Origin of the sequence: Companilactobacillus kedongensis, from assembly GCF_003946625.1 — a bacterium.
In the GTDB taxonomy this organism is placed as follows: Bacteria; Bacillota; Bacilli; order Lactobacillales; family Lactobacillaceae; genus Companilactobacillus; species Companilactobacillus kedongensis.
Genome location: NZ_RHOR01000007.1, coordinates 1 through 57,671, shown reverse-complemented (window position 1 = coordinate 57,671; position 57,671 = coordinate 1). Strand labels below are relative to the sequence as shown.

54 protein-coding genes and 1 pseudogene are annotated in these 57,671 nt (G+C 36.3%); 35 read left to right on the top strand and 20 right to left on the bottom strand.

From position 1 onward, the window contains the following. Positions 1–637: 637 nt before the first annotated feature. From EKM60_RS05820 to EKM60_RS05810, 3 genes are all read right to left on the bottom strand, one after another. The gene (locus EKM60_RS05820; protein WP_125713406.1) at positions 638–1,975 is read right to left on the bottom strand and encodes a zinc-ribbon domain-containing protein; all 1,338 of its coding nucleotides are present in this window, start codon (positions 1,973–1,975) and stop codon (positions 638–640) included. Between the two features lie 176 nt (positions 1,976–2,151). After that, positions 2,152–4,098 (bottom strand): ABC transporter ATP-binding protein/permease, encoded by a 1,947-nt coding sequence (locus EKM60_RS05815; protein WP_125713404.1) that lies wholly within the window; start codon positions 4,096–4,098, stop codon positions 2,152–2,154. A gap of 53 nt (positions 4,099–4,151) precedes the next feature. After that, positions 4,152–4,901 (bottom strand): tyrosine-protein phosphatase, encoded by a 750-nt coding sequence (locus tag EKM60_RS05810; protein WP_125713402.1) that lies wholly within the window; start codon positions 4,899–4,901, stop codon positions 4,152–4,154. 73 nt (positions 4,902–4,974) lie between these two features. Here EKM60_RS05810 and EKM60_RS05805 point away from each other — a divergent pair, with 73 nt between their 5' ends. The 6 genes and pseudogenes from EKM60_RS05805 (at position 4,975) to EKM60_RS05780 (ending at position 11,262) form a co-directional block, all read left to right on the top strand. After that, positions 4,975–5,724, top strand: a complete 750-nt coding sequence (locus EKM60_RS05805) for a glycosyltransferase family 2 protein (RefSeq protein WP_125713400.1) — start codon at positions 4,975–4,977, stop codon at positions 5,722–5,724. A gap of 363 nt (positions 5,725–6,087) precedes the next feature. After that, on the top strand, positions 6,088–7,239 hold the full coding sequence (locus EKM60_RS05800; RefSeq protein ID WP_404811397.1) for a Firmicu-CTERM sorting domain-containing protein: 1,152 nt from the start codon (positions 6,088–6,090) through the stop codon (positions 7,237–7,239). Between the two features lie 36 nt (positions 7,240–7,275). Beyond that, positions 7,276–7,875: an exosortase family protein XrtG gene (gene xrtG / locus EKM60_RS05795; RefSeq protein ID WP_125713396.1), complete on the top strand. Its 600-nt coding sequence runs from the start codon at positions 7,276–7,278 to the stop codon at positions 7,873–7,875. Then, a pseudogene (locus EKM60_RS05790) lies at positions 7,875–9,230 on the top strand (TIGR03111 family XrtG-associated glycosyltransferase). The gene xrtG and the pseudogene EKM60_RS05790 overlap by 1 nt, the downstream one beginning before the upstream one ends. Beyond that, complete coding sequence (locus EKM60_RS05785; protein ID WP_125713394.1) at positions 9,231–9,641, top strand: 6-carboxytetrahydropterin synthase; 411 nt, start codon at positions 9,231–9,233, stop codon at positions 9,639–9,641. Positions 9,642–9,654: 13 nt separating this feature from the next. Next, complete coding sequence (locus EKM60_RS05780; RefSeq protein WP_125713392.1) at positions 9,655–11,262, top strand: TIGR03766 family XrtG-associated glycosyltransferase; 1,608 nt, start codon at positions 9,655–9,657, stop codon at positions 11,260–11,262. A gap of 103 nt (positions 11,263–11,365) precedes the next feature. Here EKM60_RS05780 and EKM60_RS05775 read toward each other — a convergent pair whose 3' ends face one another. The 5 genes from EKM60_RS05775 to EKM60_RS05755 all read right to left on the bottom strand — a co-directional run bounded on the left by EKM60_RS05775 (position 11,366) and on the right by EKM60_RS05755 (position 16,656). Beyond that, on the bottom strand, positions 11,366–11,809 hold the full coding sequence (locus EKM60_RS05775; RefSeq protein ID WP_125713390.1) for an OsmC family protein: 444 nt from the start codon (positions 11,807–11,809) through the stop codon (positions 11,366–11,368). Between the two features lie 405 nt (positions 11,810–12,214). After that, entirely contained in the window at positions 12,215–13,192 is a 978-nt protein-coding gene (locus EKM60_RS05770) for an acetylxylan esterase (protein ID WP_125713388.1), read from the bottom strand. Positions 13,193–13,217: 25 nt separating this feature from the next. After that, entirely contained in the window at positions 13,218–14,723 is a 1,506-nt protein-coding gene (locus EKM60_RS05765) for a sodium:solute symporter (RefSeq protein ID WP_125713386.1), read from the bottom strand. Next, on the bottom strand, positions 14,720–15,913 hold the full coding sequence (locus EKM60_RS05760; RefSeq protein WP_125713384.1) for a cation:proton antiporter: 1,194 nt from the start codon (positions 15,911–15,913) through the stop codon (positions 14,720–14,722). The genes EKM60_RS05765 and EKM60_RS05760 overlap by 4 nt, the downstream gene beginning before the upstream one ends. Next, positions 15,913–16,656, bottom strand: a complete 744-nt coding sequence (locus EKM60_RS05755) for a sugar phosphate isomerase/epimerase family protein (RefSeq protein ID WP_125713382.1) — start codon at positions 16,654–16,656, stop codon at positions 15,913–15,915. The genes EKM60_RS05760 and EKM60_RS05755 overlap by 1 nt, the downstream gene beginning before the upstream one ends. A 436-nt stretch (positions 16,657–17,092) precedes the next feature. On the opposite strand from EKM60_RS05755, the gene EKM60_RS05750 reads away from it, so the two are divergent. Both EKM60_RS05750 and EKM60_RS05745 read left to right on the top strand, forming a co-directional pair. Further along, positions 17,093–17,968: an N-acetylneuraminate lyase gene (locus tag EKM60_RS05750; protein WP_125713380.1), complete on the top strand. Its 876-nt coding sequence runs from the start codon at positions 17,093–17,095 to the stop codon at positions 17,966–17,968. 13 nt (positions 17,969–17,981) lie between these two features. Continuing rightward, positions 17,982–18,674, top strand: a complete 693-nt coding sequence (locus EKM60_RS05745) for an N-acetylmannosamine-6-phosphate 2-epimerase (RefSeq protein WP_125713378.1) — start codon at positions 17,982–17,984, stop codon at positions 18,672–18,674. Positions 18,675–18,756: 82 nt separating this feature from the next. Here the strand turns inward: EKM60_RS05745 and EKM60_RS05740 are convergent, their stop codons facing one another. Then, positions 18,757–19,578, bottom strand: a complete 822-nt coding sequence (locus EKM60_RS05740; protein ID WP_125713375.1) for a MurR/RpiR family transcriptional regulator — start codon at positions 19,576–19,578, stop codon at positions 18,757–18,759. A gap of 84 nt (positions 19,579–19,662) precedes the next feature. Between EKM60_RS05740 and EKM60_RS05735 the strand changes: the two genes are divergently transcribed. Next, positions 19,663–20,523 (top strand): ROK family protein, encoded by an 861-nt coding sequence (locus EKM60_RS05735; protein ID WP_125713373.1) that lies wholly within the window; start codon positions 19,663–19,665, stop codon positions 20,521–20,523. Positions 20,524–20,549: 26 nt separating this feature from the next. Here EKM60_RS05735 and EKM60_RS05730 read toward each other — a convergent pair whose 3' ends face one another. Beyond that, positions 20,550–20,789 (bottom strand): hypothetical protein, encoded by a 240-nt coding sequence (locus EKM60_RS05730; RefSeq protein WP_125713371.1) that lies wholly within the window; start codon positions 20,787–20,789, stop codon positions 20,550–20,552. A gap of 72 nt (positions 20,790–20,861) precedes the next feature. On the opposite strand from EKM60_RS05730, the gene EKM60_RS05725 reads away from it, so the two are divergent. The 3 genes from EKM60_RS05725 to EKM60_RS05715 all read left to right on the top strand — a co-directional run bounded on the left by EKM60_RS05725 (position 20,862) and on the right by EKM60_RS05715 (position 24,999). Continuing rightward, on the top strand, positions 20,862–21,242 hold the full coding sequence (locus EKM60_RS05725) for a YueI family protein (RefSeq protein WP_125713369.1): 381 nt from the start codon (positions 20,862–20,864) through the stop codon (positions 21,240–21,242). 15 nt (positions 21,243–21,257) lie between these two features. Further along, positions 21,258–22,235, top strand: coding sequence for a ribose-phosphate diphosphokinase (locus tag EKM60_RS05720; protein WP_125713367.1), 978 nt, complete (start codon positions 21,258–21,260; stop codon positions 22,233–22,235). Between the two features lie 553 nt (positions 22,236–22,788). Further along, positions 22,789–24,999: an L-type lectin family protein gene (locus EKM60_RS05715; RefSeq protein WP_125713365.1), complete on the top strand. Its 2,211-nt coding sequence runs from the start codon at positions 22,789–22,791 to the stop codon at positions 24,997–24,999. A gap of 318 nt (positions 25,000–25,317) precedes the next feature. Here EKM60_RS05715 and EKM60_RS05710 read toward each other — a convergent pair whose 3' ends face one another. After that, positions 25,318–27,645 (bottom strand): HAD-IC family P-type ATPase, encoded by a 2,328-nt coding sequence (locus EKM60_RS05710; RefSeq protein ID WP_125713363.1) that lies wholly within the window; start codon positions 27,643–27,645, stop codon positions 25,318–25,320. Between the two features lie 90 nt (positions 27,646–27,735). On the opposite strand from EKM60_RS05710, the gene EKM60_RS05705 reads away from it, so the two are divergent. The 4 genes from EKM60_RS05705 to EKM60_RS05690 all read left to right on the top strand — a co-directional run bounded on the left by EKM60_RS05705 (position 27,736) and on the right by EKM60_RS05690 (position 31,378). Then, positions 27,736–28,398, top strand: coding sequence for an HAD hydrolase-like protein (locus EKM60_RS05705; RefSeq protein WP_125713361.1), 663 nt, complete (start codon positions 27,736–27,738; stop codon positions 28,396–28,398). 2 nt (positions 28,399–28,400) lie between these two features. Then, on the top strand, positions 28,401–29,213 hold the full coding sequence (locus tag EKM60_RS05700; RefSeq protein ID WP_125713359.1) for a hypothetical protein: 813 nt from the start codon (positions 28,401–28,403) through the stop codon (positions 29,211–29,213). A gap of 16 nt (positions 29,214–29,229) precedes the next feature. After that, positions 29,230–29,592 carry an iron-sulfur cluster biosynthesis family protein gene (locus tag EKM60_RS05695; RefSeq protein WP_125713357.1) on the top strand — a complete coding sequence of 121 codons (363 nt, stop codon included), beginning with the start codon at positions 29,230–29,232 and terminating at the stop codon, positions 29,590–29,592. A 103-nt stretch (positions 29,593–29,695) separates the two neighbouring features. Beyond that, a complete protein-coding gene (locus EKM60_RS05690; RefSeq protein ID WP_125713355.1) occupies positions 29,696–31,378 on the top strand; it encodes a glycosyltransferase family protein in 1,683 nt (560 codons plus the stop codon). A gap of 393 nt (positions 31,379–31,771) precedes the next feature. Here EKM60_RS05690 and EKM60_RS05685 read toward each other — a convergent pair whose 3' ends face one another. Both EKM60_RS05685 and EKM60_RS05680 read right to left on the bottom strand, forming a co-directional pair. Further along, complete coding sequence (locus tag EKM60_RS05685) at positions 31,772–33,157, bottom strand: hemolysin family protein (RefSeq protein WP_125713353.1); 1,386 nt, start codon at positions 33,155–33,157, stop codon at positions 31,772–31,774. Positions 33,158–33,233: 76 nt separating this feature from the next. Further along, positions 33,234–34,328: a CAP domain-containing protein gene (locus EKM60_RS05680; protein ID WP_125713351.1), complete on the bottom strand. Its 1,095-nt coding sequence runs from the start codon at positions 34,326–34,328 to the stop codon at positions 33,234–33,236. A gap of 178 nt (positions 34,329–34,506) precedes the next feature. Between EKM60_RS05680 and EKM60_RS05675 the strand changes: the two genes are divergently transcribed. The 6 genes from EKM60_RS05675 (at position 34,507) to EKM60_RS05650 (ending at position 39,884) form a co-directional block, all read left to right on the top strand. After that, a complete protein-coding gene (locus EKM60_RS05675; protein ID WP_125713348.1) occupies positions 34,507–35,034 on the top strand; it encodes a MerR family transcriptional regulator in 528 nt (175 codons plus the stop codon). 75 nt (positions 35,035–35,109) lie between these two features. Beyond that, positions 35,110–36,009: a phosphogluconate dehydrogenase (NAD(+)-dependent, decarboxylating) gene (gene gnd / locus EKM60_RS05670; protein WP_125713346.1), complete on the top strand. Its 900-nt coding sequence runs from the start codon at positions 35,110–35,112 to the stop codon at positions 36,007–36,009. Between the two features lie 96 nt (positions 36,010–36,105). After that, positions 36,106–36,480: a fluoride efflux transporter FluC gene (locus EKM60_RS05665; RefSeq protein WP_225427012.1), complete on the top strand. Its 375-nt coding sequence runs from the start codon at positions 36,106–36,108 to the stop codon at positions 36,478–36,480. Further along, positions 36,477–36,821, top strand: a complete 345-nt coding sequence (locus EKM60_RS05660; protein WP_225427011.1) for a fluoride efflux transporter FluC — start codon at positions 36,477–36,479, stop codon at positions 36,819–36,821. The genes EKM60_RS05665 and EKM60_RS05660 overlap by 4 nt, the downstream gene beginning before the upstream one ends. A gap of 13 nt (positions 36,822–36,834) precedes the next feature. Further along, positions 36,835–37,248 (top strand): DUF805 domain-containing protein, encoded by a 414-nt coding sequence (locus EKM60_RS05655; protein ID WP_125713342.1) that lies wholly within the window; start codon positions 36,835–36,837, stop codon positions 37,246–37,248. Positions 37,249–37,481: 233 nt separating this feature from the next. Further along, entirely contained in the window at positions 37,482–39,884 is a 2,403-nt protein-coding gene (locus EKM60_RS05650) for a COG1361 family protein (RefSeq protein ID WP_125713340.1), read from the top strand. Positions 39,885–40,160: 276 nt separating this feature from the next. Here the strand turns inward: EKM60_RS05650 and EKM60_RS05645 are convergent, their stop codons facing one another. Both EKM60_RS05645 and EKM60_RS05640 read right to left on the bottom strand, forming a co-directional pair. Beyond that, entirely contained in the window at positions 40,161–40,550 is a 390-nt protein-coding gene (locus EKM60_RS05645) for a winged helix-turn-helix transcriptional regulator (protein WP_125713338.1), read from the bottom strand. 44 nt (positions 40,551–40,594) lie between these two features. Then, entirely contained in the window at positions 40,595–41,818 is a 1,224-nt protein-coding gene (locus EKM60_RS05640) for an MFS transporter (RefSeq protein WP_125713336.1), read from the bottom strand. A gap of 538 nt (positions 41,819–42,356) precedes the next feature. Here EKM60_RS05640 and EKM60_RS05635 point away from each other — a divergent pair. From EKM60_RS05635 to EKM60_RS05625, 3 genes are read left to right on the top strand one after another with little or no spacing between them, the layout of a single operon-like run. Continuing rightward, a complete protein-coding gene (locus EKM60_RS05635) occupies positions 42,357–43,325 on the top strand; it encodes an ABC transporter substrate-binding protein (protein ID WP_125713334.1) in 969 nt (322 codons plus the stop codon). An 18-nt stretch (positions 43,326–43,343) separates the two neighbouring features. Beyond that, a complete protein-coding gene (locus tag EKM60_RS05630) occupies positions 43,344–44,309 on the top strand; it encodes an ABC transporter permease (protein ID WP_125713332.1) in 966 nt (321 codons plus the stop codon). Continuing rightward, positions 44,242–45,009 (top strand): ABC transporter ATP-binding protein, encoded by a 768-nt coding sequence (locus EKM60_RS05625; RefSeq protein WP_125713330.1) that lies wholly within the window; start codon positions 44,242–44,244, stop codon positions 45,007–45,009. The genes EKM60_RS05630 and EKM60_RS05625 overlap by 68 nt, the downstream gene beginning before the upstream one ends. A gap of 525 nt (positions 45,010–45,534) precedes the next feature. Here the strand turns inward: EKM60_RS05625 and EKM60_RS05620 are convergent. Further along, positions 45,535–46,401, bottom strand: coding sequence for an NAD(P)-dependent oxidoreductase (locus EKM60_RS05620; protein ID WP_125713328.1), 867 nt, complete (start codon positions 46,399–46,401; stop codon positions 45,535–45,537). A 154-nt stretch (positions 46,402–46,555) separates the two neighbouring features. On the opposite strand from EKM60_RS05620, the gene EKM60_RS05615 reads away from it, so the two are divergent. After that, positions 46,556–47,404 (top strand): YitT family protein, encoded by an 849-nt coding sequence (locus EKM60_RS05615; protein ID WP_125713326.1) that lies wholly within the window; start codon positions 46,556–46,558, stop codon positions 47,402–47,404. Between the two features lie 529 nt (positions 47,405–47,933). Here the strand turns inward: EKM60_RS05615 and EKM60_RS05610 are convergent. Further along, positions 47,934–48,575 carry an SDR family oxidoreductase gene (locus EKM60_RS05610; protein ID WP_125713323.1) on the bottom strand — a complete coding sequence of 214 codons (642 nt, stop codon included), beginning with the start codon at positions 48,573–48,575 and terminating at the stop codon, positions 47,934–47,936. Positions 48,576–48,672: 97 nt separating this feature from the next. Here EKM60_RS05610 and EKM60_RS05605 point away from each other — a divergent pair, with 97 nt between their 5' ends. Then, positions 48,673–49,437: a flavodoxin family protein gene (locus EKM60_RS05605; protein ID WP_125713321.1), complete on the top strand. Its 765-nt coding sequence runs from the start codon at positions 48,673–48,675 to the stop codon at positions 49,435–49,437. Positions 49,438–49,490: 53 nt separating this feature from the next. Here EKM60_RS05605 and tpx read toward each other — a convergent pair whose 3' ends face one another. Beyond that, entirely contained in the window at positions 49,491–49,988 is a 498-nt protein-coding gene (gene tpx / locus EKM60_RS05600) for a thiol peroxidase (RefSeq protein WP_125713319.1), read from the bottom strand. Positions 49,989–50,085: 97 nt separating this feature from the next. Here tpx and EKM60_RS05595 point away from each other — a divergent pair, with 97 nt between their 5' ends. From EKM60_RS05595 to EKM60_RS05585, 3 genes are all read left to right on the top strand, one after another. Continuing rightward, positions 50,086–50,733, top strand: a complete 648-nt coding sequence (locus EKM60_RS05595; protein ID WP_125713317.1) for a nitroreductase — start codon at positions 50,086–50,088, stop codon at positions 50,731–50,733. 2 nt (positions 50,734–50,735) lie between these two features. Next, the gene (locus EKM60_RS05590) at positions 50,736–51,245 is read left to right on the top strand and encodes a GNAT family N-acetyltransferase (RefSeq protein WP_125713315.1); all 510 of its coding nucleotides are present in this window, start codon (positions 50,736–50,738) and stop codon (positions 51,243–51,245) included. A gap of 118 nt (positions 51,246–51,363) precedes the next feature. Next, positions 51,364–51,795, top strand: a complete 432-nt coding sequence (locus EKM60_RS05585) for an LPXTG cell wall anchor domain-containing protein (protein ID WP_125713313.1) — start codon at positions 51,364–51,366, stop codon at positions 51,793–51,795. A gap of 169 nt (positions 51,796–51,964) precedes the next feature. Here EKM60_RS05585 and EKM60_RS11105 read toward each other — a convergent pair whose 3' ends face one another. Further along, the gene (locus EKM60_RS11105) at positions 51,965–52,141 is read right to left on the bottom strand and encodes a hypothetical protein (protein WP_164508334.1); all 177 of its coding nucleotides are present in this window, start codon (positions 52,139–52,141) and stop codon (positions 51,965–51,967) included. Here EKM60_RS11105 and EKM60_RS05580 point away from each other — a divergent pair. The 5 genes from EKM60_RS05580 (at position 52,125) to EKM60_RS05560 (ending at position 57,177) form a co-directional block, all read left to right on the top strand. Further along, positions 52,125–52,820: a WxL domain-containing protein gene (locus EKM60_RS05580; RefSeq protein ID WP_164508333.1), complete on the top strand. Its 696-nt coding sequence runs from the start codon at positions 52,125–52,127 to the stop codon at positions 52,818–52,820. The two genes, EKM60_RS11105 and EKM60_RS05580, sit on opposite strands and share 17 nt — an antisense overlap. Before the next feature lie 129 nt (positions 52,821–52,949). Next, a complete protein-coding gene (locus EKM60_RS05575; RefSeq protein ID WP_125713307.1) occupies positions 52,950–54,041 on the top strand; it encodes a DUF3324 domain-containing protein in 1,092 nt (363 codons plus the stop codon). Positions 54,042–54,130: 89 nt separating this feature from the next. Beyond that, complete coding sequence (locus EKM60_RS05570; RefSeq protein WP_125713305.1) at positions 54,131–55,111, top strand: WxL protein peptidoglycan domain-containing protein; 981 nt, start codon at positions 54,131–54,133, stop codon at positions 55,109–55,111. A gap of 2 nt (positions 55,112–55,113) precedes the next feature. Then, complete coding sequence (locus EKM60_RS05565) at positions 55,114–56,148, top strand: DUF916 and DUF3324 domain-containing protein (protein WP_125713303.1); 1,035 nt, start codon at positions 55,114–55,116, stop codon at positions 56,146–56,148. Between the two features lie 3 nt (positions 56,149–56,151). Then, entirely contained in the window at positions 56,152–57,177 is a 1,026-nt protein-coding gene (locus EKM60_RS05560) for an acyltransferase family protein (RefSeq protein ID WP_125713301.1), read from the top strand. A 226-nt stretch (positions 57,178–57,403) separates the two neighbouring features. Here the strand turns inward: EKM60_RS05560 and EKM60_RS05555 are convergent. Continuing rightward, positions 57,404–57,671 (bottom strand): IS3 family transposase (locus EKM60_RS05555; RefSeq protein WP_164508332.1); only part of this gene is annotated, 268 nt, incomplete at its 5' end.

The following is a 57,671-nucleotide window of genomic DNA, read 5'->3' as shown; positions in this document are numbered from 1 at the left end:
TAGTAAAGTAATGAGGTTATCGAAAACTAAATATGTTTAAACATATCCGGTTTTCTTACTTTGAATTATAGACTATTCTGCCAAATATACAAAAAAAACGCCTGAAAATTTTATTTAGGTTGGTATCGCCGAAGAGTGCGAGGATGTCGGTCTGTTGTGGGACCGGCGTGAGTCTTGACCTCACGTCTCGATTTTGAGCTTTGCATAGTGCTGCAAATCTCAAAATACGTCCATTTCGTAAGTATAGCTGCGCTATCCTAACGAAATTTTCACTACTGACCAACACCCTCGCACTCTCCGGCTTAGATAGTTATTGGATTGGAATTGTCACATGATTTAAATCATATTGATATAAAAAAAGATCCCTAGATATACAGGATTTTACAATAAAATCCAATATATTCAGGGATCTATATTTTTCTATTTAAATATTTAGTGTATATTAGCCGGAGATTTTTAGTAATGGAGCCAGTCGCCATAATGGCGTTAGAACGGTGAATTTCCGTTCTTACGGCATGGACGATTTTGAGATTTGCGGGAAGCAAAGCTCGGAATCGAATCTTCAGACCTTGGCTGAAGATGGTCCGGCAACAGGCGGAATTACTAAAAATCGGAGGCGGTAAGGCAAACAAAGCTACTATCTAGTATGTGGTCTTAATGTATAAGCCAATAACAATGAAACAATTGAAGTTATCAATAGAATATAGAAGCTATATCCAAAGGCTGTACCGCCAATAGCAGTTTGACCAGTAATGGCAGCTGAATTTACTGCACCAGATGAGAATATTCCATATACCAATGCATAAATAATAGTTGGTAATAAGGTGAAGATCCTAACTATTCTGATACTTCCATGTGATCTGAAGCATGCTGCAATCAAGGCTATAACTGGTGAAATGAAGCATATCAAACGGATAGCTGAAGATGCATTCATGATCAGAGTAGTTTGCGCACCTAAGTTAGCTGTGTAGTTAGCTGCGGAGGCAATAGTACTGGACAGGGAAACGCCATTGATAAATGGACCGCTAACGGATGAAATAAATCCGATGATTGAAGAAATAATGATCATGATCTGACGTGAATTCTTACCACGACTGGCATCACGAACTTTATGTTCTTTTTTAGTTTTAGCAGGTCTTTCAGTATGTTGATATTCTCTAGGTTGATCATAACTATTACCAGAGGTGTGTACATTATCATTGGCTGGTTTATCAGCATCTTCATTTGAATGTGAGAATCTCTTATTTAGACCTACTTCTTTGCCATGTCTAAATTGTGATGTGAGAAACCACAATAGAATAAAGACTGCTAAAGCAATCCATCCATAATTACGTTTAAAGACTAAGAGAATTGCTGTGATGATAACAGCGAAAATACTTAAGTAACTGTTATTACGAGCAAAACTTAACATATTGGAGAATAGACCGTCTCCTTGTTTTTCAACTTTTTCTTTTAACTTTTCTTTTTGTTGTTTCTTTAATTCACTTTTAGTTGGCTTGAAGGGATCTTCTGCAGGTTTATAAGGTTTATTGGTATAAGGATCGTGATAAACCTTTTCAGCCTGTCGAAAATCGTTTTTATTGTAAGCCATTGTTCGATCGTCTAATGCATCAGCTGGATCGGACTTTGTACGTTCATAAGTTTTTACGGGATCATAGTGAGTCGCAGGCTCAGTGTGTTTAGGTGCAGCAGGCTTGACGGGTGCCTCTCTTACACTGTCGTAAGCTTTTTGTTGAGCTGGAGCCTGTGTGTAGTGTGTTTCTTTAGACGCTGGTGCAGGTTCTGGCTTCTTTTCTGCTGCTTTAAGTTCAGCCTCAATATCTGAAAGAGAACGAATAGTATCGTCTTCTTCAGATTGATGAAGTTCATCAGTATTTAGGTCAGCACTGGTATTTCTTTTCTTTAAGGCCGCACCGCAGTTGTCACAAAACTTCTGTGAAGGGTCAACTTTGTGGCCACAATTAGGACAAAACATAATTATTCCTCCATTACTTTGACAAAGATAAGTATACAAAACAAACGGACGTTCATAAAGATGTCTACCGTAAAGTTCACAAAAACATCATACTTGTTGATTGATTCCTCGATCTTATCGAATCTCTATTATACAAAAAAATCTCAGCCTAAGCTGAGATTTTAAGGATTATTAATTTATTCATCTGTTAGTGAATCGCGTGGATCTAGTTTAGCAGCACGTCTTGATGGAGCTAGAGCAGCAAGCAAACTAATAATGATACTTATGGCGATACCGAATATGGCATTACCCGGTGATATCGAGACTATTGTTGCTTTAAAAGCATTTTGGGTCGCATTATTGATCAATAGTTGAACTCCATAAGCAATTAGAACGGCAAATACCCCAGATACTAATCCAATTAAGAATGATTCAGAAACAAACATATTTCTAATATCTTTCTTTCTAGCACCGATGGCACGTAAGATACCGATTTCCTGAGTACGTTCAGAAACACTGATGTATAGAACAACGATAATCATGATAGCTGATACGATCAAGGAAATACCAGCAACACCTGCTAGAACGTAGAAAGCAAGGTTTAGATAAGTATTAAGTTGGTCAATGATCGCACCGACACCTGTGATCATGTACTTATTCTGTTTCTTGTTTTTGACAGTCATTTTATAAGATTTGATCTTATCTTGAACGGCTTTGACATTTTGAGTCTCATTAACTGTCAAGGTAGCAAAGTTAGGTTTGATGGTTACGTTAGATTTTTTAGATGCGGATTTTAGAGTGTCATAAGTGATGGCAGAGGATCCGGATTTGATGATACCTGAAACTTTCAAGTCAATAGCAACTTGAGTAGGTTTCTTATCATCATCTAAAGTTGAGATGTACATCTTGACGGTTTTACCAACTAAATTCTTGTAATGTTTCTTATTTAGTTTTTGAGCATCCGACTTAAGCAGGATGATCTCACCGTTACCTGGCTTTGATCCCTTGGTGATGTCGCCAGTCTTTTCAGTTGCATTCCAAGTTTGGAAATATTGAACGTTGGTATTTTTTTTATTGTAATTTAACTTTGGAGATTGTAGGAAATAGGCTTTTTCAACTTTTTCAACATTCTTGATGTCTTTAAAGTCTTTTATATCTGATTTAGTAATATTTATAGAATCAGTATCTGTATTGGTCCCATTTTGCGGTAAGTTCTTTGTAACTTGGATAGCGTTAGGATTGATCTGTTTAGTCATTTCGCCATTGATATAACCAGTGACACCAGATCCTAGTCCCAGCATCAAGATAATTGAGAAGATACCTATTGCAGCACCAATTATGATCAGAATATTTCGGCCCTTTGTGTAGATCATGTGTTCCCAAGCTAATCTAAAGGTATCCATGAAGCTTAGATGAGTGATTTTTTTGTTAGCATCACTGACATCTTCTATCTCATAGCTGTCACGAATCACTTTATCAGAATCGATCACACCATCTGCCAAATGGACGATTCTTGTACCATAATCAGCGACTGTTTGTGAGTGGGTAACGGCAATTACTAATTTACCTTCTTTGGCAATATCGTCTAAGATTTTTAATACTTCTTTTGTATTTTGTGAATCTAAGGCTCCAGTGGGTTCGTCAGCGATAATGATCTCTGGGTCATTTGCTAAAGCACGGGCAATAGCAACACGTTGTTTTTGTCCACCGGATAATTGATTGGGATGTTTAGTGACATGTTCTTCTAGTCCCACCTTTTTTAATAAGTCAGTAGCACGTTGTACACGTTCTGATTTACTTAGCGATGACATTTCTAGAGGAACTAGAACGTTTTCTAAAATTGTTAAGTGGCTGATCAGATGGAAACTCTGGAAAACAAAACCAACAGTGTGACTGCGGTAATTGTCCAAAGCTTTATCTGATCCTTTTTTGAGCGACTTTCCGTCAACAAGAATATCGCCTTCAAATTGAGAATCTAATCCACCGATAGTGTTTAGTAAGGTTGTTTTACCGCCACCGGATTCACCTAGAATTGAAACAAATTCTCCGCGATCAAGTTCCAGATTGATCCCTTTTAGAACAGGAAACTTCTTTTTGCCTAGCATAAAAGATTTTTTGACGTCTTTTAGTTCTAACAAGCTCATTGGCTACCCCGATTCATAACTATATATTTGGTAAGTTGATTATAATAGTTATCCTACTCTAAGTAAATTCTTTTTAATTTTTTGAGCTTTTTTGAATTAATTCCAAAAGCTGAGTGCAAATATTCCTCAAAACTTCCATAGTAGTGGTCTATTGCAGCGAAGACAGAAGTGACACTGGCTAAATCAGCTTTAGTCATATTCATTTTATTGATGTCTTCACTACCGTTTTTATCATTTAAAGTGCGGGCGATCGTAGCTGTATCGGAGTACATAAGATTTGTCAAAAGGTAGTCTTTGGTAATTGTCTCATCGTCAACCCCTAGAGCTTTGAGAATCAGGATAGCACCCATGCCAGTTCGATCCTTGCCGGCAGCACAGTGAAATAATAACGACTCATCTGGTTGATCATTTTCTAATAAGAGATCAAAGAATAATTTGTAAGCTCTCTGTCCGTATTTATCCAAAAGGACTGATTGATAGATCATCCCTAGATATGACTGTTGACTGTCAAAAGCGTTCATTAATTTTTCGCCGTTGCCTTTTAATGGATAGACTGGGTCTGAATAAATTTTATAAAAATTAGTATTTTGATCGGTCCAAGCATTCTGTTCTCGTTCGGAACGAAAATCAACGACATATTTTAATCCATATTTTTTAAGGTAATTTAAAGCTTGAGGCGTTAGATTACTTATATCTCCTGAACGAAGGAGTTTATTATATTTAATTTGTTGGCCACTGGCGGTTTTATATCCCCCCAGTTCACGTAGGTTTATTGCACCTTCAAGATTTAAGATACGTTTCATAATTTTCCTCCCCGATAATTCGTTGCGTGTATTAGGTTTTTTGAAGTAAAATGTTATTAAGGTGATTTTATTAATGACAGAAAATAAACTTTCAATTATTGTATCAGCGTATAATGTCGCTGGCTACATTAACAAAACGATCGAATCATTGATCGCCCAAACTAATAAAAATTTTGAAGTGATCATTGTTGATGATTGTTCGACTGATAATACTTTAGATGTTATCAGAAAATACGAAGAAGAGTATAACTGGATCAGAGTTGTTTGCCATGCGCAAAATGCTGGAGTTTCAGCGGCTAGAAATTCTGGATTGCAGGTAGTAAAGACTGATCTGGTTACTTTTGTTGATGGTGATGATTTTGTTGAACCAGAATACGTTGATTTTTTTCTAAGCTTGTTTAAAGAATATGATTTAGACATGGCAACATGTGGCTTCTTCAACGATAACGGTAAAAAGAATAAAAGAATTGACCGTCAAAACAGTTTTGTTGATCGAGATGAAGCAATCAAGCAGATCATTAAAATCAATGGAACAGTCATGGGTTACACGTGGAACAAAGTTTATCGTACATCTATCATAAAAAAAAATAATCTGTCTTTTCAAACAGATCTGGATTTGATGGAGGACGAAGTTTTCAATGTGGAATATGCAACTTTAGCACAGAAATTTTATCTGGATAACAAGCCTTTATATCATTATGTTTCTAGAAAAGATAGTGCCAGTCGTAAAGTGACGATTGAAAATGTTCGGGATGTAGGACTTGCTAATTTACGAGTTTATAGAACTATTCATGGATTCAATGACCGTGAAGAAATGGAATAGAATTCACCTTAACATGCAGCATAAACGTGCAACAAAATATAGTTTTTTCCGCTTAAGGCAAATAGCTCCAGTAATCCAAAGTCGGATTACTGGAGCTATTTGCCTTAATGCTCGAAAGCTGACCATGTTTTATCACACTCGCTAATCCTTTTGTGATAATAAAATTGCTATAGAACAAGTTATTTATATTTGAATTATGAGCAAAGTATCTTTATCATGACTATAAATTAAGTTAAAATAAAATGGAGTATAAATATTTTTGTAAACAATAAAATGTCAAAATAGTTGTTTGAGGAATCCTAAAGTTAAAGGGGGGAATTCAACGTTATGAAATTACGTAAAATGATAGTGGTCGCAGCGATCATGCTTGGACTTGGCGGTTCAATAGCAGGTATAAAACCTGCAACTGTAAGTGCTGATTCTGATCCTATTACCATTGATGGACAATTCTCTGATTGGAAAAATACTAACTTGGTCGAAGGTTACAATGGATATACCGGAATGGTCAGTGACGGTCAGTATGTTAATGTCTACGTGAAAATGATCAATGGACAGGTGCCTGGTCATGGTGATTATGTCTTTAGTGTTGGTGGAAAAGATTATCATGCTTGGACTAACGATATTTCTGGTGATGTTGCTGAGGGTGATGCCAAACAGATTACACTAACTGGTGGTTCAGATTTTGACGGTACCCAATATGGAACAGTAGGTAACGGATATGTCTCTACTGTTGATGGTAAAAGTGTTGCCGAGTTCAAAATTGATTTAAGCAAGTTCAACCTACCTGATTCAGATGTAGGTAAACAGATTTCAATGAAAAATTCTAATATTGGTAGTGATGCGGTAACCACAACTGTTAATTCTGTTGGTGAAAAAAATGCTGTAGGTACTGTTGATGGTAAAGCCGATAAGAATGAAAAAGGTGATACTCCAACAGATGCCAATGCTAACAATACTAATGATAATTTGAATATTAATATTGATGGTAAGTATCAAGATTGGAAGAATATCCAATTGACTGAAGGTTATAACGGCTATACAGCTATGGTCAGTGATGGTCATTACGTATATGTTTATGTCAAAATGAAGTATGGACAAGTACCTAGCTATGGTGATTATAATTTTGATATTGGTGGTAAGAAGGTTTACGTTTGGACTGATGAGATCCCTGGTAGCTTAGCTGATAATGAAACTAAGGCCGTTACTTTTACTGGTGGTGACTATAATGAAGGCCATCAATATGGAAAAGTCGGAAATGGTTATGTCACTAATGATGGAAAAAACAATATTGGTGAGTTCCGAGTAGATCTTAGCAAGTTAGATGTTTCAACTATGGGTGGCCAAACAATTACTATGTACAATCCCAACATTGGTAATGAGAAAGTCACGACTTCTGGTGGTTCAACAGGTCCACTCTTGATTTCTGGAGTCGGGGTCTTAATCGCTGGATTTGGATATGTCAAACTTAAGAAAGCGGGATATTTGAAACGTGGAGCACGTACTTCTGGTAAATAGTTTGATGAATAAATTAAATAATAGGACTGATATAAAATGAACATATACATCCTACTGGGAATCGTGGTATGGCTGTACATGTTGTCAGTACTAAAAAGAGCCCAGTTATCTGCTTTCTTCTTTATTGTTGGTAGTGCTGGACTTTTCTTTATCTTAATGGCAATTAGCCGTCCGTACTGGGTCTGGTTTTTTACCCATGCAGTAATTCATGGGGTCGATCTTTTAAATAAGATAACCGGCTGGGCTACAGTCATGTTGAAAACGGGATTAGTGTATATTACTAACGGTCATAACCCGGTCATTATGTCGATCGATTATGAATGTTCAGGAATTATTGAAACATGTGCATTTGTCTCATTAGTCGTCTTTTTCCCAATGTATGAACGTAAGGAAAAAGTATTCTATGCTGTTTTTGGGATGCTTTTTATATATTTTATCAATGTCTTAAGATTGATCGTAGTTATAACAATTGTTCATTTCATGGGTGGACAGTCATTCTTTTTGGCGCACTCTGTTATCGGACGATTAGTCTTCTATGTATTAGTCATTGCACTGTATTATAACGTCTTCACTTACTCTCAATTAGCACGTGGAATTTATCGAAAGTTCATAGATCGGAGGAGTAGTAAGGAGTGATGTATTGGATTAACTTGGCACTTAATAAAATGGGCTTCTGGATCACTTGGGCGCTTATTCCAATTATAGTAGAAATAATTCCTGCAATTATTTCTACTATTAAGTTGATGTATATACATAAATATCAAAAGAAATTAGTAGCACCTGGCAAATGGCCTTATGTATCAATTATTGTGCCAGTATATAATTCTGAAGATACTCTATTTGACTGTATTCGATCGATCAACAATCAGACCTATCCTAAAGATGCCATGCAGATAGTTTTGGCAAACAATCAGAGTACAGACGATAGTTTTGGAGCCTATGCGAAAGCACAGAATACCTTTCCAGAGCTGATATTGCGCTATGTTAATACTGATAATGGTAAAGCTAAAGCCTTGAATACAGCTATTTATGAGAGTATTGGAACTTATGTGATTAATATTGATAGTGATGGTATCTTGGAACCGCACGCTGTAGAAAATATGGTTTTGCGTTTTGAGAATGATCCTAGTATTTCTGCTATGACTGGGTCCATAATGCCTAAGGAAGAATTGGTCCAAGGTGTGAAAGGGTTTTGGCATCGTATCCTGGCTAAAAATGAATATTATGAATATGCTCAAGCCTTTATGTCTGGACGTACGATCGAATCATCTCGTGATCAATTATTTACAATGTCAGGAGCATTTTCAGCTTTTAGACGTGAAGTTCTAATGGAAACTTTCTTGTATGATATCGACACCATTGGTGAAGACACCGATATGACGTTCCAAATCAGGACTCGATTAGGTAAAAAAGTTATTGTTTGTGCGGATGCTATTTTTTATGTTGAACCAATTTCAGGATTTAAAGAACTATATACGCAACGGCAACGATGGCAACGCGGGGAAATGGAAGTTACACATAACTACATGTCACAATCAGCTGGATTAAATAAGTTCTTTAATAACTTTTTGGTATGAAGAATGATGATCGATCATACTTTTAGTTTTCCAAGAATGATTTGGACATTTGCCAGTTTTGTTTTGATAGCATTTGGATTTTCACCATTGATCTTGTTACTGTCATATCTTTTGATCTATGCGCTGTATGTCTTTGTGGCAGTGATCAATTACGTCAGTGTAGGAATTTTACTTAAGAAGTATCCAAAGGAACAACATTATTACTTGCGTCTTTGGTGGGTAACATTAACGTTGCCGCTGTATATGTTTATCTGTTCATGGATTCGTTTGATCGGGATTATTAATAGTATGACGACCAAGGCATCGTGGAAAATGCGTGGCATCAGTACTGAAATGGACCAACTTAAAAATGTTTTAAAAGATGATGTTAAAACTATTAAAGAACAGCGTCAAAAAGATAGAAAAGGAGAATAAATCATGGTAAAGCAACGGTCATATAAGATTAAATCGTATGTTAATGCAAGTCATGCGGTTCGTTGGAAATCGGGGACTGGTAAAAAGCATAATCATACTTGGGAAATCACATGTGAACTGCATGTTGCTGAAGCAATGGTTTCTTTCTTTGATATTGAAAAGTCACTGCATCGTGCAATTGATGCGTTGTCAGGTAAATATTTGAATGATTTGCCTGAATTCAAGACTGTTAATCCAACTGTTGAAAATGTAACCGAATATTTATTTAATGAAATTGATGCAATTTTGCGTGCAAGTGGGGCCATGCTATTGAGGATCGAAGTCAGCGACTCACCAACACGTGCATATTGTATTGACGTAACGGATAGAAAATTACCGATAGAATCAGAAACTAAATCGGAACAAAAATAATAGGGAAAACCAGATGCGTAGATTTTATAATTTTAGTAATTCAGTGATAAATATTTTTTGGAGAGTCTTATTTTTTCTGACTCTCTTTTTTGCATTTACTTCAGTAAACATAATAATTGGAGACAACGATACCTTTGGAACTAGTACAACCATGGTGACGACAGGATTAGTTATTTTTATTGTTGCAGTAATTGTCATGATCTATGCATATCCTAAAATTCGAGCTTGGTTTTATAACGTTTTTATTACCCATCAAGTCTTAACTGGTAGTTTGATATTATTGGCAGTTGTCATTGCTCAAATATTTTTTGTGTCATATTGTCATCCAGGCAGTGGATTTGACTCAGGGATGTTGTTACATGCTGCCGAAAGCACTAAACATGCTGAGGAAGTCGATGTTACGAGTTACTTTAGTCTTAACCAAAATAACTTGCCTATCATGCTTTTCATGCATTGGTTAGTAACATTAAGTGGTAAATCCTCTTGGTTATTCTTTGATTACGTAACATTAGTTTCTGTGGATCTGTCAGCATTAATTAATTTAATGAGTATTATGTTGATCAAAAAGAGAATGTTAGGCACAGCACTTTATATGCATTCTTCATGGTTGATGGTCTTTCCAACAATCATCATGCCTTATACCGATGCCTGGTCATTGCCATTAGTATCAATGTATTTGTTCTGTTATTTTGTTATGTATAAAACATCAAAGATGAGCACACCGATAGAACAATTGTCATTTGTCTTGGCCGGATTAGTTTTTGGTTTCAGTGTGGTTTTAGTTTATTTTGTAAAGCCCTCGGCAATTATCCCAGTGATTGCGATAGTTATTATCGGAGCCTTAAATTGGTTGATCAAAAAGAAACATGTGACGATGAGCGGAGTAGTGGTAACTTTGGCGGCTTTAGCACTGGTCGGTACTAGTGGCGGAGCTACTTATATGGTTGCTAACAATAAGATTCAAAACCAGACGTATATAAAAATCGACAAGTCACGTTCGATCCCGGCTATTCACTTTATGGCCATGGGCGTGTATGGACAAGGTGGCTATGACTGGCATCAAGCTGTCGCGATGACTTTCATTCCGACTGAAAAGCAAAAATCCGATTATTCCGTTATGATGCTAAAAAAACGTTTGAAGAAACTTGGCCCCTGGGGCTACTTCAAATTTTTGATTATGAAGCAGCGTAACAATACAGCCGATGGGACCTTTGGTTGGTTGAAGGAAGGACATTTCTTCCTAGAGAATCAAAAGCCAAATAATAAGGGTATTACCAATAAATTAAAGAACTACATATATCTTTACGGAAGGCATATTGCCGACTTTAGATTTGCAGCTCAATTATGGTGGATAACGTTACTAGTGATAATTGCCTTAGGATTCGGACCGCGAAATGATCTGATCCAAATTCTGCGATTATCATTGGTCGGTGGTTTTATCTTCTTATTACTATTTGAAGGTGGACGTAGTCGTTATTTGATTCAATATCTTCCATGTATATTATTACTTGGAGTATTGTCATTTGAACGAGCAATATCTAATATTAGGCGATTATTTGGTTGGTATGAAGTAAAAGTAGATGAGGCCAAAAAGGCTGATGAATTATCCCAAGAAAATTAAAAGGGTTGTTACATAACCATTTTTACCTTAAACATGCAATATAACATAGCTTTTTTCGCTTAAAAAAAATAAGACTAGTAATTATTAGTCTTGTTTTTTTTTATTATTCAAATGGTACTACTTTGTCCTCAAATACTGGAGCATTTTCAATAGTGTCATGTACAGGACAGTGTTTAGTTACAAAATCGATATATTTTTCGACTTCTTCTTCAGTATTGTCAGCATCAATGTAAAAAGTAGAGGTTAATTTAGAGAAACCAACTTTAGCATCCGGATTTCTTCCCAAGTATCCATCTGGATCAAATTCTCCCTGGACCTCTACTTTGACGTTTCTTAAAAGGATTCCTTGTGACTTAGCAAATGATTTAGCTACCATGGTTTCGCAACCGCCAAGGGCTGATAAGAGTGCTTCGACAGGATTCATACCTTTGTTGGTCCCACCGGATGAGATAGGCTCATCCAAAGTAAAATCAAAATCTCTTACGTGACTGTTAACTTCAATTCCCTCAACTGAAGATACTGTAGCTTTGTAGATTTTTTTGGCCATGATTATTCCTCCTTTTTGTCTATACTTCAAATGTAATATATTTAAAACGTTTACACAATGTTTATGGTGGTTTGCTTCCGAGCACAAGTGATCCGGCCTGCTGTGGGAACGACTTCAGCCAAGGTCTGAAGTCTCGATTATGAGCTTTGCTTTCGCAAATCTCGTAATACGTCCATTCCGTAAGAATGGCTGCTCCGTCCTAACGAAACTGTCACTGCTGGCCGAATCACTTGCGCTCTCCGGCGTTATTTTCAAGATGATATATATAAATACAAAAACTCCCCAATACACAATAAATGTGTAATAGGGAGTTTTTTGATATATAGCCGAAGATTTAGAGTAATGGAACCAGTTGTGCAGGTGGAATTACTCTAACACGTAGGCGGAAAGAGTGGAAATAAAAACTTATATCTGAGTATGAAGCGAGATCGTTGAACCTGATAACCAATTCATGACCTTATCATTAACATGAACATTCATTTCCTCATGACCATATTCAGGGAGAGTGAACATTTCTTTGTCACAAGATAACCGGTTATACATGGCAAATTGAGTAGAAGGGAAGCAGATATTGTCATCCAATCCAGTTATAAGTTTGACTGGATTTTGGATTCGATGTGCCATGTTTTTAATGTCAATATAAGATAAAGTATTTAGAATTTGTTCTTCAGTTGTATGGAATGGGTCCGAAAACTTGAAGTATCTAAACAATTCATTATAAGGTTCGTTTTGATCGCCCAACTCTAGTATTCGTTTGAAGTCGGATAGGAAGGGATAAATCACGACTGTTAAACTAATTTTTTTGTTCAATGCAGCGGCGACGATAGACAATGCGCCCCCCTGCGAGGCACCATAACTGTACAATTTACTATCATCTACAAAAGATTGTTTGGAGATGATTTCGATTATTTGATAGACATCTAGATAGACATCTTTGAAGAATAAATGTTCCGGTCCATCGACAGCACCACGAATAATTTGACCTTTGATCGTGTTACCACGAAAGACGGTATTATCCTCTGATTGGCCTGATTGACCACGAACATCCATCATCACAACACCTAGCCCTGCAGCAGGGTATTGGAGAAGGACTGACCAATCTAGTGATTGTGCCATGTAGCCGTGAAATGTGAAGACTACAGGAACTTTTTTATCGGTTTTGGGAAATAAACATTTTGCATAAATAGTGGCATTGTTAGTTCCTTTAAATTTTAGTTCATAACAATTTACATTAGGTAGATTAAAATCTTGAAGAGTTAATTTATATTCAGGTGTGGTAGGCAAATTATTAATTTGTTCATTCCAAAATTTATCAAAGTTTTCGGGGACTTCCTGACGTCCACGATAAGTTTTCATTTGTTCCAATGTCATTGTATCTTGCAAAGTTATTGACTCCCTTTATTCTAAATTATTTTTTAACATATTGTTGATTGATAGTGGCAGCTGTTAAACCAGTAACATCTTTGTTTGCTTTTGGAATAAATAGACTGAAGACATATCCCAGGACAAATGAAGAGATAAAGGCAACACAAGCAACTAATAGTGAAGAAATATTTAGTGATTGAGCATAGAATGACAAAGCAACACTGGCAATTAGTCCAAGTAGTACACCAGTTGAGTTTGCACGTTTTGTAAAGATACCGACAGCAAAGACACCAGCAATAGGGACACCGAAAATACCAGTAACTGTTAAGAATAGGTTCCATGTTTCGGATGCGTTACCTAATAGTAGGTATATAGCAACACTTAGACCTAGCAATCCAGCAATAATGATAATGATACGAGCAAGTGTAACATCGCTCATATTTTTTAGTTTATCATTGAAGAATCTTTGTTTAAAGTCAGTAACGGCACAAGATGAAATGGCATTCAAACTGGAGGCAATTGTTGATTGGGCTGCGGCGAAGATACCGGCAATAACCAATCCGGCAACACCAGCAGGCATTTCTGTGATAACAAAGTAAGGAACTATAGCACTAGTATTGAATCCCTTTGGAAGTGAACCAGTATGACTATAGAAACTGAAGAGAACTGTTCCCATACCGAAGAATAAAGGAATAGTGATCAAAGCAAGCAAACCGTTAGTCCAAAGTGATTTGTTAGTATCTTTAACAGATCCTGTCGTTTGGTAACGTTGAACAACGTCTTGGCTACCTGTGTATTGATACAAACTGTTAAAGATTTGACCAGCAAGGATCAATGGGATGAATTTGGATAGATCACCGACATTCCAGTCAGCACTAGAGAAGAATTTGTGGTGAATAGATACATCATTAACGACAGTACCAAATCCACCTTTGACATAAGCAATACCTAAAATACATACAAGTAAAGCTCCACCAAGTAGAAGGAATCCTTGGATAACATCACTCCAGATAACACCTTCAATACCGCCAAGAAATGTATAAACGATACATAAGCCACCAACAAAGACGGCGATAAGAATTGGATTGATATTTGAAACGGATGTGATAGCAATAATTGGTAGATAGATAACAATAGCTACACGTCCAATATGATATAGCATAAATAAGGCACTACTGATAGCTCTCATAACAGGGCTAAAACGTTCTTCGAGATATTCGTAAGCTGTAGTAACTTTTAATTTTCTAAAGAAGGGAACGTAATATTTAATTAAAATTGGAATAAGGATCAGAATTGATAAGTTACCTACGGCATATCCCCAGTCATTTAGGAATGACTGTTCAGGGGTAGACATAAATGTGATAGCACTTAGAGTTGTTGCATAAATACTGAATCCAGCGGCCCAAGCGGGAATCTTACCCTCGGCTGTAAAGAAAGCGTCAGAATTTTTACTAGCTTTTTTAGTAAAGTAAGCGCCAACGCCAAGCATTGCTAATAAATAAACAACTAGGACAATCCAGTTTAGAGTACCAAAACCAGCTTTTGTCATATTTTCACCTCATTAATTGCAGCGTCTGCAATTTTATTTTCTTTTGTAGCTCGTTGAATAAATAATTTTAAGATCAATGGTGCAATGATGGTGGTAACAACGGTTACGACGATCATTGCTGTGTAGTGATTTTGATCGATCAGTTTTGCTCCGAGAGCAACGTTAGCGACAACTAGGGCCATCTCACCACGAGATACCATACCGGCACCAACGATATTTGCTTCATTCCAAGATAGATGGAATAGTCTTGCACCAAGAGCTCCACCGATTTGTTTTCCAATAATAGCGATAATAATTAAGGAAACAATAAAGATAATGTCATTCTGGAGTCCTTTGAAGGTAATATTTAAACCAATACTTACGAAGAACACCGGAATAAATACGGCATATCCTATTGGTTCTATTTTTAGTGCTAGAGATTCTCTGAATTTTGTTTCTGATAGAGCGATACCGGCGAAATAAGCACCAAGCACATCACTCATGCCTAAAGCAACGGCGATGGCCGCAAAACCAAAGCATAAAATAACGGCACCAGTAGCTTCATTTTCACTGGTATTTAATTTACTGAAGAAGGACATAAACTTAGGGACAAACCATTTGCCTAGGACAAGCATGATAACGAAGAATAATAATTTGGTACTGATCATTAACCAAACTGGCTGGTCGCTACTGCCATTTGAGCCAAAGAAAGCAACGCAGAGGCCTAGCAGAATAACACAGATAATGTCATCGGCAACGGCAGCTCCTAAGATGATGGCTCCTTCACGAGTATTCATCCGACCCATTTCCTTTAGAACTTGAACTGTGATACTGACAGAAGTAGCACTGAGAACAAGTCCAATGAACATTGAAGTAGTCCAAGGAAAGTTGAAGACCCAAGCACAGAGAGCAGCAGCGGATAATGTAGGAAAAATAACTCCCAGAGTCGCTACGGTCATTGCAGGTCTCCAGTATTTGATAAGTAAGGAGAGGTCGCCTTCTAGTCCAGCAATAAACATCAGAACTATGACGCCAATTTCAGAAAAATACTGAATAAAGGTCGTACCGGTCAAAATATTTAAAACGGCTGGTCCAGCGATAACACCAACTAGGAGTTCCCCAATAACACTAGGAAAATTTAAAACACTAGAGAGATGCGCTCCTAATTTGGTTAAGATCAAAATGATTACTAGTTGGAGCAGGATACTCATTATCTACTGTCCCGATCCTTTAAGGCATCGTTCACTAGTTTGATTTGTCCAGGCAATTCTTGTTCAGAAGTTTCATATTCAATAAAGATAGGGATGTTATTTGATAAGTTATTAAGAAGTGATTTCCAATCAGTAGCACCTTCGTTTAACATAACTGTTTCTTTATCTTTAATATCCTTTAAGTGAAAGACCGTGATAGCTTCAGAAATATTCTTGAAAGCATCTTCAGGGTCTTCATAGATCCAATACCAATTTCCAGAATCGAATGTGTATCCTAAAGGAATATCTAATTCTCGTAATTTGATAATTTGTTGAACGATATTGTCTAGAACGCCATTCTTATTAGGTTCATTCTCGATCGTAACTTTAACGTTATATTTATTGAGTAGATCTTTTAAACCTTCTAATTGATCGACTGAGATATCTTCAAGGTCGCCGAGGCTGATCTTTAAATGTCCGATATGATATTTCTCAGCCATTTTTAGATGATCTTCCAAATTTGGATTAACTTCAGTAGTCTTGAAGAGTTGCTCAGGTACTGAATAAAAGAAGCCCCAATTTTGCTTCTGGCATAATTCATAGATTGCTTTTAACTCTGAATCTTTCGTTTCTTCGTTGAAGAGCTCTCCACGAACCTCGATATTGTCGATAGGATAGTCGGATAATTGTTCCAGATAAGAAAGTTGGGAACCACCAGCTTGAATCTTATTTGCGAATACAGCCGTGTTAATCGATGCTTGCATTATTTTTCCACCTCTCAAAATAAAAAACCGTCACTAATATCCACCCCGTAGGGGCGTTTATTAGTAGCGGTTAGATTGACTGAATAACTATTACGTGAAAAATATAACATGGAATTTTATCAATGTAAACGTTTTCTTAAAAATAGTTACCGAATATGTTAAAAACGATAATCATTAACATATTACTTCTACTTTATAGAGTATCTTTTTCGCTTTTAGCAATTTTTGGAACGAAATTCTAGTTAAATTGACTTTTAAATAGTCTAAAAAAATTTTAATAGTCAGAAACGCTTTTATAACAATTTACGATTGATTAAACGAAAATGATTACCAGAATATGCTATTGAAATATTAATTACCGTATTGTACATTTATGTCAGCGGTTAACGATTGGAAAAACTATTACAAACAAAATCAAATTTAATCGAGGGTAATTATGAAAAAATTATATTCAGCATTAATGACAGCTTTTAATGATGACGGCACAGTTAATGAAGCCGGCACAAGAGAAATGATCCGTTACAACATTGACGTAAACAAGGTTGATGGTTTGTATGTTGGTGGTAGTACTGGTGAGAACTTCAATATGAGCCACGACCAAAAGGAACAAGTCTTTAAGATTGCTATTGATGAAGCTAAAAATGATGTTGATCTTATTGCTCAAGTTGGATCATTGGATCTAAATGAAGCAAAATATTTAGCTAAGTTTGTTACAGATCTTGGCTATCCACATATTTCTGCTGTTACACCTTTCTATTACAACTACACATTTGAACAAATCAAGAATTATTATAATGAAATCGTTAAAGACGTTGATAATGAACTTATCATCTATTCAATCCCTGTTCTAACAGGTGTTTCACTATCACTTGACCAATTCGCTGAATTATTCGAAAATCCAAAAATCATTGGTATCAAGTATACAAATGCTGACTTCTTCCTATTAGAAAGAGTTCGTAACAGATTCCCTGACAAATTGATCCTTTCTGGATTCGATGAAATGCTACTTCCTGCACTTGCACTTGGTGTTGATGGTGCCATTGGTTCAACATATAACTTGAATGCAAAACGTGCTAAAGCTGAAATGAATGCTTTTGACGATGGTGATATTGACAAAGCTCGTCAATTACAAAAGGATAGTAATGATCTTATTTCAGCACTTATTGCTAATGATATTTATCCATCATTGAAACTTGTCTTCAAAGAACTTGGCGTTAATGCTGGTGTTACAAAACAACCTATGGCACAACCAACTCCAGAAATGATTGCCGGAGCAAAGAAAATTTACAATGACTATCTAAAAGAAAATTAAGAAGTGATAAGCTATGAAAAATAATTTTTTGGAAACAGTAAAAGGGAAATTAGTCGTTTCTTGTCAGGCTTTGTCTGCGGAACCTTTGCACAGCTCATTTATTATGTCACGTATGGCTCGTGCCGCTAAACAAGCGGGTTCGGTAGCAATCAGATGTAACTCTGTTGTTGACATTCAAGCGATTCAAGATGAAACACATTTGCCAGTAATTGGCTTAAATAAAGTGGATTATGATGATTCTCCAGTTTATATCACACCAACAATGAAGGAAATGCGTGCTGTTGCCAGCACTGGTGCTGAAGTTGTAGCTTGTGATGTAACAGGACAAGTTAGACCACACGGTGAGAAGTTAGCTGATATCGTAGCTAAAATGCGTCAGGAATTTCCTGATACACTATTGATGGCTGATACAGCAACACTTGATAATGTTCATGAGGCCATGGACCTTGGCTTTGATATTATTGGAACAACTATGCACGGTTATACTCCTGATACTGATGGAATGAACATTGCTGATGATGATTTTAGTTATTTGAAGGAAGTTTTAAAAATAGCTGATCGTCCAGTAATAGCTGAAGGCAAAGTTGATACACCTGAAAAAGCACGTCGTTGTATTGATCTTGGTTGTCATGCCGTAGTAGTTGGCGGAGCAATCACTCGTCCATTAGAAATTGCCACGAAATTTATCAACGCTGTTAACGCATAAGCGTACACGGTTAGCTTTTAAGCATAATCTAAAAATAGGGCCGTATTTGCAAAAGCAAATGCGACCCTATTTCTTAATCTAATTAATTATTACTGTGAAATTTGTTCTCCATAACTAGTTCAACAGTGTGACTGAGACGTTTATTGAAAGTTTCATTTTCCAATAACATTGTAGTGATAATATCTAAAGCGTAAGTCATAGCAAATTGTGAATTAATGAAACGGGTATTATCAACGAAATTGCTGTTTTTGACTAGGATCGGATAGTCACTTAATTCGTATAATTTACTTTTTTCAAAGCCTGTTATACCAATGACTTTGGCACCGTTACCTTGAGCAATCGTGGCAGCCTTATTTAAATCAGTCGTACTACCTGAGGATGACAATGCTAGAACAACGTCATCTTTGCCAATAATACCCGAGGTTATATACATAATGTGGCTTTCAGTCATAGAAAAGGCGGCGATACCCATTCGGATCAAGCGTTGCGTCATTTCTTGGGCAGTGTAGCCGGAACTTCCGATTCCAAAGATATAGATACGACGGCAATGGGAGATCAGATCAACAACTTTCTTTAGTTGATCCGTATCCAAACGCTCCCAAGTATCACTCAAAACGTTGCGGTAGAAACTGTATACTTCATCCGCAATCGAATTTGTGGCTATTGGTTTAGGTGCGGCTTGCCGTTCACTAGCTAATTGTAGTTTAAAGTCATAGAAGTCATGACAATTCATCTTTTTCACAAATCTAGTGATGGTGGCATTACTTACGCCGACCTTTTCGGCCAGAGTCGTAATACTCATCTTTTGAACGTCATTGGGATTTTGAATGACTTGGATTGCGACTTTTCGTTCTTGTCGAGAAAGCATTGGCAATTGATCTTCAACTAGTTTTAGAATGTTCATAAAAGTTCCTCCATGGTCTATAACACAATAATAAATACCATTTTGATAAAAATCAATAATTATTAACAAATAGGAGAGAGAATAATGGATGATAAATTATTTCTTGCTTTTGATATTGGTGGTACAACGATTAAATACGGAATTGTAGATACGGAATTAAATGTTAGTGATTTCGGAAAAGTTGATACTAAGCACAATAAGGATGGCTATATTTTAACTGCTTTGCAAGAAGTCACTGCTGATTTTCAAAAGAGGTACAGATTGAGTGGGATCGGCATTAGTACAGCTGGAATTGTTAAAGATGGCAGTATTTTATTTGCTGGGCCAACGATCCCTGGTTATCAAGGTACTAAGATCCAAGAAACACTAGAGAAACAGACTGGACTATCGGTCTTCGTAGTCAATGACGTTGATGCTGCCCTTTTAGGCGAGCAATTAGCTGGGGTCGCTCAAGACAGTGAAACGACTTATTGTGTTGCTTTGGGAACTGGTATTGGCGGAGCATATCTCAAGGATGGTAAATTACTTAGTGGTACACATGCCTATGCCAATTCGATCGGTTACATATTATATGATGAAAAAACAAAAACTTATTATGAACAGCGTGCCTCAACACTGACTCTTGAACACAATTTAAAAAAATACAATACGAGTGTGATCGATGCTTTTGAATATGCCAAAAAGGGACAAGAACCATATCTACAAATTATTGAAGGTTGGTCAGATGAAGTCGCTCGTGGATTGGCTGAAATTGTTCTATTATATGATCCGGAAATATTAGTTATCGGTGGAGCTGTTTCTAAACAAGGTCAATATTTGATTGATCTATTGCATCGGCACATGGATAATAAGATCCCTGATGGTCTGTTTAAGACAGAATTACGTATTGCTAGATTAACAGATAAGGCACAAATTTATGGTGCGATTTCTCAGTTCATGAACTAAAAAAGAACACCAAATGGTGTTCTCAGTTAAATACGTTTCTTAATATTATATGGTACTACGCCAGTGTCACTATCTTTGGTACTGGTTTTTTCATCCTTAGCAAAGTAAACGTAGAATTTCTTATTATCTGCTACATCTTCAGCCACGATCAAGGATGATTCATAAGGATCTTTTGCTTTGTAAATCTGTGCCCCTCTGACAGCTTCACCAAAATCTCTTGAATTAGCAATAGCGTCGCCGGGGTTAAAAAATACCATTTCATCCATAACCAACACATCCTTTCATTGCTTCTATTATACAATTATGCTATTAATTAAGCTAAGAGAAAGAAGGATGTTATGACTAACGTTGAAGATTATATTAAGAAAAATATCTTTGGCAAGCCACAATTAAAGCCAGACGAAAAAAATAAATTTTTAGGTAATTTTGCCGAGCGAGTTGCGATTGCTTTGACAGTTGCACAGCTTAAGAATGCCAGCAATATCAAGCTGGTAGAGGATATTATGAAAAAATATCCTCATTATCATCTTTATTTAAATGGAAAAATAGATTCATACATACTGGATAATTATATTCAATTAAGTGTAAAATTAGGGTATAAGTTTACCATTGTTACACAATCACCCGTGAGAAAAGGTAGCGGGACCCTAACGGATGCCGATATGGCCTTGGTGATTGCGGACGAGAATAAACCCATTGGACGACCAGTACTTTTATAATTTTGGAGGACAAAAATGTCTCAGTCATTAGATAAACTTGCTTTACTTTCTTTAAATGGAAATAAACCATTAGCTAAGAGAATTTCCGAATATATGGGAATCCCATTGCTTGATGCTTCAGTTTCTCATTTTAGTGACGGGGAGATCAACATTCAGATCAACGAGAGTATTCGTGGTAAGGATGTTTATATCATCCACTCTGTATCTGATCCCGTTAATGATAATTTTATGGAATTGATGATTGCTGTTGATGCATTAAGACGTGCAAGTACTCACAGGATTACTTGTGTCTTGCCTTACTTTGCATATACACGTTCCGACAGAAAGTCACGTTCAAGAGAACCTATTTCCGCCAAACTATTTGCTAATATGCTAGAAATGGGTCGTGTTGATCGTGTGATCGCACTTGATATGCATGCCGATCAAATTCAAGGATTCTTTGATATTCCAGTTGATCACTTACGTGCTATGCCTATATTTGCTCGTTACTTTATGGATACAATGGATAATAAAGAAGATGTTGTCTTTGTTGCTCCTGACCATAATTCAACTAAACGTGCTCGTGCGTTAGCAGAAGTATTTGGTTCACAAATTGCTATCGTTGACCAACGTTCAACTGAAGATGATGATCTTGTTTCTGATGTTATCGGTGATGTTGATGGTAAGGAATGTGTCATCGTTGATGACTTGATCGATACTGGTACAAGAATGATCAATAGTGCCAAATCCTTGCTCCACGCCGGTGCCACAGGTGTTTCTGCAGCCGCTACACATCCTATTTTTTCAAAGAATGCTGCACAAAAGTTACAAGACTCTGATTTGAAGCAAATCGTCGTTACAGATTCAATCACTATTCCTGACGAATGTAATTTTGATAAACTAAAGGTGTTGTCAGTTACTGGTTTAGTCGGTGATGCTATTCGTATCATTGAATCAGACGATTCAACTGCGCCATTGTTTACTGTTCGTGATAACTATCGAGAAATTCAATAAGGACTCATCTGGGGGTGTCCCAGAAGAATCCTTTTTTATAACTAATTCAAAAAATATAAAAGGTGGTATATATGAAGAAAAAAGGTCCCATATTTTCCTTAACGATTTTGATTATAACTTTATTGGTTGTGAGTGTGATTTTATACATTGCTGACCAACAGAGAGCAATTTTAACCCTAATGGAAGTCATTGTGATTTCGGCAGTCTATCTAATGGGCATGGATCGAAACCATAAGGGACACAAAAAGCGTAAGACGGTGAAGTTTTAGGCTTTCATCATATAAACAGGGAGGACAATTTTGTCCTCCTTTTTTTGTGGAGTAAAACCTCACCTGCACAACTGGTTACATTGCTTTCAAGATCGGGTTTATATTCATAATGTAACAAATAATATTTATATAATTGACGATTCCTTTGAAGCAAGTATAGTGACGATTATTTCTGCTGAAAACCTTTTGCCAAAACAAGATAAATTTATGAAAACGTATTATCATGTACGTAATAGAGTATTTATATTTTTATGAGGGTAAAAATGTGAAAAGGAGTCAGGGAAATGTCAGGGAAAAACAAGTATGTATTAATGACTATTTGGCAAGGTCTTTTGATATTACTTGTCTTTTTTAGTTTTAGTACTAATGTGTCGGCAAGTGTACAAAGTGAAACTCCTAGAGGATTAGATTATGGTTCAATAAAGAATTTATTTAATGCTCCCAATCCCATTTGGCAATCAAGTGGTTCAGATGGGGATAAGTATAAAAATAATATTATTATGTCGTATAATGCGTTCAATCCTACTGATCCTTATACCGCATTGTCAGGCGTAACGGCTGCCAATGATCTTAGTGACACTGCAGGTTATATGTGGGGGAAAAATGACAATAAGTTGGATATTACCAAATCTCAGACATTTGGATTTTGGATTTCATATGCACCAGGAACTTCTGGTAAAGGTGACGCTAGTATGGCATTTGTTTTACAAAATGATCCTAATGGAGATAATGCAAGGGCTACATTAGGAAATGAATCTTCAGGAAAACCTATTATGACTCCACCGGAGGGTTTAGGTGTTTGGGCACCAGATTCTTCTAACCCGGCTGGTGCAATTAAGAATAGTTGGGCCATTGAATTGGATTCTGGGATAAACAATACTAATACTACCAACAATGCATTTGATATTGGCTTGCAAACGACAAAGCCACATATTTCAAGCAATTATCCTGGTGAATCTAGTTCTTATATTAATTCTGGAACAAATGTATATCGCCTTATTCATCAAGGTACTATGTATCATTATTTAGGAGGCGAAACTTCAGGACATTATTGGCATCATTTGGCAGTAAGATACATTCCCAATAGTGATGGAAAAACAGCTGATGTGACATATACCATTAATGATAAGAACCCGGACGGAACTCCTAATACGAACACTGGAACTGAATCAGAAACAAATCCAATTGAAGAGTCTAAAACTGAGACAATCGATTTGAGTAAGTTCCATCTTAACGGAGAAACCAAATTGAATTGGGGGTTTACCGGTTCTACTGGTAACTTAGGTGGAGCCATATATCTGGCTATTGAATCCGCTCCTACTATTGTTAATGGTTCAATAACTTCGCAATTGATTGATGATACTCAGGATAATCGAGTTTTAGATGATCCAGATGGCAATAACTATGTAAATTCTGGAGATAACCTTACATTAAAATATCAAGTGAAATATAATAGCGGAACAGTTGATCTAAAAAGAATTCTATCTAACATTACTTTGCCCTACTATACGACCTTTAAGAGTGGGACCGTTACATTCGCCAATGGCAATACGGAAGCATTATCATCTAGTGAAATAAAAAATAGAGTTTTGACGCATACTATAAGTAGTTCATCAAATGTTTTGAATGCTGGTAATAAAACAGCGACAGTGGAAATCCATTTAGGTATGGTGAATATGGCCATGGATGCTAAAGTTCCTAGTTCGCATGCGTCATTTAAGGGAGATACTTATGGTGGTGATACTGAAATACCAGGATTTACAGTAAGAGCCACCAAGCCTAAGCATACTATGTCATTGACTTCTAGCACAAAAGACTCGCAAGAAATCCAATCAGATCAGGATGCGACTATTTCTGGTAATTTGAAGTATTCTGATGGTGCCAGCTTTGATAAAAATGGGGCTGATATTCATGTGAATATTGATGGCACTGATCAAGAAATAGTTAATATTGGATCTTCTGGATCTTCATCTAGTTTAGACTTCAGTCAAATTTTATCCGGTATAGATCTTAAAGCAGGAACTCACACTATTACTGTTTATGCCTCAGATTCTTATTACATTAAATCCAACAGTATGACTTTTAAAGTTATTGTCGATGATAAATATTCCAAGATAAATGCTGCTCCGTCGTATAGTTTTAGAACTCTAAATGGAGCTCGTGCAAGGGTTATTCAGCGTCAAGGCGATTGGCCTTTGAGTGTTACATCGAAAAATTCCTCTTGGGAACTTGATGCTCAAGCCACGCCATTGACTGATGGCAGTAAAACCTTTGCCGGATATGTGATCTATAAAGATGCCAATTCAACTAAGAATATGCAGAACAATTTGGTTAAACTAGGAGAGTCCAATGGAACTGAAACGGATACTACATCGATTCCTGAAAAGTATGACTGGACTACTGATACTGGTATTCTCTTGCAATCAACTACTGATGTAACCAGTGGTTCTTATATCGGAACCATTGATTGGACCTTGGTTGATAGTGTTAATTAGTTTCTTTGTTGTCGCTTAAGTTTGTAAGTAATTCCAGCTAGTATTTAAAAATTATATTAAATAGTTACATCTATAATTTTAGATGTGACTATTTTTACGTTCAAAAACAAAAAAATTCCCAATAGAAGTTGAATATACAACAACTATTGAGAATCATTAACAAAATTCAGCCGGAGGTTGTAAGAAAGTTTACCAGCCATATCAGTGGTGTTAGAAGGTGATTTTCCTTCTTACACCACAGACGTAATTCGAGATTCAAGACCGTGTCTTGAACCGTTCCATGGCAGGTAAATTTTATTACGACCGTAGGCGACAGGTTTATTTCCAATTGATCCGAGAGAACACTCTGCGACCCAACACTTCACGCATAAACATGAACAACGGCCAGATGATAGCAAAGATAACTAGGTAAATAACGATGTATTTCCAATTTAAAATACTTTGAATACCAAATAGGGATGCTCCGAGAATAAATAAAACTGCAAAAATTGCAAATGACACACCGATCATAACTTTCTTTCTAACAATCAATGGGCGACTGATCGAAAGTAGAGCACAATATCCGATTAAGCCGATTACAAAGACTGATTGTGTTGAAGTAGTAATGAAGGGAATATTCATTTTTCCACCGAAGAAAGCTATTCCGCAGATCAATAAAATATTACAGATGGCTGCTGGTAAAGCTATTTCCATAACATTACGCATGAATCTACCAGCTGGTGGAGTGTAGTTAGGTTCTAATGCCAAAATGAAAGTTGGAATACCAACAGTTAGGGCATTTATTGGTGTTAGTTGGGAAGGTTGGAACGGATATCCTGTTCCCAAAATAATAAAGATAATTGCCAGTACGACTGAATAGATAGTTTTGATCAGGTATAGTGAAGCGACACGCTCAACATTGTTGATAACCCGACGACCTTCGTTAAGCATGAAAATCATTGAATCAAAGTTCCTATTTAATAGTACGAAATCAGCACTAGCTTCAGCAGCGTCACTTTCTCCAGCGATAGCGATACTACAATCTGATTGACGCATTGCCAAGACATCATTAACACCATCACCAGTCATACCGACAGTTAAGCCATTATCTTGCATTGCCTTGATTAAGTCGGATTTTTGACTAGGTTTGACACGACCAAAAATACGATATTTATTGACCAAATCGGAATAGTCACAGTCTTCTTTAACTTTACTCATATCAATATAATTTTTACCAGAATCAATACCAGCCTGTTTAGCAACATTAGCTACGGTCACTGGATTGTCACCAGAAATGATCTTGAGGTCGATACCTTGGTTTTTCAAGTATTTAAATGTTGCTGGAGCTTGTTTTCTAACCTCGTCAGCAATCTTGATCAAGCCGATCAATATGTTGTTCTTTAAAACGGCAATTACTCTAAAACCTTGTTCAGCAGCCGTTTGAATAGTGCTTTTTAATTCAGTAGACGGTGATTTGATCAGAAATTCTGGAGCTCCCATAAGATATTTGACGTTTTTTTCATCAACGAATCCAGAATATTTAGTTTCTGATGAAAAAGGGATAACTTTTTGAATCTGTACATCTAAAGGTTCACTATTTAATTTTTGAATAGCGACAGCAGTAGCATTAGTTTCTTGAGTAGCAGAAACGATTTTGGTTGCAATTTGTTTAATGATTTCTTCTGAAAAATTATGATAGGATAGAATTTTTTTAACATTCAAATTTCCAGTTGTAATCGTACCAGTTTTGTCTAAACAGAGTGTGTCAACACGGGCTAGTGTTTCGATGGCACTTAGTGAACGGACAAGAATATTTTTTTTGGAAAGATTATACGCACCAGTGGCAAAAGCTACGGATGTCAATAAAACTAGACCTTCTGGGATCATACCAATGACTGAGGCTGATGTTCCCAAAATCGAAGTAGCAATATTATGATTTTGAAAATATGAACGGAAAAATAAAAGAAGCCCAATAGGAGTGATAGTATATGTTAGAATTTTAATAATGTTATTAATAATCTTCATTAATACACTAACTGAACGTTTATCTTTACTGACAGCAGAAGATAATTGTGAAATGAAACTATTCATACCGACTTGAGTCAATTGGACTTTGGCATGTCCGGCAACGATAAAGCTGCCTGAGTAAACTGGTTCTTCAACTTCTTTAGTTATCGTATCTGATTCACCAGTAATGCTGGATTCATTGGTTTGTAGACCGCTAGTTGAACGAACGATACCATCAGCAGGAACGGTGTCGCCACGTTTTAAAATGATAATATCATCTTGCACTAAATCTTCGATAGCAACGTCATTTTTGACACCATTTCTGATAGTTGGAAAGTCTTGGACGTTGACCAAACTGATTTTGTCGATCGTTAATTTAGAACGGATCTCTTGAAAGCTTCCAATGATAATATTAGCGATAACGGGTCCAAGAAAGAACAGATTTCGATATGAACCAGTCCAGAAAATTAAAATGGCAATGACCAAGTTTAATAAGTTGAAGAGTGTAAAAAGATTACTTCCGATGATTTGGGGAATTGAACGGGATAGTTTTTTTATTTGAACATTTGTTAGTTTCTGATTTATTTTAGATTGAACGGCTTCACTTGAAAGACCAGAATCTATATCGGTATATGAAGTGGGTTTATTAATTTTTACCATAGATTTACCTACGACTATTAGTTATTTTATAGCTAATGCTATATAATTTGCTTTACTACTTAAAATTTAACACAAAAGGATGAATTTATTTTGAATAACTTATTTTTTGATTTGGATGGGACAATTATTGACTCAGAAAAGGGGATCGTTAATGGCTTAAAGTATATGTACAAAGACGTTTTAGGCTATGTTCCTCATGATGACGATGTTTTGAGAACATACATTGGACCAACTATTAGTTATTCCTTCAAAAAGTATGATGATTTAGACGGCAGTGATCCAGAAGCTCAACGTCGAGTCTCAATTTTTCATGATTATTATATGGATAAAGGATGGCAAGAATTAAGCGTCTATGATGGCGTTTATGATATGCTCAAAGACTTGAATGATGCTGGTAAAGAAGTATTTATTGCCACATCAAAACCAGAAAGTATTGCGAAGAAAATAGTTGACCATTTGGATATGAAACCTTATGTTAGACATGTATTTGGAGCAACAGATGATGAAAAAACACGTTCTCTAAAAGAAGATGTTATTTCATATGGTATAGCTAAAACTTCCGTGGAACTAGATCCTAATAATCTAGTCATGGTTGGGGATAGAAGTAGTGATATTGTGGGGGCACACAAGAATAATTTGAAAGCAATCGGTGTTACTTATGGATTTGGCAAACGTCAGGAACTAGCTGATGCTAAATCAGAATGGATTGTAAATAAACCATCTGACATCACTAAAATAGCTATGGAGAAGTAATTATGAGCAAGTCATTATCATATAACAGGCACGGTTTTACCCTATTTTTATTATCAATTTGTCTTATGTTGATCGTATTTTTGGGGATAACTATGACTACCGTTTTGAACGGAAATTACGTAAAAAAGGTCGTTTCCAGCGATGAAAATATTTCTTTGATACGCAGCTATTCTAATCAAAAACTGAGTAGATTGGTAAACAGCTATTCGTCAGTTTCGAGTATTTCAACTGATCTTAGCAAGCATGATATTAAGAAAATAATAAATACCTCTGTTGACGAAATGTATGATGATGATTCTAAATTGACGATTGGTAGTTCGATTTTGGATACCATTGGTGGCAATTTAAAAAAAGCTTCTAAAAAGCAAGGCTTGAATATTGATGCTGAGATAAATCAAACTGTCAGCGTTAATAAAAACTTAATGAATCAGATGATCCAAGACGACTTAGGCCCGATAAATAACCTTTCGATAGCTATAAAAAAGGTTCGTGGGATCGTTAAAGTTACGATTATTGTTCTAGCCATAATATTTGTGTTATTAGCAATCAGGTTGCGAGCCAAAGTCGGTTCTAATATGATATTTTTCCATCATATAGGAACGGTAGGAATCTGTACCTCAATATTATTATCAATATTATTGGCATTTATTTATTTCCCTATACAAAACCTTATTTCAAGCAATATTGAATACAATTTACATGATGTACTTTATAATGTCCTCAATGGTATATTCCTCAGTTATATATCGATCGTTTTTATGGTATTGATCCTAAGCGTGATCGACTGGGGAAGTACCATGAAGTATAAGTACTAATAGTGAGGTGTTAGTCATGAGAATTAAGCTAACGACAGAGGCCAAGAATAAATTATTGGTCTATGCAGAAAAAGGGAAAAAGATAATTCTTGATCTTGATGACGGCTTGGGACGCTTTTCAGGAGAAGGGGACTGCGCTTTGATCACTAAATTTCGTGTGATAATTGTTGATAGTAAAGAAGATGTTTCAGACTACTCGATCAAGTTGGATAGTTCATTAGGTGACATCTACTATAAAGAAAGCGCATCCGAATTTCTGGAAGCTGGTCTTGAACTAAAGGTTAACCCTAAGACACAATTACTAGTCTTAAAGAATGATCATGAGACTATTGATAATAGTGTAAACATTATTGATTTTGACGTAGTAAAATCTAAATAAAGATTGAAATTGTTGAGTACTGGAAATTTTCCGGTACTCTTTTTTTATTGCTCCAGTCTTGTATAATAAAGAATAGCGTTAAAATTTTAGGGGAGTATTAATAATGCAGGATAATTCAAAGATTCGAAGTAACAAGTATCTTAGATATACCTTGGTTACTATCGCCACATTGGTTGTTTTTGTGGTTGCAAGTATAGCGTCAGTTTATTTTACTGAATTCTATCATGGTCAATTTTGGTCATATTTAGGTAGTAGCGATAATCGTTTTCACGCGATGAGAATTGAAGGACTATATGAAGCCATAAAGCATAATCAATATTATCCTTGGATCAATATGTCGTTTATGGATGGTTTTGGTTATATTTCCAATGTTTTCTATTCAAATATAATGATCTATCCAGCAGCCATCTTCAGGCTGATGGGCTTTTCAATGGCTAAAACCTTTATTGCATTTTATTTTTTAATAAACGTTTTGACCTTTTCAACATCGTTCTTAAGCTATTTGAAGGTAAGTAAAAAGTACTGGAATAGTATGGTATTTAGTTTTGTTTATACATTATCGACTTATCGTTTACATAATTTGTTGTTCCGTCACGACGTTGGTGAATTAATTGTATTTGTCTTTTTGCCAATTGCCTTTTTAGGAATCTACGAAGTTTTCTATGGTAAACGTCAAAATTGGTGGTATCTCACTATCGGGATGACAGCAATTATTTATTCACACGCTTTATCGCCAGTTTTAGTAGCAATCGTTATTATCTTGATTGCACTATGTCAGTATAAAGAATTAAAGATTCATCCAAAACGTTTTTTAGCGTTATTATATGCAGCAGTTACTTCATTATTACTTTCATTGGCATACTTCTTACCAATGATGGAGCAAATGAAACATACAGATTTTAATCTAGCACATTCGGCTATCAGCCTTTCTGCAGGTGCATTAGAGTTGCAAGATTTGATCGATGCTAGTTTGAATAACGTCGTTACACAGCCAGTAATTGGGCTGTTGATGATGACTTTAGCAGTAATTGTTTTTGCCAGTTATAAAAAAATCGACAATACAGCTGTTAAACATTTTTCATTATTAGGTGCTGGTTTGTTAGTTATGAGTACCAGAATTTTCCCATGGGGATTGATCGATAAGACGCCATTGAAAGTCCTACAATATCCATGGCGTTTAGATATTGTTATCTCGATCATGCTAGCAATCTTTATCGCTTATGATCCGTTACACATTCTTAGAGGCCGTTTGGGTAAAATAGGTATGATACTTGTCGTTATGCTATTAACCGTCTCAGCCAGCAGCAGACTCGGCCATACAGCCGATGGAATCAATTCATATGCTCAATATAATAAATTGGAAACATATAGCATTGGGGCCGGTCAAGAATATCTACCAGTTGGAACAAGCTTGGATGAACTGAAGAAGGCCTCACATAAGCCAAGTGTAGAATCTGGTAAAGCTAAGTTGAGTAACTTCAAGCAAGATTGGTCTACTTTAACCATGGATTATAAGGACGCCAAGAATGCCAAAATAGACTTACCGATAATCGGTTATTATGGTTACCAATCTACGACAAAGGGTAAAACCGCTGCCGTTACGATGGATAAGGATAATTACAATTTGGCTCAAGTAAACTTGAATGGCAGCGGCAAATTGACTGTTGCTTACACGGAGACAAGTATTCAAAAGTATAGTCGAGTACTTTCATTGTTAAGTTTTGTAGTCTTGCTTGTTTGGCTGATTGCTGGTAAAGCAGGGTTTAAGTTTAAAAAGAATAAATAGTTTGTTTAAGTCTACAGGACTGAGAATATTCACCTGCTATGCGGACCGGTCCCAGCCTTGGTCTGGTACCTCGGTTTGAAGCCTTGCTCGCAAGTCTCCAAACACGTCCGGTGGTGTAAACGGCTTACGCCGTAACGCCACATCCATAGCTGGTAAATATTCTCAGTCCCTCCGACTAATTTTGTATTGAAAAATAGCACGTATATATCCGATTGGATGTATACGTGCTATTTATTTACATTTACTATTCAAAATTCTTTTCTTCAGTAGTTACATGAATATTAATTACTGCTATTGCTTAAGACTACGATAATATATTAAAACTATCTAGCCGGAGAGTGAGATTCTCTCACTCGCAGGCAAAATTATCCAACAAAAAAGCCCCAAAAGGACTTATTCTTTTAAATCATCTACATCAGTTAGTGATGCTAAATTATCTTGTTTAGTAACGGCATCTTTATCAACAGAAACAGTAAACCAGTTGACAAATCCGTGATCAAATTCATCAACCTTGAAGTGGAAATTAAGCATGTTAAATTCAAAATCTTGGCTGATGTTAGGATACTGTTCGATCATATATCCACCGATAGTAATAATATCGGATTCTTGGAATTCAGGAATGTTGGTCTTAAAGAATCTCTCAAAATCATACAAAGTAGTTTTACCAGAAACGTTATAACTACCATCATCATTTTTGACGATGTATTCATCGGAGACGTCATCGATTTCATCTTTAACGGTACCGAATAATTCCTCATAAATATCTTTATCGGTAACGATACCACTAGTTCCACCATATTCATCAACGACTACGACGATAGGTGTTTGTTTCTTGATCATTTTAGATAGGATATCTTGAATAGGCATTGTTTCAGGAACTGTGTTAACAGATCTAAGAACACGACTGATACCAATGTCACCGTCTACTTGGTTTTGACGGACGATATCATAAGCATAAACATAACCTAAGACCTTGTCCTTATCATTGTCGGCAACAACTGGGAATCTTGAGAATCCTTGTTGTAAATAGTCTTTTAGAACGTCCTTTACTTTGTCCGTAATATCAACTACGTAAAGACTGGTTCTATCGACCATAATATCTTTAGCAACTTTATCATTTAATTCAAAGGCTCTTTGCATAAAGACGACATCATTTTGGTCCATATCACCACCATGGATAGATGATTTGGATAATCTTAGAATCTCTGACTGTGAAAAGATTTCATTTTCAGAATCAGCAGGTTTTAGACCCATTAATTTGATAATTCCAGTTGCGGAAATATTTAACAGCCAAACGAAAGGATAAACTGACAAATGGAAGATACGCATTGGTGTGACAACGATCATCAACATACGCATTGGCATATCGATCGAAACATTTTTTGGAACGATTTCAGTTAAAACAACCTCTAAGTATGTTAGTAGTAGAACACCAACAATTGAACCTACAATGTGTAATCCGCCACCGCTGCTTGAAAGATGGATCAGACCGAAGAAATCGATCAAAAGATATTCGATTGTACTTTCACCGATCCAACCTAAGATGATACCAGCGATACTTGTACCAACTTGTGTAGTTGATAGGTATTCGTTTAGATTATTTACCATCATTAAAGCACGTTTTAGTTTTTTCTGATTACCTTCGCCCTTTGAAATAGCATCTTCAAGCTGGCTGGGTCTAGTTTGTACTAAGGCAAACTCGGCTGCAACGAAGAAGAATGCGAAGACGAATGTTATTAGAATAATAATTAAGTTAGCTGTAATTGCAGAACTTGACAATATTGAATTTCCCCTTTTTTCTATGTAAGTTGGATTATAACACTATAACATCAATAAAAGCCGACAATGTCGGCTTTTAATAATTAGCGTAATCATAACCTAATCCGTTAGCTGTTTCTGAGAAAGTCTTAAATGTATAACTGTAGCTAGGAGTATTCTCAGAATTTAAATTACTTATAGTTACACGATAACTCGAATGATCGTTAATTGTAACACTCTTTGGCGGAATATATGCAATAACATCACTTAAATATGCATATGATTTATCGGTTAAAGGAATGGTTGTTCCAACAGACCCATCAGTTAAGTTTTCAACTTTAATTGACGTGTTGTCTGTGACCATATTTTGATTTTCATCGGCAAAAGTAATTGACCAAGGAATTGAATTACCATATTTGTTGGATAACTCTTCAACAGGAAACAGATTGCTTGGGTATGTTACGACTGATTTTTCAGCTTGATTATAGATATCAGGCGGATTATTAACGAAAATGTCTTCATATTGGCGACCGTTGTTAGCAATGGCAATACCCACACCTACAGTGGAAAGACGAGGTGAAAGTAACCAAGCTCGGTGTCCTGTGTCGTTACCCTCTATATTAGTATCATCTAGTATTAGTTCGCGAACAGGTTCTCCGATCGTCTTTGGAAAACCAAAGTATAAGTTACCATATCCGGTTCCATAGACGGCTTGATTCCAATAATGTGATGAAATATAGCTGGCTCGTTTAGTGTTGACCAAAAAATGCTGATTGATCATTGGATCTGAGTTTGAAACAGCCATTACCGCGGCTGAAACCTGAGATGTGTAGTTTGAATCTTCTTTTGAATAAATTGGACTCAAACCAGACAATGCACGATAATAATTTATCCAATCAACAGTTCCATTGATAGCATTGTTGCTCAAAACACCTGGATCAAAAGTTCCGTCCATTGACAATCTCGGAGTCGTAGCAAATAAATTATCCTTATTATATAAGTTGTTATCAAGGTTTTGATAAGTTTGTTGAAGCTCTTTGATCTGGGCAATTTCATTTGGACTGTAATAAGTTCTATAGTAATCGGAAATGTTAGTCGTTACATTACTGGTTGCTTGTACCGTTGTAGGAGCCGCAACGGAAAAGAATAACAGTAAAGACGCGCAACTGATAAGTAACCGTGACCTCTTCATTTTCATAACCCCACTTGCAATGTATTTACTACTTATAGTATACCCAATTATCGTCATAAAATGTAGTTTGAGGGAAGTAGCATTACGAATAAGTTGGGTTTATAAGCACATTAGTGGTTGAACTCCTAAATGATTATTTTTATAATATAAGAATGAATTGATCTTGGGGGAAATACTTTTGAGTAATGTAAAGAATGAAGACTTTTTAACGCCTGCACAAGCTGCAAAAGAATTGGGGATTAGTGTTGCAACGCTACGCAAGTATTCTTTGATCGTAGAACATACAACAGAAAACGCCAATTATTTTGAGCGCAATAGCCAAAATAATCGTTTATATACTTCAACGAATTTGGATGATTTTAAGAAAATGGTTGAACTGGGTCATGAACCAAAGATGACTTTGGATCTAGCCGCACAAAAAGTCTATCCAACGACTGACGAAGCCAAAACGACTGACGATAGTCATTTGGAGCAAGGTATCGCTGATTTGAAGGCTGAAAACAAGAAACAATTAGGAACTATCGAAAAATTAAAAAAAGAAGTTTCTGATTTAAAAGCGGCCAATGAAAAACTAGAATCAAGTAACGAAACACTTAAGACTGAAAATGTTCAGTCAGAAGAACGTACTTCAGAATTAAAAGAACGTGTTAATGAACAAGTTCAAGATGACAAAAAAGGTCATTGGTGGAATAGATTCGTTAAATAAGTAGGGTAGACAAATTGTCACGCCTGCTTTTTTTGCGTATAATTACAGATTGTTAAAAACTTAGGAGGATTCAACTTGAAACTAGCAATGATCGGACTCGGTAAGATGGGGATCAACTTAACCGAAAACTTAATCAGAAATAATAACGAAGTAGTAGCCTTTGACTTGAATGAGGATGCTAAAAAAGATGCACAAAAATTAGGTGCTGAAGTAGCTGATGATTTACAAGCTGTTGTAGATAAATTACCACAGCCAAAAATTGTTTGGGTTATGTTGCCAGCTGGTAAGCCTGCCAATTCAACAATTGATACTTTGAGTAATATTTTGTCAAAAGATGACATCGTTATTGACGGTGGGAATTCATTCTATGAAGATTCACTAAAACATAATGAAATTTTGAAAGCAAAGGGTATTATCTTCTTTGACGCTGGTACTTCTGGTGGTATGTCTGGTGCTAATCATGATGGAAACTTCATGATTGGTGGGGATAACAAAGAGGCATTCAAGATCATCGAACCAATTTTTGAAGGTATCGCTCAAAAAGACGGTTATCTATATACTGGTAAAGCTGGTAGTGGTCATTATCTAAAGATGGTTCATAACGGTATCGAATACGGTATGATGCAATCAATCGCTGAAGGCTTTGATGTCTTGGAACACAGTAAGTTTGATTATGATAATGAAGCCGTAGCTAAAGTTTGGTCAAATGGTTCAGTTATTCGTGGCTGGTTGATGGAATTGGCTGAATCAGCCTTTTCGAAAGATCCTAAATTAAATGAAATTCGTGGCGTTATGCATTCATCCGGCGAAGGTAAGTGGACACTTGAAGAAGCTTTGAAATTACAAGTTCCCACACCTGTTATTGCCGCTTCATTGATGATGCGTTATCGTTCATTAGAAAATGATACTGTTACAGGAAAAGTCGTTGCTGCCTTGCGTAATGAATTTGGCGGACACGATGTTGATAAGAAATAATTAGGTCGTATGAAACCACATTTGCATATGCAAGTGTGGTTTTTTAGAAGGAGGTAAGAAATCATTAAGGAATTCAAGACCTTTATAATTATCTTTGTGGGAGCCTTCATCGGTAGCAATCTGCGTTATGTCGAAAGTTTGATTTTTACTACTAGTGGAAATTTCCCTTGGGGCACCATTGTTGCCAATCTTTCCGGAGCCTTTCTCTTGCCATTCTTGATCCATTATCTACAGGATCGTTATAAATTATCTTTACAGACGATCCTGTCACTTAGCACGGGGTTATTAGGTTCTTATACGACATTTTCAACCTTTACAGCCGATACATATCGTTTATTCCAGAGTAATAGTATAGGTTATTTAGCCGTTTATTTAACACTTACTTTGGTTGGAGGATTTATCTGCGCACTTCTTGGAAATTACTGGGCTGCATCAAGAGCCTTTAGTGATTTAGCTGGGAGGAAATTATGATAAGTTCATTGTTGGTCGGATTAGGCGCTGGTATTGGAGCATATTTTAGAAATGTTTTAACACGGTTATCTCGTAAAATAAAAATTGATTTTCCGGTGATGACATTGTTGATCAATATATTGGGATCATTTATTTTAGGATACTTAACGGCTTCGGTAACGGATAAAAAAATGTTATTATTTCTAGGTACTGGAATTTGTGGTGGATTTACAACTTTTGGAACCTTTAATATGGAATTGAGCCAATTATGGTTTCAACGTCGTTTTGTTAGTTGCTTAATCTACTTTAGTCTGACGTATGTTTTTGGTATATTAGGTTTTATTATTGGAATACACATATAGGAAGTAAAAATAAATGAATGAATCGGTTTGGAATGAAAGTAGTAAACCAAATTTAATTAGCTCAACTAGGCTGTATTTTCAAGATATGTTTGTCGGTGTTAAAAGAATGGGACGTGCCGATTTTTGGTGGGGTCTCTTGGGAATGACAATTCTCTGCGCTCTTTTAATGACTGCATTTGGATTTACAATGAACTTTTTTTCATTAAAAAGTTTCTACTGGAGCGCCGTTATGGGAATCGCATTTGCTATGACATTTGGTTATTATTTAGTGTCGGTTTTTACAGCTACAATTCGTCGACTACATGATCGAAACCTACATGGTTGGTGGGTTCTGCTCTATGTAGTACCAATTATTGGTGAATTATTGTTGATTATTTTGATGTGCTTACCACAAAAAGATAATTCTAAATGGCCCAAGCTTATATAAGTTTAAACAAATAGTAAAGCCCTATCTATCAGCATTGTTGATTGAACAATACCGATAAGATGGGGCTTTTTGTATTGTCAAATTTTAAGTGAAACTCATTTTGAAAGAATATTTTACAATAAATGATGTTAAACGTAATAAGGTATTTTATATAATGGTATTAGGAGATTTTGTAAATAAATTGATGGAAATCAATAAGAAGAAATTTAGTATTTACTGAGGAGTGAATATTCATGAGAAGAAACGGATACTTGAAAACTATGATCCTATCGTTCTTCTTTATTATGTTCGTGATCTTAGGGGCATTTGGAACGAGTCAGAATGTTAAAGCAGATTTGAAAGATGAAATTAATGACGGTATTAGTAACTGGACAAGATCTTACAGTTCAGAAGTCGGTCAAAAGACGATCGGTAATGGACTAAAACTTGGCTACACATTTGGTTTAGCTAATGACGCTAATGGCACAGTTACAGATGGAAATGACAAAACAATTGTAGACGACAGTACACAGCCAAGTGCGGGACCAAATAATGTTAGCTATTCTAAAATGAATATTTTTTTAAACAATAATGGAAGATATGTTCAGTCAGTGTTTCAATCTGGGCAGACAAATAATATAAAACCACAAAATGTTTCACTTTCATCAATAGATTTTGGTATGGTGTTTTCTGAATCAGATAAGGGTAATACTACTGGTGGATCTAGTGGAATTTCAACTCGTGATTATTCCGTTTTGCTTAATTTGATAAGTAAAAGCAAAGAGTATTATACGGGAACTGATGCGAATGGTAATATTGCGTCTAAAATAATGGGTAAATTTAGTAAAACAGATAGTTATGGTACACACACTTTTGTAGTTGAGATGCTTCTAAGAGTTTCTCCGGGTAACGCAGCCTTTGTACAAAGAGAGCTATATGTGAAAAATACAGGAAATAGTCCACAATCGTTCGGTGTCTTTTTCGGTGAAGATACAAAATTAAGTTCATATGATACTGTCAGAGTAAGAGACCTTGGAAATAAACATGGTATTTATATTGAAGATGGTTCATATAAGTTGATGGTAAGTAATAATGTCCCTGATGGTTTCACTAAATATACTGGTGAGGATTATACTTCAGGAATGAATTGGCTTAGTAAATTTAGTACCAAAACTATTGAAGGAACTGGAGATGAAGCTGTAGATCATAGCTATGGTGATAGTCTTTCGGATGGTAAGGATAGCGCCTATACGATAGCTTGGCCTTATGTCAAAAACCTTCAACCAGGTGATACTGCCCACTTTGGTTCTGGTATGGGTGTTACGGAATCGCCATATTCCGTTCCCACTCCGAGAAAAAGTTTTACTAATGAAACAAGTACGGATGGAAAGAATCGTGTTGGAGATAAACTAAAGTTTACTTTGAATATCGGTAACTATGGTTATAAGAGCCAATGGAACTTTGCTAATATCAAAGATAAAATTCCAGATGGACTACAAATAGACCCTAATTCAATTAAGAAAGTTAACCAAAGTGGAACAACGACATCGATCAATAGTTCTGCATATGATGCTTCAACTAAAACTTTGAACGCACCCGTCAACTTATCCTTAACTGATGGTCAAGAAGCGGCAATAACTTTTGAAGACACAATAACTTCAGCTGCGGATGGCTCCACAATTACTAACACGGGTGACTTTTTAGGAACTGATCCGAATACGGACGGTGGAGAAACAAAGACTTATTCGTCCTCGGTAGATATTCCCGTTGAAGGAAATCCCTATAAGGATTCATTTACTCAGGAAATAAAGAATTCCAAAGATTCAGATTGGGGCACTACTGCAAAAGGATCTAAAGGCGATACGATTGATTTTAAGAATACGTATACTGTTAAATCCAATAGTAGCGACTCCTTAAAAGCTGCATCAGCATCTTTTGTAAATAAACTACCTGCTGGATTAACCGCTGACGGTTCAGCGACATTTACATTTAGTAATGGGTACGAATCATATACTTCAAATATCGAAAATGGAACCTTGATAGTCCCTTCATTGGCTCCAGGTGATTCAGTGACAATAACCTATTCTGCCACTGTGACGGGTGATGCAGGTACGACACTCTATAACGACGCTACATTATCTGAAGGGAAGACCAGTTCTGGAATTAATTTAGGAACATTAACCACTAATCAAACTGAATTAAATATAGAAAACATGATTGGATTCACTTCAATACCAACTAAGATCGACTTCGGAACCGTTCATATGGCAGGTAAAGAAAAGACCTTATCGAATGTCAGTACCGATGGTCAGTTGATAGTCAATAATTCAAGCAGCGCTCCATATGATGTAACGGTCAGCTATGATAATGCCGACTCAGAGACACAACTAAAAGATCCATTAACTGGAGCAGCTTTAAATCCTTCTGCAGACACAGGTTTACTATTTCTCAAGCAAAGAAATAGTGCCGCAACAGATTCCGGTACGTGGCAAACAGTTGATACAACCGGAACTAAAATCAGAACAAGTTCATTTACAGGTAATCAGGATCTAACCAACTATATTGGGGTTGGTGATTGGCAACTGAAACTTAGCCCAACAACCAATCCTGGTGGGTACACCGGTAAAATAACTTGGAATATTTCCGATAGTATCTAAAAAAATCCTTGAGATCTGTTTTTAAAGACAGACTTCAAGGATTTTTTAGTAGATATAATTAAACCTAATATTTATGTAATTATTCATACGGTAGATAATAAATTATTCGGAAGGATCGAGAATATTTATCAGCTGTGATAATGGCGTTATGGCTTTGGCCATTACACCATCGGGCGAGTTTGGAGACTTGCCGAGTTGTGCAAGGCTTCGAGCCCGAGACCTTGGCTCGATTCGGTCCGCAGAGCAGGCGAATATTCTAGGCCCTGTAGATGTAAACTAATCTACATAAGGTACGTTATCAGGCTCAACATTCTCACTATTGAGTAGAATAATATTTTCACCACGTTCTTTACGCAGTTCGATATCATGTTCACCCCAGAGACAAAGGGCCTCAAGAATACGATTCAAACTGTCGCCATATTCAGTTAACGAGTATTCGACCTTAGGTGGGACCTGACTATAAATCTTACGGCTGACAATGCCATCATCTTCTAATTCACGTAATTGCTGCGTCAGCATTTTTTGAGTGATATTTGGGATCGCCCGTCTAAGTTGACCGGTACGCATAGTTTGATGCTTAAGATGACAGAGAATAATAGGTTTCCACTTTCCACCAATAATATTCATAGTTGCTTCAACGCCGATATTATAAACTGCTTGTTTCATCTGTTTCACCATTCCTTCACTTCAGTAATGATATCTTACCATTATTATTTTGTTTGGCAATTTGATTGTAACTTGAGATCATCACTAGAAACAAAATTTTTGTTTCCTAGCTTCATTAAGACAACAGTTAAAACTACACTGGCCAAAATCATGCCGATTCCGATCCAAGGTGTATTAACTAATTGTCCAGCACTGACTGCTTGTCCACCAAGAGATGATCCAAGAGTTATTCCAACGTTAAAAGCTGAGATATTCAAAGCTGATGCCAAAGAAATTTCATTGGGTGTGAATTTCTCGGCTAATTGAACGATATAAAGTTGTAGCCCAGGGACATTCATAAAGGCGAATAGTCCCATAACTAGGACGGCCAATAATCCAAGATAGTGCATATTCATAGTAAATAGCATTAACAGTAAGGCAACGCCTAAACCAATAAACATTTTCAATAGTGCGCTTAGAGGATTTGTATTAGCGAATCTTCCGCCAAGAGTATTACCAACGGCGACTGCCAAGCCGTAGAACACCAAAATAACTACGATGGCGGCCTGTGACCAGTTCATTTGCTTGTTTAAGATAGTTGTTAGATATGTATAAACTGGGAAAGTTGCACCATATCCTAAAGCAGTAATGATCAAAATTAATAGCAATTGTGGTTGCTTGAGAATTTTCCAGATACCTTTGACACTAGTTGGTCTTGGCAATGGAAGATCGTTTGGTACAAGAATAAAATTAGTGATCAATCCAATTAATCCTAGAATGACTAAGAATAGAAATGAAGCTCTCCATCCTAAAGTTTGACCGATGAAAGTTCCAATCGGAACACCAGTAACGGTTGCGACTGTTAATCCAGTAAACATAATGGCAATGGCTGAGGCACGTTTGTTGGGTTCAACGACGTCAGCGGCGATCAATGAAGCAATTGCCATAAAAATTCCGTGTGATAAAGCCGTTACGACACGTCCAGCTAGGAGAACCCAGAAAGTTGGTGCAAAGATTGCAATCAAGTTACCGATTACGAAACTTACCATAATACCAACTAATAATTTTTTTCGATTCCAACGATTAGTTAATAAAGTTAAGATCGGAGCACCAAACATAATTCCAGTAGCATAGATAGAAACAGTTAAACCTCCGGTTGCGAGTGAAACATTAAAGGTATTTGTCAAAAGAGGCATAATACCGACACTGATAAATTCAGTTGATCCAATGGCAAAAGCACTGATGGCAAGTGACATTAAGATCCAATTTGATGATACTTTCTTATTCATTTGTAAAAACTCCTTTGTAGTGAAATATAAGCATGAGTTTCATTATATGGGGTTAGGACAAATAAACAATTACGTACTTTAAAGTGCAATAGGTACTAAAAAGTACCTATTAATTTTGAATTTTTTTCAAAAAGTCATGAATGCTGTCATATCAAGGCTCAAATATTAGAGCTTAACTCATAAACTTCTTTTATTATTAGATTATTTGTTGACAGATTAATCTGAAAATGTTTAACTAGGAAACATAATAAAAAGACATGAAGGGAAAGGTAACTAGCTATGATAGAAAAACAACTGAAACATTTAAATAGTCAATTTGCCTTTAGCTTTTTCTTTAGATAGCGTTTGTATTCAATCATTGGATACGAACGCACACGCAAGCGTTCGTATCTATTGATTGGCTAAAGCTATTAAGCATGTCACTAAGCCAGATAGATGCGAGTTGAATCTATCTGGAAATAATATTCGGGCCCGATATTAAACCAGATGGATTCTCGTAATCCATCTGGTTTTTTATTTTCTCTGGAGGGATAAGAATATGAAAAAATATTTAATGGGATTAGTAACAATGATGATGGCGGTATTAGTTTTGGCGGGATGTTCGTCAAATGCCAGTTCTGATAAGAAAACTTTAAATGTAGGTATTTTACAAATTGTTCAACATGGATCACTCGATGCTGCTAGACAAGGTTTCAAGTCGGGATTGAACCAAGAAATCAAGAAGAACGATAAAGATATCAAAGTAAAATACGATTACATGAATGCTCAAGGAGACCAATCAAATTTGAATTCAATGAGTCAACAATTAACTTCAAAGAAGCATGATCTATTGCTGGGAATAGCTACACCAGCGGCTCAAGCTTTGAGTAAGAAGACTAAAGATACACCAATTTTGGTTACAGCCGTGACAAATTTGAAGTCAGCCGGTTTAGTTAAATCAAATGAAAAACCTAAGACAAATGTTTCTGGTACCAGCGATATTGGACCAGTTACAAAACAAATCAAGTTATTAACAACTTTGACACAATCGGATAAACCCATTGGAATTTTATATAACTCATCTGAAGAAAATTCTGTCTTACAAGTTAAAATGGCTAAAAAATATGCTAAAAAGAATAATTTAAAATTGAATGTAGTCAGTGTTACAAGTACTAATGATGTTGCTAGTGCCGTAGACGGATTGAAGGATAAAGTTTCAGGAATTTATCTGCCAACCGATAATTTGATGGCTAGTTCAATGAAAACAATCGGTAAAAAAGCCAAAGAAGCTAAGTTACCAGTAGTTACAGGTTCAATCGAAATGGCTGAAGACGGCGGTACAGCAACTTATGGATTAAATTACCGTGACCTTGGTAAACAAACAGGTAAGATGGCTTACAAAGTATTAGTTGAAAACAAAAAAGTAGAAGATCTACCAGTTGAGAAGTCTAAGACATTACATCTTTACGTTAACAAAGCCTATGCTAAAGAAATTGGCTTAGATCCAGCTAAGATTCAAAAACCTTAAAAAGGAGTACCAAAAATTATGATAATATCCAGCTTAGGACAAGGATTATTGTGGGCGCCGCTAGTAATTGGCGTGTTTATTACCTTTAGAATTTTAGATATTCCCGATTTGACAACTGAAGGAAGTTTTCCCTTCGGAGCAGCTATGACTATCAGTTTGATGATCAATGGACAATCAGCTTTTATAGCAACTTTGATGGGATTTGTCGCCGGATGTTTAGGCGGATTCGTGACAGGTGTTCTTGATACAAAGTTACATATTCCCTCATTATTAGCTGGAATATTAACAATGACAGGACTGTATTCGGTAAATATGCATGTAATGGGAAAATCCAACGTGCCTCTTTTAACACAAAAAGTTTTGACGGATTATTTACCAGCCTGGGCAACGACAACTCAAACTATTGTTTTAGGAATAATCATCACCGGTATTGTTATTTTGGCACTATATCTAATGTTCAAGACACGTTTAGGATTATCTTTGATGGCAACTGGTAATAATAAAAATATGAGTGCCGCTAATGGTATAAACACGGATGGAATGATTATTTTCGGCTATACCATTTCTAACGGTTTAATTGCTTTGTCAGGATCACTGATTGCTCAAAGTAATGGTTACGCTGATATCGGCATGGGGATCGGTACTATCGTTATTGGCTTAGCCTCAGTTTTAGTGGGAGAAATTTTCTTACGAGGCCGAAATATTTTAGTTAGATTATCAGCAATGGTAGTTGGAGCAATATTGTATCGCTTTTTACTTACAGTTGCGATGGGATTAGGCTTCCCACCAGATGATCTAAAAATTTTGTCAGCGATAATCTTAGTTATCGTTATCTGTGTACCGATCCTCAGAAACAAGCTTAAAACACGTAAACAATTAAAAATTTATCTATCTCAGTTAACGGAAGGTGAACAAGATGAGCAAGTCAGAAGTATTAAACGTCCAAAATTTACAAAAGGTGTTCTTTCCGGGGACCGAGAATGAGCGTCATATTTTAAAAAATGTTAGCCTAAAAGTTTATGATGGCGACTTTATTTCAGTAATTGGTAATAATGGTGCAGGTAAATCAACACTATTGAATACAATTGCTGGAACTTTATCAGCTGATGCGGGATCAATCAATTTAGAAAATAAAAATGTTATTAAAAAATCCGTGTCATATCGTTCACGCTGGATGTCACGAGTTTTCCAAGATCCTAAAATGGGAACCGCTGGAGAGCTTAGCGTTGCTGAAAATTTAGTTTTGGCAGAGAGTCACGTCAATACAATTAGTTTGAAATGGTATAACAAAAAGGGACAATGGGAAAAATTCCAAGAGTTGTTGAAGCCATTGGATATGGGATTAGAGAATAGATTAAAAACCCAAGTTAAATATTTATCTGGTGGTCAGAGACAAGCATTGTCATTATTGATGGCAACGTTGAGTAAGCCCAAGTTGTTGCTATTGGATGAACATACTGCGGCACTTGACCCTAAGACTAGTCGTGATGTAATGGATCTTACTGATGAGATAGTTAATCGCGAAAAGCTGACTACTATGATGATCACTCATAAGATGTCTGATGCATTGAAGTATGGTAATCGTTTGATTATGGTGCAAGATGGTCAGATTACTTTGGATGTTAGTGGAGAAGATAAAATGAAACTTGATTCTGAAGAACTTGTTGGGATGTTTGATAACTAGATTATTAATAGTAGAAACTGGATTTTATTTGTCTCCAGGTTTGAGAATGTTCATCTGCTATGCGGACCGGCTTGAGCCAAGGTCTCAATCCTCGGTTTGGAGCCTTGCAAGGTTCAGCAAGTCTCCAAACACGCCCGGTGGTGTAGGAGCTAAAGCTCCAACGCCACTGTCACAGCAGATGAACATTCTCAGACCTTACGACTAGTTTGGCTTTTAAATTTAATTCAGTTTATTGGCGTTTATTTATAACAAAAATAGGAGCTGTATCATTCTTGATTAATTCCAAGAATGATGCAGCTCCTATTTGATAAGTTCAATGTGATTAAAATAGTAAATCGACTATACAAGTCGGAGGGAGAGTGTGGACCTATCAGCTGTGATAATGGCGTTAGAATGGTGGTTTTCCATTCTTACACCATGAACGATTCTGAGATTTGGCGATAGCAAAGCTCAAAATCGAGATGGGAGACCTTGGCTCACATCGGTTCCATAGCAGATAGGTCAACGCTCTACCGGAGACGACAACTACCACCACAATTTAACTAATGCTTGTGTTCCATCGTTGCCTAAGTTTTCTTCGTCCACTAATTTTTCGTATAGTTTCTTAGCTTGCTGTGTGGCAGGTAAATCAAGTTTCATTTTTTCACTTTCATCTATGGCTATTCTTAAGTCTTTCAAGAAATGTTTTGAAAAGAATCCCGGTTTGAAATCTCCATCTAAAACTCTTGGCGCATAATTTTCAAGGCTCCAGTTATCGCCAGAACCACCACTAACTGTCTTTATAATAGAAGGAAGATCTAGTCCGGCTGCTTTAGCGTAAACCAACATTTCGGTCATACCAGTCATTGTTCCGGCTATCATAATTTGATTGGCCATCTTGGCGTGTTGCCCAGCGCCAAAGGATCCGAAGTAATGATTTGATTTGCCAATGATCTCAAAAATTGGTTGTAATTGATCAAAGGCTTGCTTGGATCCGCCGACCATAATGGTTAATTTGCCATCACGAGCTCCGACATCTCCACCTGAAACAGGGGCGTCCAATGCTAAAGCACCAATTTCTTCGGCTTTTTCACCGATTTTTTTAGCTAAAGTTGGAGTACTTGTTGTCATATCAACGATTATTTGACCAGATTTTAGATCTTTAAAGACGCCTTTTTCGGGATCAAAATAAACATTTTCAACATCTTTTGGAAATCCTACCATTGAGAAAATTATATCAGTATTTTCAACAACTTCTTTTGGTGAATTGAACCATTTTGCTCCATTTTTGATTAAAGGTTCAGCCTTAGATTCTGTACGGGTGTAGATGTATACCTGATAGTTTGCCTTCAACAGGTTATTTACTATTCCACTGCCCATGACACCGGTTCCAATAAATCCAATTTTTTGCATTTTACTACCTCCTGATAACTTGATTATATATAAAATATAAGCTATTTGATTCAAAATTTAAAATATTTCGTGATAAGTCAAAAGTATATTGTTTTTTGGATATTCCTAAGCTATAGTGTGTGAGGCTAGCAAATAAATAGGAGGTGATTTCAAAATGAAATTCAATAATTATCCAAGAGACATCTTTGCAGCAATATTCTTTGGAATAACTTCTGCTATGGGAATTCAATTACTTTTACAACCAGCTAAAATCTATACTGCTGGAGTCATGGGTGCAGGTCAGTTAATATCTAACTTGTTCGCCGAATTTGCTAAAATTAATAGTCCCGTCTATCTTTGGTATTTTTTAATTAACGTGCCAATCATTATTGTTGCCTGGTTTAAGTTGGGCAAAAGATTTACCATTTTATCATTAGTCGCTGTTGCGTCGTCTACTCTTTTTATTAAATTCATTCCATTAAATCCAATCACGAATGATCCAATGCTAGCTTCCGTTTTCGGTGGGGTCATGGTCGGTGTTGGTACCGGATATTGTTTCCGTTGTGGTTTTTCAACCGGTGGAACTGATATTATTGCGCTATTAATACAAAAAAGTACTGGTAAAAGTGTTGGTGAAATAGGTTTTTATGTTAATGCTATTATTCTTTCTATCGCCGGAGTTGTCTTCGGTTGGGAGTTGGCCTTATACAGTATCGTGTCTATTTATGTTACCTATTTATTGGTTGATAAGATGTATATTCAGCAACAAAAGATCACAGTTACTGTTTATTCACACCATATCGATGACATTGCTCAAGAACTCTTGAAGACGGTTCATCGTGGAGTCACACTCGATCACAGTTTGGAAGGTGGATATTCTGGGGAGCCTATCGGTTCAGCAACCATGGTTCTAACAAGATATCAACTGTTCTTTGTCAGAGACGCTGTTTCTAAAGTTGATAAGGATGCTTTCATTAATATCCAACCAACTATGTCTATTATGGGAAATTTCTTCGACAATTAGTTTTTGCTAAAAATTGCCACCTACGGAAACAATAAATCGACCTGCTGTGGAACCACTTCAGCCAAGGTCTGAAGTCTCGATTATGAACTTTGCTTGCGCAAATTTCGTAATCGTTCATTCTGTAAGAACGACTGCGTCGTACTAACAGAATTGTCACGGCTAGTCAATTTCTTGTTTCCTCCGGCTTTTTAGCGTTTCAATTATAAATGTAAATAATTTAATGGCTATATCCTGAAGTTAATAGGATATAGCCTTTTTACGTCTAAAATAAAAAATTCTCTTATGCAGTCGAATGAAATTATATATATTTCATATGACAACCATAAAAGAATTATCGGTATTTACTATTAAATTAATACACAAACTTAGCTGTAGGATTCGAGTAATGGAACCAGTTGTGCAAGTGGAGTTTTACTCCACCGACGATTCTGAGATTTGCGATAGCAAAGCTTGGAATCGAGACGAGAGACCTTGGCTCGAGTCGGTCGCTCAACAGGTGGAATTATTCGAATCCGAAAGCGGGAAGTAACTATTTTATAACATCAGAAATTGGTTCGTCACCACTAGCAATACTGTATTCTTTACCAATAGTAGAAGGATTCTGCAAGATTTCAACTAATGACTTAGCAACGTCGATTCTTGGAATATTACCAACTTCATTTTCTCCGAGCAACTTGATCTTACCAATTGATTCTTCGTCAGTAAGCCCGCCTGGATGAATGATCGTATAATCAAGATCCGTTCCACGCAAATGTACGTCGGCGTAATGCTTAGCAATCATATATGGCTTGATACCTGAAGCGTCCCACTTATCACGATTGTCACTAAAGACGGAACTAACCATAATATAACGTTTGATGTCAAGTGCTTCAGCGACCATCATTGTTTTGATAGCTCCATCAAGATCAATTTGTAATGTGAGATCAGACCCAGCACCACCAGCGCCCGCGGAGAATAGTAAGACGTCAGCACCTGATTCTTTGACAGATTTAGTAATGTCATCTAAAGATGCAGTTAAATCAATAAATTGAGTAGGGATATTGTTAGCCTTGTAGGCTTTGATTTGTTCCTCGCTACGTAAACCAGCAACAAAATCAATGTTCTTAGATTGTAATTCACCAATTAATAAATGCCCAACTTTACCGTGAGCTCCGATTATCAATACTTTCATTTAAGAGACCCTCCTTGTTACTCTTACCATATCAGCAAAAGATTCTTTTTACCAATGATATGAATTTCATTATAATAGAAGAAAAGGGAGGGGTTAGATGAAAGTTCTTGGCATTTTGGCCTCGCATCAAGAGCATGGATTGAACGCTCAGATGCTTGAGGAAGTCTTAAAGAACGTAGACGAGGGTGTAGAAACAGAAACAATTTATTTAGAAAATTATCAAATTACACCGCATAAATATCACGAAAAGAATCCCGTACTAGACGAATTGTCCGATAAATTGATGTCTAGTGATGTTTGGGTATTTGCTGCACCGACTTATTGGCGTGAATTATCTGGTGTTTTGAAGAATTTCTTTGATTGTATGCGTCCAAAATTCGTTTATTTTAAAGAAAATGGCGATACTATTCCGGGGAAATTTAAAAATAAACATTATTTGAGTATTACATCTTGTTACGTCAGTCCTTTAGAAAATTTTGTAACCGGTGTTACCGATGAAAGTTTAAAGACGATCGACCGAGTAATGAGTGCCGCCGGAGTTATTAAAACTGGTGAAATTGTTCTGCCGGGTACTTTTGGTATGAAAGAAATACCTGATAGTAAGAAAAAGATTGCCGCTAAGTATGGACACAAGATATCTCATAAGAAGAGAAAGGATGATTCAACCTTGAAAAGATATATTCAGCTATTCTTCATGATTGCCATTATGGCTTTAATTACGATGGGTATCCAAGTTCCTTTGCGTTACGTAATGCCAATCGGTAATTTTTGGATCAATTATATAAGTTTTACAGTCATTTTCTTTGTACTTTTAGCATGTATTTTGCATTTTGTTACCTTTATGAAGCATAGAAGACGTTAAAAAAAGAGCAAGTATTACTTGGATCATCCAAGTGATACTTGCTCATTATTATTTTATTCGTGCATTTGGTCTAATTGATCTAATACTTTATCGTAATTAGGTTCATTTGTCTGTACTTTGAGGATTTCTGAGTAGATGATTTGTTTATTTGTATCGACTACCCAAACTGAACGTGCTAGGATTCCTTTGGCTTCGATCAATAATTTACTCTTTTTACCAAAGTCGTGGTTGGCGTCAGAAATCATTTGCATATTTTTAACGCCTTCAGCAGCACACCAATTGGCTTGTTGTTCAACTGTATTTGTTGAAATGGTGATAAAGTTGATCTCTGAATGTCCATCAACTTCTGTGTTGAAATGTTTTGTTTGAATACTGCATACACGAGTATTGATGTCTGGTACGACACTGATCAAAAGCGGTTTATCCAAGAAGTCGCTCAACTTAACGGTCTTGCCATCTTTGTCCAATGCTGTGAAATCTGGAAAACTCTCTCCAACTAGAGGTGGTTGCCCCAAGGTTGTTACTGTTTCTCCTTTGAAATCTAAATCCATACTGTCCACACCTTTCCTGTTACAAACGTTTATAATTTAATTATAGATGATATTTTTTTAAAAACCTAGAAATACGATTATTTGGGAGGAATTATAGTTGGAAAATAGTAATTTGATCTATCAGAGAAAGTCGATTCGTTCATTTAGTGATAAAAAGATTCCTACTATTACTATAGAAGAAATAATTCAAGATGCCCAACGTGCACCTTCTTGGCAAAATGCGCAGCCCTGGGAGATATATATTGCATCTGGTGAGAGTGTCAAAAGAATCAGAGAAGGATTTCAAACGACCAATGAAACTAGTAGTACAGATTTAACAACACCACATCGTACTGATCGTTCTGAATTATCATTGAATAATATCAAAGAATGGTCCAAATCAGTCGAAGAAGCAGTTGGAGCTAAGGGTACAAGTGATCCTGAATGGGTAGATACCAGAAAGAATTTGTTCTATGCTCCCTATCTGGTTTACTTGACCACTAGTAAGAAAGCCAGCGAGTTTACGATTTATGATATGGGAGCCTTTGGTCAAACTTTGATGTTGAGTGCGGCAGGCCATGGCATTGGAACTATTCCGGCATATGCATTGTCTAATCACCCAGAAATCGTCAAAAAAGAATTGTCGATTCCTCAAGATCAAGAAATTGTTGTTGGTATTGCAATGGGTTATGCTAGCGATAGCAAGGTCAATAATATTTCGACCAAACGTGCTTCAGTTAAAAAAATATTACACATGAAGGAATAGAAATGCATTTAATAGGAAGAAACGTGTCTATTCGCAACTTTATTGATGAAGATTTCCCTGCCTTTTATCGGTTGGTAAGTGATCAAGAGAATCATCAAAGAGCCGGATTAGAGTACGTAACTGATGAGAAAACAGCTAAAAAGCTTTTTAAAAAGTATCAAGAGTTGTCAAATAGCTATGCAATTGCGCTTGCAAATAATTCAATGGCAGGGATAATTGAATTAAATGAGCGGGGATTAACTGCTGATTTGGGAAAAACCAGAGAAATTGGCTTCATTGTTGACCGTGATTTTAGACGGAAAGGGATCGGCAGTGAGGCAATTTCTTTGTTAATTGACTATAGTTTTAAGGAATTAGGACTGATTGAACTGTGGGCAGCGGTCGAAACTGACAATTTACCCACAAAAAATCTATTAAACAAGCTAAAATTCAAATTTATTTATCAAGTTAATCAGAATTCTCTCCTGACCGACAATCAAGTGCCTTTAGATTTTTATCTTTTGAAGCCGTAATTTCCCAGTTTTGGAAAAGATTTCTTAAGTAAAACGGAATTTAAAGATACATCGTGCATGTTAAACTTGAAACATGGTAAGGAGATAATAGACTGATTTTTGATGAGAGGTTTTTTATATGAAGAAAAGAAGAAGATCTACTAAAAGTCTCACAGTCAAAAAGCGAATGATCGGATTATTTGCGATTGTCGTTATTGTCTTTGGAGTCGTCGGTGCCTTCGGGGTAAATCAAGTCATCGCCGACTCTGCCAATAATTCTACTGGAAGCTCCGTTGATAGTGCTCAACCAGTAATCGCTGAAGACAGTGGCGGCGGGCCTTCAAATGCCCACGTACTAGTAACCAGCGATAACACAGGGGATAACACAGATGGAGATTCGAGTAAGACTCAGTCTTCAGATAACGTACCATCAGTAAACATCAATAACTTATCATCGTATCCACAAACAGGGGATGCTGATGAAACAGGACTAGTTATTGTAGGTTTATCTATGTTGGTTGGTCTATTCGCTTTTTACATGAAGAGAATTAGGAAAGTTTTACAGAATTAATGGTTACAAGAAAATACCAATTTTAATAAATTTCATTTACAAAAGGTGAAGTTTACAAGAGCAATTTTATTGGTATTATCAATATGTAATCAAGTTACATCAAAAAAGTAATTCGTATATCAGGGAGGAAACAAACATGAAATTATCAAGAAACGTATTCGTAGGATCATTAGCAACAGCAGGTATCGGTATTAGGAGCATTAGCACCTTCACTAACAGCACAAGCTGCTACAACATCAGCAACAGTTAGTTCAGATGGTGTAATTTCACCAATCTCTGGAGCAGTTGGTAAAACAGCTAACACAACTAAAAATAGTGACGTTAACTCATTGAACGATGCTAACAAACCAGGTATGGCAGTCGCATTTGATGATGGTGCCGGTAACATTGGTGCAGCTCAAGCATTCTCAGATGCAAATGTTACAGTTATCGATGGTCTTCTAACATTGGATAAGGTTCCTGACTTTGGGTTTGGTACAGCAGCAGCTGGTGGCCCAGCCGTTGATTTACAAAACAACTCATCAACTATTAAAGATGATGGTAACGATTCAGGTATCTTACAAGTTACAGATTCACGTACAGACAAGAACGCTGCAGCATCAAACACAACTAAGACAGCAGGATTCAATGTTACTGCTCAATTAGGTAATTTCAAGGCTACTAACGGAACACCAGCCGAAGGATTTGATGGTTCAGGATTTATTCTTAATATGAACCCAGTACAATTGACATCAAGCACAAATGCTAATGATGTTATCCAAGGTGCAAACTCAGAAACTGCTAGTTTAGTTTCAGGCGATACTAAAGACACACCTGTTATGGCTTTAGATGCCGGATCATATTCTAAGGGTGCTATCATTGCACAATTTGGTGCTAAAACTGGTGAACCTAACTCAGATGTACAATTGAAAGTTCCTTCAACAGCCGCTGGTAAAGATTCACCTTCATCAATTTCATATAACTCAATCATTACATGGACATTGACACCAACTGCTATGAACACAACAGCACCATCAGAAGGATAATTGATATTTTATAGTCAATTTAGTAGTTAACAAATAATTGATTTAAATAAAACCACTACTATACTTATAGTAGTGGTTTTTGTATGATATAAGAGAAGTTATTCAGAAGTTCTGTGGGAGGAATTTGTTATGAAAAGAGTATCTAATCGAACTCTATTCGTTTTTTTTGCAATATTAGGTTTAATGTTTTCGGGATTTGTAACTACGAAAACGGTTGAAGCTGCGGGTGGTGATTATTCTATTAAGCCTGAGGCTAGTAGTGATGAAGTAAATATTGATAATGGTACTTACGTTATTCAAGGTGATCCAGGACAGCAAGTTGAGTTGAAAATTGGTGTTATTAACAAATCAAGTAAAACACGTCGATTTGTTATCAATGCTAATACTGCTTATACAACTGATAGTGGTCAACCGGGTTATGATTTTACCAAAGTTAAGGATCCGTCTTTAAAGATTCAAACGCGTGATGCAATTACACCAAATCATATTATTGCTAGTGTTAAGGGTGGTCAAGAAATGGTTATTACAACCTCGTTGACTATTCCTAAGAAAAATTTCAAAGGTTATATTATGGGTGGTTTTAATGTAAAACCCTATAAGGAAAAAGCTAAAGGTACCGTAAGTGCTAATGGTACTTTGATCAGGAATAAGTTTAGTTATTCATTGCCTATTCAAATTCATCAAAAATCAAGTGACAATCAACAACCTAAATATTCTATTAATGCAGTAAGACCAGCATTAGTAACTAATACAGGTTCTCAAAGAGCAGGTGTTAAGGCCAATGTTCATAACTCTGCTAATGGATTTATTTCAGGTCTAAGTGCAAAAGCTACTGTAACTAAAAAAGATGACAAAAGTTTTAAAATCAATGAGTCACAAACCGGACAAGCAATCGCACCAACATCAAATTATAATTACTCAATTTCATGGGGTAAGAAACCTATGAAGGCTGGTAATTATCATTTGAAGATGATTTACAAGACAAATGATGGTATTAAGAGTTGGACTCTAAATAAAGACTTTACGATTACTAATGCACAAGCTGCTAAGTACAACAAGTTAGCGGGAATCAAGCCTAACTACATGTGGCTATATATCCTTCTCGGTATTCTATTGCTTGCTATTATTTTAGGACTAGGTATTTATCTAGGAAGAAGAAATAATAATAAGAATAGCGATGGTAATACACCAAATAAACCAACAAGAAGACGTCGTCGTTAATTTATTAAAAAAAGAGGCTGTTCCAAGACTTGGAGCAGCTTTTTTAGTATTATCATAGGTGTAGAGATTAAAGAATATGGGGCTTGAAAATGAATAAGAAATTTAAATATCTTCTGCTATTTCTCACCTGCTTTATTCTGTGGATAATTGCTACTCCCACGAAAGTATCCGCAGATATTAAAGGTATTGCTGTAACGCCTTTAGTTACTGATTCCGATATTACTGATCGTTTCCAAATTATTAGTAAAGGTGGAGAAACTAGGACCTTAAAAGTATCTATTAGTAATTTTAACAGTGGTTCGATTGATTTGGTTGTTGCTCCAACTAATGCCACAACTTCATCAGATGGTAAGTTAGTTTTCACTGATGTTGTAAAAAAGGGTGACTATGGTCTGCAGGATTCATTTGCTAGTATGACTAAGACAAAAAAGGTAACGATTAAATCAAACCAAACTAAAGATTTAGATTTTAAAGTTAAATTACCAGATCATAAGATAAATGGATTAATTATTGGTGGTTTTAATGTATATGAGAACACAAGTAACTATAATGGTAATGCCAATGTTCCAGTCTGGATAACTGGCGACAACAAAGCAGTAGGTGGAATCTTAAAGGCCTACAACCTAACACTAGGTGTTCAAAACTATCAACCACATGTGTACGTTAATCTTCAAAATGACCAACCAGGTCTAATGAAAAATGTCGTCGTTCACATGACGATAAAACGTCAAAGCTGGTTGGACCGTTTCAACTTAGGTCCAAAGAAAATGGTAGCCGATCTTCGCTATCCCAAAATTGCACCAAACTCAAAGGTCCCAATTGATTTCAATCAAAATCAAACACCGATCGCACCTGGTACTTACAAGATGAAGGGTGTAGCTAGAAGTGGGAAGACTGTATGGAATTTTCACAAAACTTATAAAATTTCTCAGAGTGATGCCAACAAGATCAATTCAAAGTCGCGTAATTTAATTTACGACAAGACTTTGACATATATCCTGATTAGTGGTGTTCTAGTAACATTAATAGCTTTCATTTTTTGGGGAATTTGGCATCAGAACAGGAGTTAAACATGAAAAAGCTCATAGTATTTTTATCAATGTTCATCTTTGCAATACCTTTGTTTAATCAAACAACAAAGGTAGAAGCAGCGGGTGACAAATCATATTCGATCCAATCAGTTTTACCGGATAATCAAATAGACAAGAATGAGTCCTATTTTGATTTGAAAGTAGAACCTAATAAGGATCAGACTTTAAAAATTATCATCTTCAATACTGGTAGTAAGAGCATCAAGGTTACTGCTGAAGTAAATAACGCTTATACGGCTGACTCGGCTACTATTGGCTACGACAAGTACAATAAAAAGACTTATAAGAGCACTTTGCCTGAACTAACATCATTAGTCGAAGGTGCTCGCAGAAAGTCTGTCAGCTTAAAAGCTGGCGAATCCAAGGAAGTTAGTTTCAATGTTAAGTCACCTGATAAAGAATATAAGGGAATTATCTTAGGTGGTGTGACAACTATTGCGAATGTTTCACCTACTAAGTCCAAGAATTTGAATATTCAAAATCAGGTTCGTTATGTTAAAGGTGTCGTTTTGCGCTCAAAGGATGACGCGATAAATCCTGATATGCATTTGACAGATGCTTATCCAAAGGCAGTTTCTGGTAGTAAGGGTATTGCCTTTAAGATGGATAATACAGCACCGATCAATATCAATAATGTAAAATTGGCTGCTTCAATCAAGCACAATTCTAAGAATTTGAAGTATCATGCTAAGAATTTACAGATAGCACCTAACTCACAATTTGATTACTTTATTCCAATTGATAATTTCACAGCTGGTAAATACAAAGCTAAGATTACTTTAACGGGCAAGAATGGCTTTAAACAGGTCTTCACTAAGACCATTACTGTTTCTAAGACTGATGTAAAACAGGTTCAACAACAAACTGAACCTGTCAAACAAAATAATCATCAATGGATAATTATTCTTGTCGGGATCGTTCTCTTGATCTTTGTCGCTTTGTGGATGTATCTCTACTATGCCCAAAGAAATAAGAGTAATTCTAAGCATGGTAAATCAGATCGTCGTAGAAAGTAAATTATGAGAAAAACTAGAAATTCAAATATTGAGCTTCTAAGGATCATCAGTATGCTCTTGATTACGTTGCATCACTTTAGCCTTTGGGCTCAAGGTGGAAGAAGTGACTATTTGATCGCCCACAATCATCTGTGGTCGGCCTTTTGGTCACTTTTTTACTTACCACTGGGTGACATTGGTGTGTATATCTTTGTCATGATCACAGGCTTTTATTTAGGGACTCATGAAGTCACTATCAAGTATTCAATTAAGAAAACTTTGAAAGTTTATGCTCAGGTATACTTTTACAGTATTTTATTCCTGGTACTAGCTCTAAATTGGCAAGCCCCGGTTAAGAGTCCAAAACTGTGGCAGTCATTGATGCCAGTGACTTTTAATCAGTATTGGTTCGTGACAGGATATTTAATTTTGATGCTGTTAGTGCCATTTATCAATCAGGCTATCAAGTATTTAACTAAACGACATTTTATTTACTTGTTGATAATTGTGACAATAATCTGTGGTATTTTTCCACTTGTTAATAATGACATTGCGACACAGTCAGTAGGATTAGGTGTTTTACTAGCTTCATACTTGTTTGGAGCCTTTGTTTCCAAATTTATCCACAGAAGTAACTGGAATTATTTAGTAGGAGCATTGTTATTCACAGTAAATACACTAGTTATCTACATAATCATGTATTTTGAAATAATCTTGACCAAAGATCGGTTTACCAACATTTACACAGGCGTGTTCGCAATGTTGGCAGCATTAGGATTGTTTTTGATTTTTACTAATTTCAAACCAGTCTTTCATGCGATCTTTAATCAAGTGGCCAGGCATATGTTTGCGGTATATTTAATAACTGAAAATGTATTTGTTTTAAAACAATTATGGAGGAATTTTAGATTTAGAGAGATTCATGACTTAATGAATGTTAACCTATCAGGTTTTGTAACAGTATTAGAAATTATGGCTGCCTGTTATCTGATAGATATGATTAGATCATTGCTATTTGAACTTGTATCTAAAATTAGTCGGAAGATCTGAGAATATGTGTCAGCTGTGGGTATGGCGTTAGAGCTTTAGTTCTTACGCCATCGGGCGTGTTTGGAGACTTGTGGTCTTTACAAGGCTTCAAACCGAGGATCGAGACGTACTTTAGGCTCGGTCCGTTCCGCACAGCAGGTACATATTCTCAGATCTGGAGACGGAAATAAAACAAAAAAATAAGAGTATCTGGAATTGAACTGCACCCCAATAATTGGAGTTCATTTTAAGCAACTAGTTGGTCGGAAAGATCCCGGTATTCTACCGGTGTCTTTCCGGCCAATTTTGTTCTTATACGCTTGTTGTTGTAATAATACACATATTCGTAAACACCTTTTTTTAGGCCTTCATAGGTGTCGTATTTGTAATTTAAAGTTGTTCCTACCTTAAGAATATGGAAGATACTCTCAGCTACCGCATTATCCAAGCATGTTGCTTTTCGGCTCATGCTCTGGAAGATGCGGTTTTTCTTTAATTTTTTAACATACCTTTTG

What these genes read in the sequence shown, in the direction of transcription:
- EKM60_RS05820 (WP_125713406.1), bottom strand. Translation starts at nt 1,975, where the DNA reads ATGTTTTGTCCTAATTGTGGCCACAAAGTTGACCCTTCACAGAAGTTT.
- EKM60_RS05815 (WP_125713404.1), bottom strand. Translation starts at nt 4,098, where the DNA reads ATGAGCTTGTTAGAACTAAAAGACGTCAAAAAATCTTTTATGCTAGGC.
- EKM60_RS05810 (WP_125713402.1), bottom strand. Translation starts at nt 4,901, where the DNA reads ATGAAACGTATCTTAAATCTTGAAGGTGCAATAAACCTACGTGAACTG.
- EKM60_RS05805 (WP_125713400.1), top strand. Translation starts at nt 4,975, where the DNA reads ATGACAGAAAATAAACTTTCAATTATTGTATCAGCGTATAATGTCGCT.
- EKM60_RS05800 (WP_404811397.1), top strand. Translation starts at nt 6,088, where the DNA reads ATGCTTGGACTTGGCGGTTCAATAGCAGGTATAAAACCTGCAACTGTA.
- xrtG (WP_125713396.1), top strand. Translation starts at nt 7,276, where the DNA reads ATGAACATATACATCCTACTGGGAATCGTGGTATGGCTGTACATGTTG.
- EKM60_RS05780 (WP_125713392.1), top strand. Translation starts at nt 9,655, where the DNA reads ATGCGTAGATTTTATAATTTTAGTAATTCAGTGATAAATATTTTTTGG.
- EKM60_RS05775 (WP_125713390.1), bottom strand. Translation starts at nt 11,809, where the DNA reads ATGGCCAAAAAAATCTACAAAGCTACAGTATCTTCAGTTGAGGGAATT.
- EKM60_RS05765 (WP_125713386.1), bottom strand. Translation starts at nt 14,723, where the DNA reads ATGACAAAAGCTGGTTTTGGTACTCTAAACTGGATTGTCCTAGTTGTT.
- EKM60_RS05760 (WP_125713384.1), bottom strand. Translation starts at nt 15,913, where the DNA reads ATGAGTATCCTGCTCCAACTAGTAATCATTTTGATCTTAACCAAATTA.
- EKM60_RS05755 (WP_125713382.1), bottom strand. Translation starts at nt 16,656, where the DNA reads ATGCAAGCATCGATTAACACGGCTGTATTCGCAAATAAGATTCAAGCT.
- EKM60_RS05750 (WP_125713380.1), top strand. Translation starts at nt 17,093, where the DNA reads ATGAAAAAATTATATTCAGCATTAATGACAGCTTTTAATGATGACGGC.
- EKM60_RS05745 (WP_125713378.1), top strand. Translation starts at nt 17,982, where the DNA reads ATGAAAAATAATTTTTTGGAAACAGTAAAAGGGAAATTAGTCGTTTCT.
- EKM60_RS05740 (WP_125713375.1), bottom strand. Translation starts at nt 19,578, where the DNA reads ATGAACATTCTAAAACTAGTTGAAGATCAATTGCCAATGCTTTCTCGA.
- EKM60_RS05735 (WP_125713373.1), top strand. Translation starts at nt 19,663, where the DNA reads ATGGATGATAAATTATTTCTTGCTTTTGATATTGGTGGTACAACGATT.
- EKM60_RS05730 (WP_125713371.1), bottom strand. Translation starts at nt 20,789, where the DNA reads ATGGATGAAATGGTATTTTTTAACCCCGGCGACGCTATTGCTAATTCA.
- EKM60_RS05725 (WP_125713369.1), top strand. Translation starts at nt 20,862, where the DNA reads ATGACTAACGTTGAAGATTATATTAAGAAAAATATCTTTGGCAAGCCA.
- EKM60_RS05720 (WP_125713367.1), top strand. Translation starts at nt 21,258, where the DNA reads ATGTCTCAGTCATTAGATAAACTTGCTTTACTTTCTTTAAATGGAAAT.
- EKM60_RS05715 (WP_125713365.1), top strand. Translation starts at nt 22,789, where the DNA reads ATGTCAGGGAAAAACAAGTATGTATTAATGACTATTTGGCAAGGTCTT.
- EKM60_RS05710 (WP_125713363.1), bottom strand. Translation starts at nt 27,645, where the DNA reads ATGGTAAAAATTAATAAACCCACTTCATATACCGATATAGATTCTGGT.
- EKM60_RS05700 (WP_125713359.1), top strand. Translation starts at nt 28,401, where the DNA reads ATGAGCAAGTCATTATCATATAACAGGCACGGTTTTACCCTATTTTTA.
- EKM60_RS05695 (WP_125713357.1), top strand. Translation starts at nt 29,230, where the DNA reads ATGAGAATTAAGCTAACGACAGAGGCCAAGAATAAATTATTGGTCTAT.
- EKM60_RS05690 (WP_125713355.1), top strand. Translation starts at nt 29,696, where the DNA reads ATGCAGGATAATTCAAAGATTCGAAGTAACAAGTATCTTAGATATACC.
- EKM60_RS05680 (WP_125713351.1), bottom strand. Translation starts at nt 34,328, where the DNA reads ATGAAGAGGTCACGGTTACTTATCAGTTGCGCGTCTTTACTGTTATTC.
- EKM60_RS05660 (WP_225427011.1), top strand. Translation starts at nt 36,477, where the DNA reads ATGATAAGTTCATTGTTGGTCGGATTAGGCGCTGGTATTGGAGCATAT.
- EKM60_RS05655 (WP_125713342.1), top strand. Translation starts at nt 36,835, where the DNA reads ATGAATGAATCGGTTTGGAATGAAAGTAGTAAACCAAATTTAATTAGC.
- EKM60_RS05650 (WP_125713340.1), top strand. Translation starts at nt 37,482, where the DNA reads ATGAGAAGAAACGGATACTTGAAAACTATGATCCTATCGTTCTTCTTT.
- EKM60_RS05645 (WP_125713338.1), bottom strand. Translation starts at nt 40,550, where the DNA reads ATGAAACAAGCAGTTTATAATATCGGCGTTGAAGCAACTATGAATATT.
- EKM60_RS05640 (WP_125713336.1), bottom strand. Translation starts at nt 41,818, where the DNA reads ATGAATAAGAAAGTATCATCAAATTGGATCTTAATGTCACTTGCCATC.
- EKM60_RS05635 (WP_125713334.1), top strand. Translation starts at nt 42,357, where the DNA reads ATGAAAAAATATTTAATGGGATTAGTAACAATGATGATGGCGGTATTA.
- EKM60_RS05630 (WP_125713332.1), top strand. Translation starts at nt 43,344, where the DNA reads ATGATAATATCCAGCTTAGGACAAGGATTATTGTGGGCGCCGCTAGTA.
- EKM60_RS05625 (WP_125713330.1), top strand. Translation starts at nt 44,242, where the DNA reads ATGAGCAAGTCAGAAGTATTAAACGTCCAAAATTTACAAAAGGTGTTC.
- EKM60_RS05620 (WP_125713328.1), bottom strand. Translation starts at nt 46,401, where the DNA reads ATGCAAAAAATTGGATTTATTGGAACCGGTGTCATGGGCAGTGGAATA.
- EKM60_RS05615 (WP_125713326.1), top strand. Translation starts at nt 46,556, where the DNA reads ATGAAATTCAATAATTATCCAAGAGACATCTTTGCAGCAATATTCTTT.
- EKM60_RS05610 (WP_125713323.1), bottom strand. Translation starts at nt 48,575, where the DNA reads ATGAAAGTATTGATAATCGGAGCTCACGGTAAAGTTGGGCATTTATTA.
- EKM60_RS05605 (WP_125713321.1), top strand. Translation starts at nt 48,673, where the DNA reads ATGAAAGTTCTTGGCATTTTGGCCTCGCATCAAGAGCATGGATTGAAC.
- tpx (WP_125713319.1), bottom strand. Translation starts at nt 49,988, where the DNA reads ATGGATTTAGATTTCAAAGGAGAAACAGTAACAACCTTGGGGCAACCA.
- EKM60_RS05590 (WP_125713315.1), top strand. Translation starts at nt 50,736, where the DNA reads ATGCATTTAATAGGAAGAAACGTGTCTATTCGCAACTTTATTGATGAA.
- EKM60_RS05585 (WP_125713313.1), top strand. Translation starts at nt 51,364, where the DNA reads ATGAAGAAAAGAAGAAGATCTACTAAAAGTCTCACAGTCAAAAAGCGA.
- EKM60_RS05575 (WP_125713307.1), top strand. Translation starts at nt 52,950, where the DNA reads ATGAAAAGAGTATCTAATCGAACTCTATTCGTTTTTTTTGCAATATTA.
- EKM60_RS05570 (WP_125713305.1), top strand. Translation starts at nt 54,131, where the DNA reads ATGAATAAGAAATTTAAATATCTTCTGCTATTTCTCACCTGCTTTATT.
- EKM60_RS05565 (WP_125713303.1), top strand. Translation starts at nt 55,114, where the DNA reads ATGAAAAAGCTCATAGTATTTTTATCAATGTTCATCTTTGCAATACCT.
- EKM60_RS05560 (WP_125713301.1), top strand. Translation starts at nt 56,152, where the DNA reads ATGAGAAAAACTAGAAATTCAAATATTGAGCTTCTAAGGATCATCAGT.